This is a genomic window from Lacticaseibacillus porcinae (genome assembly GCF_003946305.1).
In the GTDB taxonomy this organism is placed as follows: domain Bacteria; phylum Bacillota; class Bacilli; order Lactobacillales; family Lactobacillaceae; genus Lacticaseibacillus; species Lacticaseibacillus porcinae.
The window spans coordinates 57,672-115,342 of the sequence record NZ_RHNS01000009.1 but is presented as its reverse complement, the minus strand read 5'-3'; the positions used below and the strand labels follow the sequence as shown (position 1 = coordinate 115,342).

Sequence of the window (57,671 nt, the reverse complement as noted above, 5' to 3'; positions counted from 1 at the left end):
AGCGGGTGGTTTTGAGGCACGCGCGTTTTCCGCGCGTACCAGGCTAAAGCCTGCACAAAAAAAATCGGCCCCAAAAGGCCGATACCGAGGTTTTGCTCGGGTGAAGCAGTATTCCGGAATGGCGACCAGCTTACTGCGATTCTGATTTTTCATGTCATATTGACATCCGTTCGTGACTTAACCAGAAGACATTATAGCGGGTGTTTTCAGAAAATGTCAAGCTTTTATCAGCGAAAGCACCATCACCGGGTTGAATTTGTTGGGACTAGACGCGTACTTCTCCGTGAAAGATCGAAAATTTTTCAGCAAATCATCACTCACAATAAGCGACCATTTACTTCAACATAGTTTGACCATTTTTCGGTGACGCCGATTAAACATCTATTTGTATTTAACTCTCGAAACTTAATTGTACGAGTTTCCAACTGGATGGTCTTCATGCCATTCACTGTACTGGTTATATTCTTCCGTACCCTCACCGTAGTATGCTTTAGCGGCTTTGTCGACTTCTTCGTCCATGTCATAATCGCTGTCGTTAGTTGAGTGATAGTCACTATCATCGTCATCTGTCGTCGTTTGTTCTGAATCATAATCACTACTACTGCCAGAATCAACGCATCCTGCCAGTGTGACTGCAAAAAGTGGTAATAGTGCGAGCGTTAGTAAGACTTTAAACTTCTTCATCATATAAACTCCGTCTCATTGATTTTGGGGCAAAGCAGATATTGAAACGTCACTATTTTTATAAAAATAGTGCCATTAGACAACAGAAAGCCACTTCAATTAAGAAGTGGCTTTCTGATCGAGCAAATCGCTTAAATACAAAATATTCGATTAAGTGAAATTAAAATTCTATTCCCAGTCGAGCGTATCTTCAGCGGCGCTATCCCGCGTCATCACTAGGTTTCTATGCCTCAGCTACTGTTTTGGCGGGGAGTTTGGCGGGGCTTAGTTGATCGTACTTTACCGCCTGATTCCCCACGAACCGCACCTGATTCTGACCCGCCGTCTTGATCGTGATGTTCCCCGCAATCTGTTCGGCGATATCTGCATCCAGTCCGCCCCATAAGTGCGAGTAGTGCTTCAGCGTGATCTCAGGTGACGAATGGCCTAAGCGCTTGGACAACACTAGTACGGAGACGTTGAACTCATTGATGAGATACGACGCATGACTGTGGCGCAGCCCTTTGCCTTCGACTGGGTGCACCTGCGCCAACTTGGCGTAGCGGTGGATAATCCTCGAGATCGTGGACTTGGTCATCGGCAAGCCGTCGTAGGTCATGATGAAGTCATCAATCCCGCCCAAACCGAAACTCGTCTGCACCTCGCGCCAGCGCCGTAGAATTGCCACGGTGTCATCATCAAGCGTCAAGATGCGCTTGCCGCTGTCTGTCTTCGTGTAGTCGTGGCGCTCCCAGTCATGCCGGTTCTTCATCACCAGCATGTGGTCAACGTGTAGCTGCTTCTTGGCGAGATCAACATCTCGCCACCACAGCGCCGTGCCTTCGTTGACGCGCACGCCAGTCAGGAAGTACAGCCACAACATCACGAAGTTCAGGTGACCGTAAATGTCATCAATGCAGATTTGCGCGATGACTTGTTCAAACTCAGCTTTCGTCCAGAACGGCACGCTGCTTTTGGCCTTAGGAATCGCCTTGACCCGCTTCGACACATTGCTGGACAGGTACTGCATCTGCACCGCATGGTCAAGGGACTTGCGGAAGCAGCCGAACACCAAACCAGCATAGCCTTGCGAGTAGCCCGCACCGCCGTCTTTTTCATCCGTGAGCAGCCACGTGCGGAAGTTCTGCACGTCGGTGATATCGATATCGCGCAACAGCTGGTCGCCAAAGCGGGCGATACAGATATCAAAGCTGCGATTACGGACAGCGAAGGTGCTTTCCTCCACGTCGGTTTTGTACGCTGGGATATACGCGTCTTTCATGAACTGGCGGTAGGTCATGCGAAAGTTCGTAAACCCATGCGCCTCATGATATTCACGCTTCACCCGCGTAAGTTCCTTGTTCGCCGCAAACGCAGTGTTGAATGGCATTCCTTGACTGTCCTTCCGCCCTTTCTTGCGGACGCGCTTGCCACTCATCTTATCGGTGCCCAACTCGGTTTCATAGTAGAAGTTACCTTTGGCGTCTATGAATACGCCTGGATATTTGGTTTTACTCATTCTCAACAGCTCCATTCATCGGTGACCCGAGAATGGACTCAACGACAGAACGCGGCACGCGCCCTAAGTTTCGGTTGAGATACAAGGGATAACCCTTTTGTACCATCCTTTGCTTCGCTTGTCTAATAATATTGCGCGCGGTGTGCTGCTTAAAACCTAATGCCATCAGATCTTGATAGCAGACAAAACTCTTATCCAATTACGTCACTTCCTTCTCATTGATTGAAGTGAGATAATCAAACCAGATAGGACCCAAATCTTATCTGTGAAGGGTGACTACTTGCTTTGGTCGGCATAGTCGCTCTTTTTTGATGTCTCACTCGGTTCTGAATCCGTCAAAACGCCGTTGCGGTGATGCTGATAGTGGTGAATCAAGTCCCAGTGGCGTTGCGTCAACTTGCCGCCGTCAATAATCGCCTTCAGCTCAGTAGTGCCATTGTACTGATCAATCAGCTGCAACATCTTCAGCGACGGCGCGACCTGCTTCTTGAGCCAACGGGTAATGTGCGCGTAACTCAATGGTTCAGGATTGGTAGAAAGTCGCAGCTTGTCGCGATAATTGCCGATGAAAGCATCCCAGCGCGGATCTGTCGCCCACTGACTCTTCGCTTTGTGACTCGGCGTCAAAAAACGCAGGTAGCGATTGATGATGCCGAACACAACTTTCTCTGGATCATGCTCTGCCAACAAATTCTTAATTGCCGCAGCGGCGCGTTTGCGACGTAACCGGACTTCAAAGCGTGTCCGTATCGGCTGATCTTCAATCGCAATCTCAGGGTGCTTCTGGTGTTGCTCAAAAGCCTTGTCGTAAATACAGAAGTACACTTCACTTTGCGGCGACCCCAGATACAAGGTTCTGCCCGATACCTTCCACTGCTTGGTGCGATTATCTCGGAAACCATGAAAACGTGAGGTGAATTCATCACGGTCACACTTCTCAATCAAGGTTGGTACGTCAAGCAAGCCATTGCGATCATTGATGGCGAGGTCAACTCGGGTGAAATGACCGTCAAGCGCAATGCACGTCTCTAGGAAGTCGTACCAGGTGCGATTCTGCTGGCGCAAATACGATTCAACATAGCGGCAGCCTTGGCCCTTCAGTTCAATCATTGTGCCACTGTCTTCGCTTGGATCATAACCGTCTGCATTCACATCTTGATACGGCGACAGCAACACATCGATTTCACCACATTTGAAGGTCGCCGCGTACCCGTATCGCGCCCCTTCTTTGAGATTAAAGTGATTCAGGTTAATCTGGAACAGTTCGGTCACCAGTTCTTCATAGTCGTGCGACTTGAAGGTAACGCCCAAGTAATCAATACAGACGTCAACGTTGTTCTGGCCGGTCAACGACCGCAGTGCCAACGTCAATCGCAACCGCGCTTGTTGGTTAATCGGCTTGTTTCCCGTCAGCAGCTGGTTCAAATGCGATCGACTGTAATCAGCCGTCTTCGCTAATTGGCCCTGAGTGATCTTGTGCGTGCGCATCTCATCATGAAACTGGTTTAGCCAGTCGGTATTCGTCATCCCGCCGACTAAGTTCAAATCTTTCAGCATGTTATCTCCTTTCGAAGCGACCTGACAGCAAAGCCTTCTTTCTGCTTACGCAAAGTGGCTTGCCACCGGCGCTTTCGTCCTACTTACGTGTATTTTGTCTCTAATATTTGCCCCCCTATTAGAGACCGGGGGCTTGTGGCGGCCGACTAACGCCGACCGCCGCCGCTCGCGCTAGCGGCTTTCGCGCTGCACGCCGCGCGTGGCGGCGTACGTTGCAAGGCCCTTCCGGAAGGTCTGTGAGAACTTTCGCTCTCAACATATACAGACGGTTTTTGGGACGAAATTTGAAACACGTCAATCTCAACGTTAATTTTTCTTAAGCTTTTGGGGATTCATCTTTTTCTAGCTCATAACACTCGACATAAGATGCCCAGCACGATATAATGGGTATATGAAAAATGTGGAAGAAACAAAAGAAATAGACCTGTTCGAATTTGATGTTGATAACGCCATGCATCTTCTTTCAATTACCGAATGTGCCAATCGCTTACGTGTATCTGCACAGTTCATTCGAAATCAAATTAAATCTAGCGATTTAGCTGCCGAAAAAGTAGGAGGAAGTTGGGTAGTTTCAAATTCTGCGCTAGATGAATGGATTTCCAAAACTGGATTTGTAATTGAACCCGAAGATCATCCACGGCTCAGTAATGCCATCCCTCCAAAAATTGCATTTAGTTTCTTTACCGGCGCGGGCGGTTTAGATATTGGTATGCATAATGCTGGCATAACACCTTTGGTAGTCAGTGATATTGACAAGCACGCACGTAAGTCAATTGCCAAAAATTATCCCGACGCCGCCTTAATCGGAGACGTAACTAAATATTCTGCTAAAAAAATATACGAATTCGCGCGGATTCCACGTACTAAACAAGTTGACTACATGTTTGGTGGCCCGCCATGTCAAGCATTTTCTACTGCTGGACGTCGACGTGGATATGGAGATATTCGCGGGGATGTCTTTATCAAATACCTTGATCTAATAGGAGAAATCCGTCCAAAGTATGCGGTCATTGAGAATGTTCGTGGATTGCTGTCTATTCCTGCGATTTTTGACCCAACTGATACTAAGGGTATTAAGGGTGGCGTTCTGCTGTATGCACTACAAAAATTGCGGTCATTTGGTTACACTGTATCGTTTGACCTATATAACTCTGCTAACTTCGGTGCCGCCGAAACGCGGGAACGTGTAATTATCATTGCAAAACTTGGATCTCATAAAGTGGCATATTTGGAGCCAACTAACTCAAATGACACTAAATATGGATTACCTGCATGGCGATCATTTGGATCAGTGGTGCACGACATTGAGGATAAACAACTTCATTACATTGACTACCCGGCCAAAAGAATGAAGTTCATTAAGCATGTTCCTGCTGGTGGGAACTGGCGTAGTTTACCAGATGATCTCCAGCGCGAAGCTATGGGTAAGTCATATAATTTACCTGGAGGAAAAACAGGATTTTATCGCCGTCTTTCTTTTGACAAACCCGCTCCGACGCTTGTTACTCATCCAACGATGCCGGCTACAGATCTAATTCATCCAAATGAAAATCGCCCACTTAGCGTCGAGGAGTATGCCCGAATTCAAGGCTTCCCAGATGAGTGGACGATTGAAGGAACGTTACTAGATAAGTATAAGCAAATCGGAAACGCAGTACCAGTCCCCCTTGCAGAGGCAATTGGTAAAAGAATTTTGGCTGACGAGCACGGCGAAACGCTACCAGACAATTTTAAGGACTTCGCCTATTCCCGATATAAAAATACTAGAGATTCTGATTGGGAGACTGCAACCATTGCACTTGCCAAAAAGAGCGGTAAGATTGACGAGCTTGAACAAACAATCTCAAAAAACAGCTTAGAACTATTCTAAGCTTCTAATAATATTGGGATTCTTTTGAATAACATTCCGCAAAAAGCCACGATAACCAGCTTCCGAGGTAACCTCACCCGATAACTCCATTAATTCGTTGAGCTTTTCCCACATAAAGACGGGGTATGGTTTGCCGTCCTTACGCCGTGTTTTTAGCCTATTCCATTTTCGAATTTGGGTACCTTGTCGAATTGCCTGACTCGAACTGTTTTCCGTATTGTCTCGATTCTTAATTTGTACAAAGCTAGTGATAATTTGCCCCGGTTTGACAAAATCACAAGCTCGAAGTGTCTCGCCTCTTGCCCATATCCACCCTTGAGGCTCCGCAACGCTCGCAATGTATTCCTCCAATAGATTTCCTTGAACATTTTCCGCGCTCATGAATAACTGATGAGCGTGGATTTTTTCGATTAGCTGATCATCTGTCAAATTCTGCCGCTGCTGAACCATAACACCCAGTGCAGGGTCGGTCGCACTTTTTGGTAAATCAGCTACTCTTTGGCTGGGCGGCGTAACCAATGCTCCAACATACTTTCCAATCCATTTTGAAATATAGTCCTTTGGATCAGAAGATGTTACTTTCACACTAGCATTTGGAAAAAGCCCATTCATGTCGCTCAGAGCAATCTGAAATAACGTACGTACGGTGTCACAGCTTGCTGAGCCAAAAGGGAGTGCCAAACTAAATTGATCTAGTTGAACAACTTCATCGAAGTATTTCATAAATTGCTGCACTGTAACTCCAGCATAGTCTGCTGGTCGTTTTGTATTTGCCATTGTATCTCCTATACCTTACTGAGCACGCGCGACAAAGGTCTCGGCATCCACTATTTCTGCGATTTTCAAAATTTCTGTCTTGTTACTGTCCATACTCTGCGGAGTTATATGGAACATACCACAAACGTGCCTAATCATTTCATACATTGCTGTAAATTGAACACTCGTTAGAAAAAGACCATCCTCATCCTTTCTAATTTCGGCAAACCTTGTATCAGTATTCAATGGCTTCAGCGGCATACCCTTACCACATTTAACAATATCATACTCTGTTTGTGAGACCCAACCAGCACCGACTTCCATTTGTACGCCTCGCTTTTTAGGACTCACATCACTATCAATGTAAATTACAAACAAAGGTTTATTTGTAAAACTTTGCGCAAAAAACTGCCGTAAATATTCATATATTTCCATTCCCCACGGAATATGAGAGGCCTCATTTTCACAATTAGTGTAGAGTATATCAGCGGGATCAAATCCATTATACAATAACAAAGAATAAATACAGTTGGACACCACTTCGTCATCTTGTGTTTGACTTATCAAAACCTTGCGCATTTGCTTTTCAGTCTCGAGTCTTTTAAGGCCAACCAATTCCAGTGCAGTTGAAACAGCCTGCTTAGTTACCTGTTCATTAGGCTTGTCATTTTTCTGTTGACGAACATAAGTATCAATCTGATTAACTGCTTGGTCAACGGATTCACGCAAGTCAAGTTCATGCTGAATCTGTTTCTGCTTTCGTTTTTCACCATCAATTCTTTTACGTTCTTTAACCACTGCTTGCTTGGCAATTACAGCATTTTTTACTGTTGTTTCCAGCCAAGAACTGAATACCTGATAACGTGGATCATCCGTTTTATAGCCCTGACGATTACTTAACGCCATATCCGGATATAATGAGTCTTCAAATTCGTCAACAAAAAATTCGCCTACCAAATACACTTCAGAAAGTCTATTTTTACCAACCTCAGTGAGAGTATTGAACTGACCAAGTTTCCCATGTGAATAAACTGCGACATAATTATCCGGAAAATCGCTCTGGCTTTTCTTTTGTCCACGAGTTGACTTGTACGTACCAATCCAGCCGCTAACATGCATTACCAGCGTTTGAGTTTTACCCTTAGCGTCGTTCATCTCAACTTCAAGAGATACAGGCTCTTTTGTATTTAGAAACTTAGATGTTTCATTTGATGCAATAAACGTTTTCTTCAGCTCAGTAAAGCTATCTCCATATATAGTCAACGTATCTAATTTTGAGGAGATAAACTTCTGACTGTCTCTTAGCGTTTCAATTTTTCCATCAATACTTACATGTATCTGAAAGTCAGAGCCTACTTGGGGAAAAAACTTTGCCAAATTATTTACAACTGTACTTGGTAATTTCGGAAGATGGTACTGAGGATTGAGCATTTCGATTCTAGTACCATGATCAGTAACATGCTCAAAATGAATTCTCTCTTCCGAAATTGGTTGCAATAAATGATTCTTTGGAACATGGCGAGAAAGAACAAAGCCTGACTTCTCGCCATTCTTAATTGAAGAAATGTTTACTTCCTCAGAAACTGACAACGCGGCAAGCTTTCCAACACCTTTTCTTCCCATTCGTGGTCTATTCTTTGATTGCGTATACTCATTGTTATTAGCAGACCTACTCGGCTGTGCAACGGCCAAGAAATGTTCTATTTCATGATCGGAATACGACATCCCCGAGCCATCATCCTCAACATAAATTGCATTGGCATTTAACCCTACCCACACATTAGCGGCGTCAGCATCATACCCGTTTGCAATCAATTCAGCTAAGACATAATAAATATTTGTATACAGGCTTGGCCCGAGCAATTCTAAGACTTCAGGGCTAACTTCAATCTTATACTCTTTTTCCATAAACTACGCACCTCATAATCAAACACTAGAATTATACCAATTCATGCTTTATCTCGCGTAAATGTTGTCTAATACTTTTTCCAATTGCTTCACCCAGTTTAACAGGTACAGCATTCCCAATGAGCAATGCAATTTTACTCATTGAAAAATGATTACCGCTAACGAATTGGTAATTTACAGGAAAGGTTTGAAGCATAGCTCCTTCTCTCAGACTAAGTGCACGATCTTGCTCAGGATGTCCAAATCTACCGTTACCATATCCTATAAACTGCGTTGTGATGGTAGGTGAAGGTTCATCCCAACTCATTCTGCCATACACTGATTGATAACTACTTCCAGATGCACGTCGATAGCATGCCGGTAATAAGGACGGATCCCAATCGTGCCACGTTCCATTTGGATGCGATTGCTGAATTCGCTGAATATTGATGGTGGATAAGTTCCTAGATACATGTAACGAATCGTTTTCATCCTTCTTACCAGCCTGTAATTTTGGTAATCGAGCAATTGTATCTGCGACCGTAGGATAATTTGACTCGTTGTAGAGCGGATCAATCAAATTAATTTTTCCCAATCGTGAAGCAAGCAATAGTAACCGTTTTCTTTTCTGAGGAACACCGTACGCTGGTGCATAGACTATCTTATACGTATACTGATAGCCCTCATCACTTAGTGTAGTCAGAAACTTTTTAAATATATCGGTTTTTTCAAGTTGAGGCACATTCTCCATTGAAACGATATCTGGCTTGACATTTATCACCTGTTTGCCAAAATAATCTAGTAAATCTAGCTTGTCCTGATGTCCTTCATTATTTTTATATCGGTGACTATACGCCGAAAACGGCTGGCAGGGAGCACACCCTATTAGTACCTTAAAGTCAGTATCATTAGGGTATAGTTTGCTTATTTCGTCATCATCAATATCTTTGACATCTTTTTGAATGAATCTTGCATGATTATTAAATTCGTATGGGTATTTGCAACTGGGTAAAATATCATATCCTGCAACGACATTTATTCCGGTTCGTTGTATACCGTTAGTAAGCCCACCCACACCGCAAAATAAATCTACTGCACGTATTTTCATGTGTAACACCTCAACGTAAGTGTATCATAATATAATTACCAAAGGTTCAAAAAATCCCCGCCAGCTCAGCCCTCATTCGGCCCAAACTTGGCGGGGATTCTGGCGGGGAACGTAACGATTTCCCCGCCAATCGTATCCTTTGTATCTTCCGAAAATGCCGTTAAATCAACATTCCGGGTTCAATTTACATGTACCTTTTATTCCCATTCCACAGTTGCCGGCGGCTTAGAGGTGATGTCGTAAACCACGCGGTTGATGTGCCCACATTCGTTGACGATGCGAGCCGAGATCTTTTGCAAGACTTCCCAATCGATGCGGGCAAAGTCTGCAGTCATCCCATCAATAGAAGTGATCGCACGAATGGCAATGGTGTAGTCGTAAGTCCGACCATCACCCATGACCCCGACAGAACGGAAACCTGGCAGTACGGTGAAGTATTGCCAAATGGATTCGTCTAAGCCGGCTTTTTTGATTTCGTCACGTAAAACAGCGTCGGAATCGCGAACGATTTCAAGCTTTTCAGGGGTGACTTCACCAAGGACACGGATCCCAAGGCCTGGGCCTGGGAATGGTTGGCGCCAAACGAGTTCATGCGGGATCCCAAGGCGTTCGCCAAGTTCGCGAGCTTCATCTTTGAACAACTTGTTCAACGGTTCGATCAACTTGAACTTCAAGTCGTCTGGCAAGCCCCCAACGTTATGGTGAGACTTGATGGTTTGGGCAGTATCGGTACCAGATTCAACGACGTCAGTGTACAACGTACCTTGAGCGAGGTAGTCGATGCCGTGCAACTTGCGGGCTTCAGCGTTGAAGACTTCGATGAAGTCGCGGCCGATGATCTTACGTTTCTTTTCAGGATCCGTAACACCTTTCAAATCGCCTAAGAAGCGATCTGCGGCGTCAACTTTGATGATTTTCACACCCAAGCCTTTGCCTAAGGAGTCCATCACTTGATCTGCTTCGTTTTTCCGGAGCAAGCCGTGATCAACGAAGATACAAGTCAGTTGGTCGCCGATCGCTTTGTTGAGCAATGCCGCAACAACGGAAGAATCGACCCCGCCGGATAAACCGAGCAAGACTTGCTTGTCGCCGACTTCTGCACGAATGGCTTTGATCTGGTCATCGATGAAGTCACCCATGTTCCAGTTGGCAACGGCTCCACAGATATCAAAGGCAAAATGATGCAAAATTTCATGGCCATACTTTGTGTGTTGCACTTCAGCGTGGAATTGGATGCCGTAGAACTTACGGTCGTCGTCGTCCATTGCTGAAATTGGGCAGTTTTCACTCGTTGCGGTCACACGGAAGCCTGCAGGTGCTTCTTGAACCAAGTCACCATGGCTCATCCACACAGTTTGTTCGCGTGGCAAGCCTTGGAAGACCTTGGCGTCGTCATCGAGCACTTTGATGTCGGCTTTGCCGTATTCACGGTTGTCAGCTGGTGCGACTTTGCCGCCTAAGCGATAAGCCATCAGTTGCATGCCGTAACACACGCCTAAGATCGGAATGCCGAGGTTGAAGATCTCGTCATCGACCCCTAATGCCCCTTCGTCATAAACGGAATCTGGGCCGCCAGAGAAAATGATCCCTTTTGGCGCGATTTCTTTCACTTCTGCAGCCGTGATCGTATGGGGTTTGAGTTCGGAATAAACGCCGAACTCGCGAATCCGCCGGGTGATCAATTGGTTATATTGACTGCCATAATCAAGTACGATGATCTTGTCGTAATCCTGGTTTGCCAAGCTTTCTCCACGCTCCTCTTTAAATTATATTAATTCTACTGATATTATCGACGAACGTCAATCGTGATGAGAATTTTCCCATTTTAAAATGACCCCCATGCGCGCACGCGGGCCAGTTTCTTCTATAATAAACGGTTGTCTTTGAAAAAAACTGCCTCCCGATCGCACCATCAGAAGGCAGCCTGCCAAAATTCTGTCGCGGTCATCATGAGTTTTCCGCCTGATGGTGACGCACGCATCACGAACTAAAGGAGACAATTAATGCTATGCTTTTGCACAGTCGCATACCAGACAAGGCGCTTGTTCCTTGCCTTAAATTCAGTGTATCACGGCAATTGTGGAAGCGCAAACAATTCGCCTTCAAGACTGCGTTGCCCTATGCGGCAGTCCGGAACTGATCCCCTGCTAATTGCCGGTAGTACGCGGCATTGGTGGCTTGAATGTAAGGCAACAACCACAAGTAACCGATCCCCGCAGTCAAAGTCGCGACGATCGCCCAGCCTAAGAAACTCAGCTGTAACACGAAATACTCCCACTTGTGCCCGTCCATCAGTTGCCGACTGGCGGTGATGGCATCAACAGCCCCAATGGTGGTCCCGGCATCTTGCATATCTTTTAAAATGTAATTGGCTTGTGAATACGCCAGCGACTTGATCAACCCTGGCACCACCAATAACAGCGACCATAACCAAATGAAGATCCCTGACAACAAGGTATTCAGAAATACCGCCATTGCTTGACCACTGGTGAACCCGCTGAAAATATCATTAAAGATGTTCGACCCGTCTTCGCGGTCATCGATCACGGCTAAAAAAGTAAATTCGATGCCGGCAGTCACCATCATTTCTAAAATGCCAAAGGTGATGCCACCGACGATGCTTGCCAAAATGAGTCCTAATAAGTTAAAGCCTACCGCCCAACCCCAGCGGCCTTGTAAACTGAGTTTTGCTTGTTGTTTTAATGCTGCTCGATCCATTTCTCCAATTCCTCCTTGTGAAACTTGAAACAGTATATCACTAAGCACGCGACAACTTGCGTCAGATTTATTTAAATTGTGCTAGCGCTACCATTATGGTATGATAAATCGCCCAACAGAATAGTGACTGCGCCCAGCTCTTTGGTGGCGCCCCTTTTGCGTGTGATTGGAGGACTCTTTTGAAAGATTCGATTCAAATTATCGGCGATCGCCAAAACAATTTACAAAATGTCTCGCTGACCATCCCCAAACACCAGATCACCGTGTTCACTGGCGTGTCTGGCTCTGGGAAATCGTCGATCGTCTTTGACACCATCGCCCAAGAAGCAGGCCGGCAGCTGAATTCGACGTTTTCAAGTTTCGCGCGGTTGTTCTTGCCGCGGTACAAACGTCCCGATGTCGATGCCGTTAACAACATCTCCCCTGCTGTGGTGATCGAACAAAAACCCCTTGGCGGCAACGCCCGCTCAACGTTAGGCACCATTTCAGATATTAATCCGTTGTTGCGGATCTTATTTTCTCGCTTTGGCCAACCTCATCACGGCCATGCGTCCAATGCCTTTTCCTTCAATGATCCTGAAGGCATGTGTCCCACTTGTCAAGGGATCGGCGAAACGTATGTGTTGAACATTGATGCAGCTTTTGATCGCAGTTTATCGATCAAAGGTGGTGCGGTGCTTTTGCCAGGCTATGTCAAAAATGGTTACTACAATCAACAATTGATGAAAACCAAACTGTTTGACAACGACTTGCCGCTTGAGGAATTCTCCGATGAACAATGGCACTTTTTACTCAACGGGGACCCCGACGAACGCGTCCGTACTAAGCAAAAGTTTGAAGGGATCTCGCGGCAATTCTTCCGCACCACCACCCAATCCGATCGCGATACCTCTGCAGGTGCCGCCAAACGTTTAGCGACTTACGCGACGCAGACTTTATGTCCTGATTGCCACGGCCAACGCTATAATCAGCAAGTGCTTGCCAGTCGTATCAACGGCTATAACATGTTTGATTTAACAGATATGCAGTTGTCAGACCTTGCAGACACTTTGAAAACTTTCGATGATCCGGCAATGGCACCTTTGCTTAACGACTTACAACAACGCCTTGGCGATATGATCGCTATCGGCCTCGACTATTTAGCCTTAACTCGCGACACTCGCACACTTTCTGGTGGGGAATCCCAGCGCGTCAAAACCGTGCAATATCTCGGCAACGCACTCACTGATATGTTGTACATTTTAGACGAACCGTCTACTGGGTTACATCCCCGCGATGTCCATCGCTTAAATGACTTACTGAAAAAACTTCGCGACAACGGCAACACCGTGATCGTCGTTGAACATGATCCAGACGTGATCGCCGTCGCTGATCATATCATCGACATGGGACCAGGCGCTGGCTCTCATGGTGGGACAGTGACTTTTGAAGGCACTTACGCCCAGTTGCTTGAATCAGATACCTTGACTGGACGTTCATTGAAGCAACATTTACCGATCAATCCACATCCACGCAAGCCGACCACTTTCATTGAAAGCCACCCAAGCTCGCGCCATAACTTGAAAAACGTTTCCCTGAAAGTCCCCGTCAATTTGTTCACCGTGGTGTCAGGTGTTGCCGGTTCCGGGAAGTCGACTTTGGTCCAACAAGTCTTTGCGCGCGAACATCCCGAAGCTGTGAACATCGACCAGTCGCCGCTACATGCGAATTCTCGCTCAAGTATTGCCACTTACACTGGTATCATGGATCGCCTACGACAACTTTTCGCCAAAAGTTCCGGTCAACCAGCAGGCTTTTTCTCCAGTAATTCCACTGGTGCTTGTCCCCAATGTCATGGCAAAGGGGTCGTCAGCTTAAATCTGTCGTTTATGGATGACGTGGAAGTTGAATGTTCGTTGTGTCACGGCACTAAGTTCAAGCAGGAAGTCTTGCAATACGAATTGCGCGGCCACAACATTGTCGACATGATGCAAATGACGGTCGAAGAAGCCGTGCAATTCTTCAACGACAAGAAAATTGCCAGCATGCTCGCAGCTGTCGAAAACGTGGGCCTTTCCTACTTAGAAATTGGACAGACTTTGGATACGTTGTCTGGTGGTGAAGGTCAACGATTGAAAATCGCTGCAGAATTGCAAAATGCTGGCAACTTGTATATTTTAGATGAACCGACCACTGGGTTGCACACTGCCGATACTCAGAATTTGATCCGGATCATCAACGATTTGGTCAACGCTGGCAACACGGTGATCGTGATCGAACATAACCTTGATGTGATGCGATCTGCTGACTGGTTGATCGACATCGGACCAGATGGCGGCTCTCGCGGTGGTGAAATTGTCTATCAAGGTGTGCCAGCTGGCGTTGTGGACTGTGCCGCATCAATCACTGGGAAGTATATATAAGCGGAAAGCCAAACTCGTCACTGAGTTTGGCTTTTTTGCTGGTGCAATCAAAAAAGCCTATCAGCGTTTGGGCTGGTAGGCGACGGTTTGGGCTGATTAGACCCGTGAACAAATGCTAATTTTTACAATCTCCTTCAGCGCAACACCAGTCGAGCTGAACGCATTTATCACAAATTTAGTTTATCATGTCTTTACAGCTCTACGCAACCGCTTAGAACTTTCTTAACGACACTTGGTCGATGACATGATTTTCGGTTTTATGTAAGATCACATCAGCGCGATTCTTCGTCGGTAAGATATAGTCTTTCAAATTCACCAAGTTGACTTTATCCCAGACATCGCGTGCCATGTCGAAAGCTTCTTTGCGATCGCCGATGGCATATTGATAATAATAGTTCGTCGGGTCAGTGAACGCCGTATCCAACAACATCCCGAACCGTTCCAAATACCACTGTTCGATCAGTTCTGGGTCCGCATCAACGTAAATCGACAAGTCAAAGTAGTCAGACACATAAATCGGTTCATGCGTTGGCAGCTGCAAAACGTTGATCCCTTCCACGATTAAAATATCTGGATGGTCGAGGACTTCTTCTTCGCCTGGGACAATGTCATAGATCTGATGCGAATACTTCGGTGCGCGGACGACGCCGGTATTATTTTTGACATTGTTGAGAAAATGGATCAACAAGTCCATGTTGTATGACTCAGGAAAACCTTTGCGGTCTAAGATCCCACGTTTTTCCAGTTCGGCGTTAGGATACAAGAAGCCGTCAGTGGTGATCATTTGGACGCGTTTGTCAGGATAAGCCCGCGACAACATCAACTGCAACAGCCGCGCAGTGGTGCTTTTGCCAACTGCCACGGAACCGGCGATCCCGATAATAAAAGGATGGTTGTAGTCATGTTCGCCCATAAACGCCGACAAGTTGAACTCGGCAGTTTGATAGTCACGATATTTCACGTGGATCAAATGCCGCAGCGGACTGTAAATGTCTTTGACGTCTTGCATGCTGACTTCATCGTTCAGCGATCGCAATTGATCAAGTTCTGCGTCAGTCACCGACGAGAAGTTGCGGGTATGAAACGTCGCCCACTCACTACGAGGGAAAACGTAATAATTCATTCGAGATTCCATGTTGTCTCCAAGATGCGATGCTAGTTTGCTCGCTTTTTGTTATTCTGCTGTAAGGCTTGCGCTTGATCAAATAATGGGCAGCCAACGTCGCCACAAGACTTGCAGCCATCGCCTTTAGCCTTTTTGAAAAAGCGTCGATAGATCACACCAGCCACTGCAAGTATTATGATCCCTAAAATGATCCAAGTTGCCATCAGCAATTCCTCCTATGTTAGCACTTTCAAACCGCCTTCTGCAAGTGACTTGCGGCAGGCCGCTTCACAAACAATCCAAACAAGATCAAAAGCAGTGCGGCACTGGCCAGTGCCAGCCCCCAAATCGTTGTGGTGCCTGCCACTAAGGCGCCGATTTGATTGACGATCGTGGCGATCAAATAGGCAACACCGCATTGATACCCTACCGCATACCAAGTCCAGCGGGTGTCGCCGAATTCTTTGTACATGGTACCGATTGACGCAAAACAAGGTGCGCAAAGTAAGTTGAACACTAAAAACGCATATCCTGCCATCGGTGCATACGCCAGTTGCAATTGTTGTTGGAAATGCGCCATCGTCCCACCGCCAAACGCGATTTTGAAGGTGCCGACGCAGTTTTCTTTGGCGATCAACCCGGAGAAGATCGCCGCTGTTGCCCGCCAGTCGCCGATGCCAAGTGGTGCAAAAATCGGTGCGATCGCGCCGCAAACATCGCGGAGGATCGATTGATTTTGCGACACCATTTCCAACTGCCAATTGAAGTTCGCTAAGAACCACAACAACACACATGACGCGAAGATCAAGGTCCCGGCTTTATAGACAAAGGCGCGAGAACGACTGTACACTGACCGCGCAATGTTTGAGAACTTCGGCAAGTGATAGGCCGGCAGCTCCATGACAAATGGTGACGGCGGACCGGCGAACAGGCGCGTTTTCTTCAAGAAAATGCCTGAGCCGATCACCGCTAAAATCCCGATGAAGTACGCAGAAGGTGCCACCCATGACTGCCCTGGGAAGAAAGTCCCTGCAATCAACGCGATCACGGTGAGCTTCGCTGAACACGGCATAAAAGTCGTCAACATGATCGACATTCGCCGATCTTGCTTCGACTCGATGGTGCGGGTGGCCATGATCCCAGGTACCCCGCACCCAGTGGCGATCAACATCGGGATAAACGCTTTGCCTGACAAGTTGAACTTATGAAACAAGCGGTCCATCACAAAGGCGATGCGCGCCATGTACCCACAGTCTTCAAGCATCCCCAAACAAAGAAACAACATCATGATCTGCGGTAAAAAGCCGAGGATCGACCCGACGCCACCGATAATGCCATTGACGATCAATGACTGCAGCCAAGATGCCACTTGCCATTGATTCAACCAATGGGTGGCGAGATGCGGCAGCCAACTCCCAAACACCGTATCATTCAACCAATCTGAGCCGATCGTCCCAATGGTTTGAATCGATAAGTAATAGACTGCCCACATCACCACCGCAAAAATCGGTAACGCCAGCCAGCGGTTGGTGACGACGCGATCGATTTTATCCGACCATGATTCAGAGAAATCATTGTCATCGATCACACTCATGGCGATCACTCGGGCAATGAAGTCGTAGCGGGCGTTGACCATTATGGCATCAGATGTATCGCCGAAAAGTTTTTCCGCAGTGGCAATGGTTTGCTTGATGTCGTCTTGTTGCTTGTCGGTGAGGTCGATGCTTTTGACGACTTGTTCATCTTGTTCAAATAACTTGATCGCATACCAGCGGCGTTTTTCCTGCGGGTAGGCAATGAGTTGATCTTGAATCAGACTTAACGCCGATTCCACGCGGGGATCATATTCAGGATAGGCGTAGGCTTTCGCATTTGGGGTCAGGAGATGATCGACAAGTTCCGGTACATTCGTTCCGTTCATCGCGCTGATCCCCACCACTGGCACCCCGAGGGCATAACTCAATTTGTCGAGGTTGATTTGGCGGTGATGTTGTTTCTTCAACACATCCATCATATTCAACGCAACGAGCAACGGGCGACCAGTTTCCATCACTTGCAGCGTCAAATACAAATTGCGCTCTAAGTTCGTGGCATCCACCACGTTAAGGACTTGGGATAATTCGCCATCAAGTAAAAAGTTCCGGGTGACGATTTCTTCCGAGGTATAAGGCGACAGCGAATAAGTCCCAGGGAGATCTTGGATCACCACGGTTTTATCTTGACGGAGTTTCCCGGCTTTACGTTCAACCGTGACACCAGGCCAGTTGCCAATGGCTTGCTTGGCACCAGTCAACGCATTAAATAGCGTCGTTTTCCCAGAGTTGGGATTGCCGACTAAGGCGATAGCTTCAGACATGTTGCCCCACCTCCACCACTTGAATGGATTGTGCGTCTGCTTTTCTGATCGACAACTTGTAGCCGCGCACCAGCAACTCTAACGGATCGCCAAGTGGTGCCACATTGTAGACTTTCACCAAGGTGCCGCGGGTCAACCCCATATCCATTAGGCGATGACGGAGTGCTGGTTGACCATCGAGCTTGGCGACGATGCCTTGTTGATGGCGTTTGAAACTGGCGAGTGGTTGGGCGTTGGTCAAATCGATATCGTGATAAGGTTGCACAGCAATTAAACTGGCAATTTCGGTGGACATCGCCAAACGTTGCCCTTGAAAATAAATCAGCATCCCAGAGTCGCCTTTTGCGGTTTGGATCACGGTCAAGCGCTTGCCTGCCAGTAATCCTAGTTCTGCGAGATGTTTGTTTAAGCGGTCGCGACCAGTGATCGACATAATGATGTAATCCCCTTGGGTGGTGACTTGAGTCAAATTTTGCATGGTCGGGCCTCCTGTGTGTCTCATGATATTCTCATCTTACTCGATTTTGCACCACTTGTATCGAAATAGCGGCCGAGTTCACGGTTAATCACAAGAATAACACTGATGAGCACAAGTTTTTTCTTAGATTAGAACAATTATCGTTGTTGTATCGTGAAGAAACCGGGATGTCAAGATAAAACTTTATTCTTTCAGAGAATCATGATATCCTACCGATATGGAAGAATTCTTTGAAATTGCGGATCCTGCGCGCTTAGACTCTGCCACTCTCGCTACCAGTGGATTCGATTCAGGATTTGACTGGACCAAACCATTAGACGATTGTATCGTCATAGGCAAATCCCTCGATGGCCGATTAGCCGGCCTGATCGCCTTTAAACGCAACAATGACAATCTTTGTAATGACGTCGTTTTGTTGGAAGTTGCACGTTTTGCTCGTCATCATCGGATCGCAAGCAAATTGCTTGCAATTGTGATGCTGGACTCACTCGACAATCCCGAGTTTGAAGGTTTCGTTCAACTCAAGTCAAAATATAACGGTGTTCAGCACTTTTACTACAACCTTGGAGGAATACCGACTGGGGAATATCTGATTTTTTACCCAGAAGCCAGTCGCGATGCTACCCAGCGCTATTTACCATTAGGAGGAACCATCACATGGATCAACAACAAGTCTCAGCAGAATTGATGCGCTTAGGTGAGATCTTGCAAGATAATGATATTCAATCCCCGGCATATCGTGAAGCGTCAGAAGCTTATGATAAGTTGTTTCTTGGTCACGTGACATTACGCGACTTACGGTTGATCAAAGATTATTTACCACAGCCAATTCCAGATGACATCATTGCTTTATTGATTTCAACTGTCATGAATGGCCACCCAATTACTGATGTAGTCCATGTTCCAGCGCCAATTCAATGTGCTTTACTGGTACGCTGGGGTCGCAAACAAAAAGGTTTCACCCAAGCCGAACTCGCTGAACAATTGGACATGACCCAAAGTCAAATCGCCAAAATTGAAAGTGCCGCTAACGGCGTGACCGCAGAAGTTATGGGCAAACTTGCTAAAGCGTTAGATATCACCTTCACCATCACTCCTAACGACCCAGTGATGAGCAAAACTTCACCAAAAAAGGCCAGTTAACAAAACAAGCTTCGAACTTGACGACAACAGTCGAAAGTTCGAAGCTTGTTCATTTTATTAGCGCTGAGGGTTATTCGTTGCGCTTGCGACGCAAACCCGCAATGCCTAGCAAACTCAACAGCGAAACGCCTAAGATTGCTAAGATGGATTCATGTTGATCACCAGTTTGTGGTAACTGTGCGCGCGCGCTTGCTTCCGCGTCAGTTGCTGGCAAGGTGGTGCGTTGCGGCGTTGCACTAGCGGTCACAGCAGTGGTCGCAGTCGTCGTGTTGCTTGGTTCACCAACTGACGTATCTGGCAACGTGCCATGAGGCGTCGTCGTTGACGTGTTGCCACTCGGATTGGTTGTCGTGCCGCCATTATCGGTAGCAGCATCTTTGGCATATACCACCGTGTAGCTAGTATCTGCATCCCCGTATTTCACGGTTTGTGCGGATGTTGCTTCTGCAGGGTTCGTCACAATGTGATAACCGGCGATCGTTGGCGCCGCTTGATAACCCAAGGTCGCAGATTCGGGGCCGTATGACTTAACGCCAGTAACCGGATCCGTGATCTCAGTGAAGTTGGCGTGAGTTGTGTAGTCTGGTGCGAGCGTATTACCATTTTGATCGACATAGTGCACCGTCTTGGACACTGTGTCCATGCCAAATGCTGGCGTGTTCTTGTTGTAAACTACCGTGATATCACCGTCTGCATCACCGTATTTCACAGTTTGTGCCGTGGTTGCAACAGCAGGGCTTGTGACCACATGATAACCGTTGACCGTCGGGTTAGCTTGATAACCTAACGTTGCCATTTCCGGACCGTAAGACTTCTGGCCAGTCACAGGATCTGTAACTTCAGTGAAGTTAGCGTGAGTCGTGTAATCTGGTGCGATTGCGTTGCCATCTTGATCAACATAATGCACCGTCTTAGTCACAGTGTCCATGCCAAACGCTGGCGTGTTCTTGTTGTAAACAACTGTGTAACTCTCATCAGCATAGCCGAATTCAACGGTTTGATCAGATGTAGCTTCTGCAGGACTTTCAACGACATGATAGCCGTTGATTGTCGGGTTCGCTTGATGGCCTAAGATCGCAGATACAGGATTGTAAGTCTTGACCCCTGTGGCGGCATCAGTACTTTGGGTAAACGCTGCATTATCAGTGTAATCAGGCGCGATAGCCTTGCCATCTTGATCGACGTAGTGAACCGTCTTGGAAACTGTATCTGACTCAACAGTTGGGGCATCCTTGGCGTAAACCACTTTGTACGTTGTATCAGCATCGCCGAATTTCACCGTTTGATCCGCGGTTGCTTCGTCAGGACTAGTGATCACGTGGTAGCCTTTGATCGTCGGATTTGCTTGATGGCCTAAGGTTGCGGTTGCGGGATCATAAGTCTTCTCGCCTGTGACAGCATCAGTGCTTTGCGTAAGGGTTGCCGTAGCAGTGAAGTCTGTTGCAATGGTCTTCCCATCTTCATCGACATAATGAACAGTCTTCGTGATAGTATCTTGATTGACTTGAGGCGCATCTTTAGCGTATACGACTTTGTACGTTGCATCAGCGTCACCGAATTTCACAGTTTGATCAGTGGTTGCTTCTGCAGGACTAACGACTACATGATAACCTTTGATCGTCGGATTAGCTTGATGGCCTAGGGTTGCGGTGGCTGGATCATAAGTCTTAACGCCTGTGGCAGCATCAGTACTTTGTGTGAGGGTTGCTGTATCGGTGTAGTCGGTTGCAAGTGGGTTGCCAGCTTCATCGACATAGTGAACAGTCTTAGAGACTGTGTCAGACTCAACTGTCGGTGCATCCTTAGCATAGACCACTTTGTACGTTGTATCAGCATCACCGAATTTCACGGTTTGATCAGTCGTCGCTTCTGCGGGGCTGGTGACAACATGGTAACCCTTGATAGTCGGGTTATCTTGATGACCTAAGCTTGCAGATTCAGGATCGTAAGTCACCTCTCCAGTCGCGGCATCAGTGTTTTGATCGATCGTCACACTATCTGTGTAATCTGGCGCGAGCGTGTTGCCGGCTTCGTCAACATACTGTACCGTCTTGGTGACCGTGTCAGACTCAACTGTCGGCGCATCTTTCGCGTAGATCACATTGTAAGTGTAGGTTGCAGTGGGATCGTTGTATGCGACGGTTTGATCAGCAGTTGCTTCGACTGGGCTTTCGATCAAGTGATAACCTTTGATGATCGGATCGTCTTGATGACCCAAGGTTGCAGTCGCTTGATCAAAAGAGAATTCCTTAGTGAACGGATTCTGATATTGCGTGAAAGTAGTTGAATCGGTGTAATCTGGTGCGAGTGTATTACCCTGCCGATCCATGTAATGAACCGTTTTGGTAATGGTGTAGGTGCCAACAACATCAAGTTTGCGGTAAACCACCTTGTAAGTAGCATTAACGTCACCATCACCATAATAGATAGTCTGCGGAGTGTCGGCGTATGGCTTATATGAGTAGACGTAATACCCAGGAATATCCGGCAAAGCTTGGGCTCCGAGGACTGCGGACCCTGGTGTATAGGTTACCGCACCTGTCACCGGATCAGTGGTTACATTGAATGTGACACTAGTGACAAAAGGATCATGCAGTGGAGTATCCACATTATCGACATAGATAACAGTCTTAGTGACAGTCTTAGTTGAGGGAATCAGCGGTTGTTTCTCATAAGTAATGGTATAAGTCTGGTTGGTCCCGTCACTCTTGAGCTCCAGCGGCTCGTCAGTTAAGGATTGCGCTTTGTTGTTCGCGTCAGTCACAGTGGCGTCGTACCCTTTGAGCGTTGGCACGATGAAGTCTGAATCAGCTTTACCAATAGTAAAGGCTTCATCGGTAGCAGTGATATCTTTGCTTTGGGATGCACTCAAACTGGCGGTGTCAGTACCTGCGGGATAAACATAATTAACAGTCACTGTAGCAACGATATTTAACGTCCCTGGTGTCACAGCATCACGACTAAGGAAAACGTTAGGGTTGGCAGCTGCTAACTTTGCTAATCCAGCATCGTTTAACGTGATGGTGTAGCTACCTGCAGTTTGGGCGGTAACGCCATCTAAATCCATCTCATCGGCTGGTACCAAGTATTCATTTTCAGTATCTGACTTAACCCACTCTGATGGTGCAGTCAAACCAGCGGCTAAGGTGACTTTATATTGGGTAGGATTTGAACTGATGCCGTCATAGCCTTTTGTATTAGTGTCAACTGTGACACTACCGTTCGCCAATACAGTGCGGTAAAGAACATCGACTGGAGCGGCTTCAACAATCATGGTATCGCGATTAATTTCTTCGCCGACACCAGGATTCAACGTCGCTTTATCGGCAAGTTGATCGGTAGCCAAATAATAAGTTACACCATTTTCATCTGTGATTGTATTAGGTAGCACTTCACTTGGCGAATAAGTCGATCCTGGAGCGCCAATGACTGTTGGGTTAGCAGTCGTCTGGATGGTGTTGCCGGTGCTATCGACTAAATTGAACTTTTGCTCAACGTTGGCTTGAACCACTTCGACATTATACGGGCCACCCAAGGCACCATCCTGCAACCCATTAGCATTTGATACGCCTAGGAATGACGCCACAGAGGTCACATTACCATATCCATATAATCCCAAACTGTAATTATTGTCGGTAACTGCAGGATCATCAGTAATATAAACGACATTCGTATCACTATCGCCAGGGCCACCATCCATCGACACCGTGGTGCCAGCGACACTCGCATTCACTACAATCGGAATTTCAAAAACACCACGAGTATTGGGACCTTGAACTTCTTCTACGTCTTCTCCATTTTCATCTTTGACAATGCTAATGAGGAGGTCTGCGGTCGCTTGTGAAAAATCGAGACCTTTGTTGGTGCCATCGGTATGCAAGACGATTTTAAACGTTTGACGACCTTGGTAATCGGCCAATTGCGTCACCGTGACATTCTTAAAGCCTTGGACTTTCGCTGGTTCAAGCGCTTCGTTAATAATATCTTGAATTGTTTGCGCCGGATCAGTCGAAAGCGTGCTACTGCCTGCCGCTTCAGCCACTTCAAAACCACTTGGCAAAATCACATATTCCGTTAGGCCATCATAAATCGGATCGGAATGATCACCGCCATTGCTATATAAGCTGACTTGATATTGGTAAGGTTCCCCAACCACCATCGTGCCTGAAATATCGGAAGGATCGTTATTCCAATCAAAGTACATCCCTTTCACCTGGGCAATCAACCAACTTGGCGTATATTTGTTGGCGCTAGTTGCCTGTTGAGTGATGATGACTTGACCGTTGCTGTAAAGATCATCGGTCAATTTAACATCAGGATTAAGGGCTTGCAATTCAGCTTTAACAGCATCGGACAACGAAATTTCATAACTGCCGATAGTTCCCAATTTCACCTGATCTAAGTCAAAATTGTCGGTGTTAATAGGCAAAGCATACTCCATCTCGTTCGGGCCTTGATAACTCCATTGCCAATCACTTGGTACGTTTAACCCATTTGACACGGCAACAGTGAGAGTATCCGGCAAAGCAGTTTTATCCTGGCTAATGGTTGTTGAACCAACGGAAATCGTGCCGGTATTTTCGATCGTATAAGTTGCTGGCGCAATGGAGCTTGCAGTGATCGCTAGCGTTGGATTAGCCGCTTGTAAAGCTGCTAATGCTTGCGCAGACAAGTTAACCGCATAAGTCCCGATATTTTGACTGGCATCATCTGCGACACTAATGTCCCCTGCTGTAGTAGTCAATGCATAAGTGCCATCAGCGTTTTGAGCCCATGTACTTGGTGCGGTGATGCCATCTGGCAAAGTTACGTTGTAAGTAGTGGGATCAGTGGTCGCATTGCCATCATGCTTTTTAGATTGATCAGCAATGGTAATGCTACCTGCAGCGACTGACTTTTGGGTGATGGTCAACGTCCCTGCAGTGACATTGGAGGCACTAACCGACGCCTTAGGGTTTGCTGCTTTCAACGCAGCGATGCCTTGAGCAGATAAAGTGATCGCGCTAGTGCCGATGGTACCGTCAGCGCTCATCGTCACGTCGCCATTAGCGGTGTTGACTTGATAAGTGTTGGCGGTGCCGGTGTAATACCAATCTGAAGGCGCAGTCGCCCCATCACCGAGGGTTACTGTGACTGTGGCTGGGTTATCTGTTTTACCATCATAAGCTTTCGTCGCATTACCGACTGTCGCAGAAATCGCTTCTTGTGCATCCACTTGGGTCTTCACTTGAGGCGTCGCAGTGGTTTTTGCGGTAGCCGCAGGCGCTGAGGTGGTTTCAGCGGTAGCAGTAGTTGCTGGTGTCGTCAAAGCTGTTGCAGCAGCGGCAGCTTTGACCGTCACAGTACCGGCAACGGCATTGCTTGCAGTGATCGTTTGAGTGGGGTTAGCGGCTTGCAACTTCGCTAAACCAGAGGCACTTAAAGAGACGGTATAAGTTCCTGCTTGAGTGGTATCCACTTTGGTAAAATCAAAATCACTCATCGTCCAGTCAGGTGCGACTTCGCCTTGCGCCATGGTCACTGAAGGCATGGCGTAATCACCACCAACAGTTAACGCTTGATCACCAATCGTCGCGACAGTTGATGGCGTTAAAGTCACGGTGCTAGATTTGGTGGTATCGATGCCGTTTGTTGAGGTGTTCACATCGGCATCAGTAGTCGCCGCATGGGTGACTTGCACTTGTTGTGTTGCCAGTACGCCAGAAAATAACAACGTCAACCCAGCAATTGCCCAAGTGTGACCTTTTTTATACAATTTGAAGCGGGTTTTCTCTTCATAAGTATCCTTTAGCATTTTTGCTCGCGCTTTAGTTGGCATAAGCTCACTCCCCATTCTTATAATTGATTAACTTTAACCTAACACTTACCTCAATTGGATTTGACGCAGGATTATTAAAAAAGTTATTTATAAAATGGTGAACAGGAAAGATTCTCATTTGCGTCATTTGATACTTGTGAGAAAATAAGCAATTGTTATTTAAGCTCACACAAACCGTGCTTAATATAACAGTTACCAACACGTTAAGCACGATGACGACAAAACAAAAAAGCTTCGAGCATTGGGCTCGAAGCTTTTGAATTAATATGGCACCACATCTAACGACACATCAGGCATCGATTTCAAGCGGCGTTTATTTTCTGCACGGCGGGTTTGATACCCTTCGGCAAGTTTTTTGCCTTCATCAACGTCGGCTTCTAAACTTGGAAGCGGCTCAGCGTTCATCGACACAAAAGTGGTAAAGGCATATGCTGCCAAATACCGCCGGCCTGTGTCTAAATCTTCACCGATCATTTTGGTGAAGACTTCCAGTGACTTCTTCCCGACCCCGGTGATCACTGACGCATACATTAACGCATGGCCGATTTCAACAGGATTGACATAAACCATGGAATCAACGGAACCGGTGACTAGCGGCCGCTTGGAAAAGCGGTGCGCGGAAATCGAGGCATTTTCATCAAGCCAAGACAAGGTTTGACCGCCGAACAATGAGTCATGTTCATTCATCTGACCTTGAAAAACGCGATGCGTGGTAATGGCAACAGTTTCAGACATTTTCATCCGACTACGCTTTCTGGTACAAGTCAGCTGGCACTTGATCAAGAAGTGGCGACAAGTCTGGACTTGCTAGAATCGTCAAGCGGTGCATTGCGCGGCTGGCGATGGTGTACAACAATTCGCGTTCATCTTCTTCATGGAAGAAATGCTTGTTTGCTTGCCACAAGATGACCGCATCAAATTCCAACCCTTTGGCTAAGTATGATGGCACCACGATGACCCCTGCAGCTAAACGTTGGTTTTCACTGCGGATCAAGGTCGACGCTAAGCCTGCTTGTTGCATCAGTTGATGAATATGTTCCGCTTCTTCTAAGGTTTTGGCGATGACAGCGGTGGTTTGCTTGGCTGCGTCATTGACTTTGAGTTGCGCGGCAACGGCATCGACTAGCTCTGCTTCAGTATCGCGCAAGGCGATCGTTGGCAGCGGGCCTTGACGGTTGAAGGCGTTGATGGCTTGCCCAGACTTCAAAATCGCTTTGGTGAAGTCAGTGACTTGTTTGGTCGAGCGATACGACTGCGTCAACTGGATCACACGCGTTTTGTCTGGATCAAACAACTTCGACACATCTTGGATCAAGGTGTGAGACGCGGACTTGGTGAAAATCGCTTGATTTAAGTCCCCTAGCAGGGTGAAGCGAGCTTTCGGGAAGCTGGCGCGCAAGTAGGCGAGTTGATATGGCGTGTAGTCTTGAATTTCATCGATGAAGACATAGCGCATGTTACGTTCGCCGTGGCGACCGGTGATCAAGTCGTACAAGAATAAGTAAGGCGTGGCATCGACCATGTTCAGTTGACGATTCTTGAAGCCAACTAAGAAGTCTTCAACGTCTGCTTGCCACTGTTCTTCTGTCAAACCAAATTCTTGTAAGTTGATGAAGTTGCCAGCATTTTTCAAGAAGTGCAAGTATTGACCGCGGACATTCAAGAAATGGTTGCGAACGATGGCTTGTTGAATCGACTTGAAGGCATCCATGACGATTTTGCGAGCAAAGAAGCGGTATTCGTCATCGGAATTCTTGAATTCGTCTGGACCGTTAGCTTGCAATTCGCGAATGCGTTCGGCAGATAAGTCTTCGACGGCTTCTTGGACCCACTTGGCTTTCATCGTGCTTTCCACTTTATGGTTGAGCATGTTGATGAGCTTTTCTTTGGTGGCGTTCAAGCGGTTGCCGAGGTGATAATTTTCGTTGTATGAGTAGAAAATTTCTTTGATGCGGGCTTTGGAGAAGAACACGTCATCATGGAATTTGATGTCGCGGAAGCGCATGCCAGCAGACTCTAAGCTGGTGGCATAACGCTTGGTGGCATCAAAGAACGCGAGGCTGTTTTTCAACGCAGAGACTTTCTTCTGAGTTGGGGTTTGCACCACTTCAAACTGGGAGAACAAGTTCTGCACGTCGATGTTTGGCACTCGGCGAGAGACATATTGATAAAAGGTGAACTGCACCATGTTTTGTTCGCCAAGTTCTGGTAAAACATTGCCGATGTAATCAGAAAACAGTTGGTTAGGACTGAACATGATCACTTGGCTGGCGTTTAACTTCCCGCGGTAGCGATACAGCAAATACGCCACGCGCTGCAAGACGGCACTCGTTTTCCCTGAGCCGGCAGCACCTTGGACGAATAATAATTCGGCAGAAGTGTCGCGAATGATTTGGTTTTGTTCCCGTTGAATGGTGGTGACGATGGACTTCATTTGGGTGTCAGACTTTTCGCCTAACACTTCCAACAACATTTGATCACCGATGGTTTCGGTGGTATCAAACATCGTCTGGATCTTGCCGTCTGCGATCACAAATTGCCGCTTCAACGACACGTCAACAGTTTGTGGGCCGTCTGGCGTTTGATAAGTGACCTTACCTAAGCCGCCATCATAATAAATCGAGCTGATCGGCGCACGCCAGTCGTAAATCAGAAACTTCCCTTTGGCGTTGGTGAATGAGCCTAAGCCGATATAGATGGTTTCTGGATCTGCTTGGCCTTCTTGAAAGTCGATCCGCGCAAAATATGGATTCACTTGTAGACGCTTGACGGTTTTGAGTTGGGTGTCAGATTGTTGCCAAGCATTTTGTCGTTCATCAAGCATTTGTTGTTGTTGCTGAATGGAAGCCGCGGTTTCGCTGGCTTCGGCATCCCCACTGAAGTTCAGTGAGAAGTCACTGAAAAAATGCTTGTTGAGTTGTTGCTCTTCGGCTTTGGTGCGGCCGATTTCTTCACTCAGGCGATCCTCGGCTTTACCGAGTTCTCCCATGATGGCATTAAGATGAGCTTGTTCAAATTGTTGGTTTTGATCTGCCACGCGCATTCCCTCGCTTTGCTGAATAATCGTTATAATATAGTAGCACTTTTCTCCTTCAGGTACAAATGCCACGACCCAGCTGTCACGACGGTTAGGTGCAAAAAAGTTGAGGGTTCCAAGGAATAGGCGACACTACGGAGAATTGGACAAGTTGGCGTGCGGCCGGCTGCAGAAATCGGCAAAGTACGCCGATGTTCTTATGATCACGTCAATTGTCCAGTTCTCCTCCGCGTCGCCTATTCCTTTCCACCCTTAACTTTTTCGATACACGACGCGCTGACGAATCGATCGATCCACGTGTCGCTTATGGCCGATATCGCACAGGTGGTTTGGACGTGATGCGGAAGCTGGTAGGCGTGGTGAGATTCTCGTTAGCGGTTTACCGCTTACGAGAATCCGCAGGTCGAAATCCACTTGGCGACGAGCTTGCGAGGCGTCCAAGTTAGTTCGACCGAGGACCCTCACGACGCAGAGCTGACCAGCTGGAGGGTCACGTCCAAACCATCTTTATATGAAAATCGAAATGCGTAATAATTGAGATAGGCGTATACTAGACAAAAAACTTGGGAGGTCACAATGGATTCTCTATCATTATTGATCGTCTTATTCGCTGCCCTTGCGATCCCGCTGGTGATGGCGAAATTTAATATCACCTCGACGCCAACTGCGGTTGCAGAAATCGTCACTGGCATTGTGCTGGGACAAAGTGTGTTAGGCATCGTCCGCACTGGTAGTGTGTTGAATGAACTTGCTAGCCTTGGGGTCATTGTGTTGATGTTTTTGTCAGGGATGGAAATCGACTTTTCTTTATTTAAACCGCAAAAACAAGCCACACAAATCGGTCCGGCGGCTTTAGCAATGATCTCTTATGCCAGTGTCGTAGCACTAGCGGCAGTGTTTGCCACGATTTTGCAAGTTACTGGCTTTTTGCCACATGCTGTGTTTGTGACTATCGTTTATTCGACAGTCGCCCTCGGTGTGGTGATCGCGGCGCTGAAAGAAAAAGAGTTGCTGTCTAAACCGTTTGGGCAAACGATTTTATTGATCGCCGCCCTTGGCGAAGTGATCCCGTTGATCAGCTTGACCGTATATGCCTCCCTTAACGGTAAGTCGTCGAAGTCCGTTTGGTGGCTGCTCGCGATTTTTGTGGCAGCGATCTTCTTGTTGATGCGATTCCGTAAACCTTATCAATTCTTTGCCCGCATCGACAAAGCCACGACGCAACTGGACATTCGCCTCGCCTTTTTCTTGATCATTACCTTGGTGACCATCGCAGAATCTGTCGGCGCGGAAAACATTCTTGGTGCGTTCTTAGCTGGGATCGTGATGAAGTTGTTGCGGCCACGAGAAGAAACCCAAGATAAGCTGACCAGCTTAGGTTACGGCTTCTTCATTCCGATTTTCTTCATTATGACTGGCGTGAAGATCAACTTGCGGAGCTTACTTTCCGACCCTAAAGCCTTGGCGTTGATCCCGATTTTATTGATCGGCTTCTTCTTTGCTAAAGCGCTACTGGCCGTGGTTTTGCGGCTACGGTTCAAGCCGCGCAATGCGGTGGCTGGGACATTCTTAGTGTCCACCACGATTACCTTGGTGGTGCCGGCATTGACCATTGGGCGAAACTTAGGGATTTTAACTGCGACCCAGTCTGGGGCTTTCACGTTAGCGGCGATCATTACCTGTATTTTCTCGCCGATTTTGTTCAACCGCTTCTATCAAGAAGAACCAGAAGACTTCAAGAAAACAGTCGTCCACTTCATTGGGACGAACTTGTTGACGGTGCCGATCGCCCAACAGTTGTCCAAAGGCTTGTACGACATCACGATGTTTACCGATGATCCGGCGAAGTACTCGACTTATAACTCTGAAGTCAACGTCAAGCTGATGCCAAGCTTTTCGCAAGCAGCTCTGCATGAAGCTGGGGCGTTTGACGCCGATATGGTGATGCTGGCGTACTTCGATCATGATAAAAACTTTGAACTGGCACAATGGGCTTTGGCGGAGAAAGTTCCTCGCATCATCGCGCGGTTCGAATCGAAAAATGTGGCCTCGACGCGCTACGACGAATTGCGGGAACAAGGGGTGGAAGTTTACAACACGATCGATGCTTCGATTTCCTTATTACGCTCTTTGATCGAAACGCCATCAACGTTGAAGATCTTAGACGATACCCAAGCTGGGATCTTTGAAATCACGGTTAACAACCGCAAGTTCACTGGCATGGAAGTTAAATCGTTGCCGTTTGTCAATGAGATCACGATTTCTCAAATCTACCGCGACAAAGTGTTCATCGCCCCACATGGCGATACCCAGATCCACTTAGGCGATCATATTATCTTCTCTGGGGATAAAACTGCAGTTGCCGGCATCCGCCAACAACTGGAAAAGAAAAACTAACTTGCGACACCGTCAACTGAGCTTGGCGGTGTTTTTTTCGGCGTGAAATGTGCGTTAGCGTGTCGTTGTGATGCTGCTTCGCAATGTAAGCGGTATACTTTCACTGGAGGCGACAACATGACATTTCCAAAAGATTTCTTATTCGGCGGCGCCACTGCCGACTTTCAATGTGAAGGTGGTTTCGACGAAGGCGGCCGCGGCTTACTAACGCATGATTTTGTGACTGCTGGCGCTTATGGCAAACCGCGGCAGATCACCTTAACGTTAAAAGATGGCACTCGCGGCAGCGCTGGCGTCCGCGATGAACTGCCAGAAGGTGCCGTGCCGACTTTATTTGACGATACTTACTACCCCAGTCACCAAGCGACAGATTTTTATCATCATTGGCGCGAAGACATTGATTTACTTGCAGAACTGGGGTCGACGACCTATCGCTTTTCAATGTGTTGGTCGCGGATCTTCCCGACTGGCATGGCACAAGAACCTAATCCTGAAGGCCTCGCATTTTATGATCAGGTGATCGACTATCTCGCCACTAAACACATTCAGCCGATCATTACAATTTGCCATGATGAATTGCCGAATGCATTGGCCATTGAATATGGTGGTTGGGCAGATCGCCGCACCATCGCGGCTTATCAACATTATGCATTGACCTTGATCCGTCATTATCATGACCGCGTGAAATACTGGTTGACCTTCAACGAGATCAACATTTTAGGCGGGTATGCGGCGCTTGGCACCCACAAGCAAGATCCCCAAACGCGTTATCAATGTGTCCACAACATGTTCGTCGCGTCGGCTTCAGTGATCCGCCAAGCACGGTTGATCGATCGTAATTTGCAATTCGGCACCATGTACATGATGAGCGAAATGTATCCCGCTAGCTCCGATCCACAAAATGTTTGGGCGGCTTACACCACACGGCGTGAAGCCTGTTTCTTCTTTGCTGATGTGATGAGTCGTGGTGCTTATCCACATTACACCCGCGAATTGTTCAAGCGCCTGGGCGTGACGCTTGAAATGGCATCAGATGATCTCGAAACCTTGAAAGCTGGGACCATCGATTTTCTCGCATTTAGTTATTATCGCTCAGGGACTGTCACTGCAGAAAATGGCCTGCTCAACGAAAATCCCCATTTGCAAACGACGCCATGGCATTGGCCGATCGACCCGCTAGGCTTGCGCTATTGCTTAAACGAACTCTTCGACCGTTATCAAAAGCCGTTGATCGTGATCGAAAATGGCCTCGGAATGATCGACAAACTCGAAAATGGTCAGGTCCATGATCAATATCGCATTGACTACATGGCTGATCACTTACGCGCGATTCGCGATGCCATCACCTTAGACGATGTCCCATGCTTTGGATATACGATGTGGGCACCGATCGATTTAGTTTCTTTGTCCACCGGCGAAATGAAGAAACGCTACGGCGTGGTGTATGTCGATATGGACGACCAAGGCCATGGCAGCTTGCAGCGGATCAAAAAAGATTCGTTTGCCTGGCTTGAAGAAAATTATCGCAGTCGCGGCGCCAACCTGTAAGTGAGAAAAGTCGACCAACTCGAGTGACGAGTTGATCGACTTTTTGTTTAGTCTGTCGCAGACAAGGTAACTTGATCGCCGTTAACGGTGGCAAACATATATTGGCGTTGATCTAAAGCATAATATGTGGAGAAGTTGTCGTAGGTGTTGGCGACGACTTCATAAGTCCCATTGTTCAACGGATCTGCCGAAGTGGCAGTGATATTGGTGTGGCGATCATCATAAGTTTTGAAAATTGCCGTCGCCCAGTCAGGAATCGCGGTGGTATCAGTTCCTGCAGTGGATTTGGTGTAGATCACTGGTTTGTGATTGGTGGTCAACACGGCAAAATGTTTTGCGTCTAAGAACAAATACACCGTGCTAAACCCATCGGCTGCGTCAGTGGTCGTGGCTTTTGGCATCAGGTAATGATTTTGCGTGGTGATCGCAGACATCGTCGCAAACTGACCGCTGCTTAACTGTGAATCCGATAAGTCGCGTAAGTTTTGGATTTGGACGCGAGACACGCCGCCACGAGGTGAAATTTGATACAACCAATTGCCTGACACTCGCATTTGCGCGGTCGCATCGGTTTTAGACACCCAGCGACCTTGCAACGCCTTGATGTTGGTGAGTTTCGGACGTTGTTGTTTGGCTGGCGTCAATACCGTCGCATTGACTGTTGAATTGGGACTCCAGACTAACGGCACCAAATAAAGTTTTTGATCCATCACGATCGCGCCGGTACCAGATTTTGCGATCGTGACTTTATCTTGGTAAATCACCAACTGATCAAAGCTAGTCAGTTGATGTGGCGCTTTAGCCGCTTTGAGCAGTTGATTGACTTGGGCTAAAGTCGTGAGCTTTTGGCCGGCCTTTTCATTCTTGATCCCTTGCAACATCCCTGACTTTGCTTGCGCGTACGTGGTCAGTTTGTCGGCGGCGTCCATCCCTGCTTTGTTGGTCGTGGTGATGGTGTCGTCTGATTGCTTTGCATATTTCGGTTTGGAAAATGCTGAGTCAGAAGTTTTCATCGTCGCAACAGCTTGCGTTTGCCAAATATGTTCATCTGTGGTCAACCGATGTTTGGAGGCTTCGGCGACAGTAGTGATGCGATCTTCAGCGTTGGGACCAGTGGTGGCACGGCAAGCGGCGAGGCTGAAACTTAATAATATCCCGATGGTGACAAGAACAATTTTTTTCATGTAAACTCCCTTTTCTCTCATAAACATTCTACCCGAAATTACCCCAAGTGTTACAATATGATTATCTTAAGAAAGTGGTGATACACAATGAAGCAAGGAACCACGATCCTCACCTTGGACAACGGCTACCACTTGTGGACCAACACCCAAGGCACTGGCGATATTCATTTGCTGTGCTTACACGGCGGCCCTGGTGGCACCCATGAATATTGGGAAAACTTCGGTAAAGAACTCGCAGACCTCGGCGTACAAGTTCACATGTACGATCAACTCGGCAGTTTTTATTCCGATCAACCTGATTATTCCGACCCAGAAAATCAAAAATATTTGACCACTGATTACTTCTTGGATGAAGTCGAAGAAGTTCGTCAAAAACTCGGCATCGACCATTTCTATTTGATCGGTCAAAGCTGGGGCGGCGCGCTGGTTCAACTGTACGCATTGAAGTACGGCGAACACCTCAAAGGCGCGATCATTTCTTCAATGGTCGACAACATCAACGAATACCTCGAACATGTTGAACTGTGCCGCGAAGAAGCACTCCCGCCTTCAGCGGTTCGTTACATGAAGGAAATCGAGAAAAAAGGCGACTGGTCTGATCCTCAATACCAAAAGTATGTTGACGTGTTAAACGCCGGCTATGTCGATCGCAAACAACCACCGGCTATTTCTCATTTGATTTCCACCATGGCGACTGATGTTTATGGCGCTTTCCAAGGCGACAACGAATTTGTTGTCACTGGTAAGCTCAAAGACTGGGACATTCGCGACCAGATCCATAACATCACCGTCCCTACCTTGTTGACCTTTGGTGAACATGAAACCATGCCAATGAAGTCTGCCCAACGCATGGCTGAAGACATTCCGCATGCGCGTTTGGTCACGACTCCTGATGGCGGTCACCATCATATGATCGACAACGCCCCAGTTTACTTCAAACATCTCAAAGAATTTATTTCCGATGTTGAAACCGGGAACTTCAACGATTAATACCAGTGTGATTCAAAGCGCACTTAGGCTATCTGTATTGCCGTTGCTTTGAAGAACACGACTAGGACTTCAATTTGAAGTCCTATTTTTTTGCCTTAACCAAATTTTTACCAGTCATTACCGGTTGCGATGCGTAGGCAAAGCCTGGCGTTAAAGGTATAATAAAGGTAGAAATGGAGGCGGTTTCAATGAAAAAGTTCTGGGGTGTCACCTTAACATTACTCACTGCCTTGACCTTGGTGAGTTGCGGCAACAAACCTGCAACTAACGATTCGTCTAGCAGCAAATCCACGTCTTCGCTGAAACAAAAATCATCATCAAAAGCTAAATCATCAACATCTAGTTCGACTAAATCATCGAGTTCAAGTAGTGCGTCCAGCACCAGCAGTTCGTCTACGAAGCCGGCAACTACCCAAGACCGCTTGACCAGCCTCACCCAACAAATCAAAGCGGTGATTCCTTCCGCATTGGTTCCGACTAGTTATCCACTAGCCACTGGTCAATTTCTCAATGCCAGCTACACCGGCGACGCGACGCATTACACGATGTATTTTGCCGCGCGGAACACGGCCTTACCATTTAATACACCGGAAGTCCACGCCAATGCCGCCGACATTAGTATCTCCGCTCAAACGTATCAAAATGCTGCTGACGCTGAAGCCCAGATCAACTACCAAGCACCAGAAACTGGCTTACCGACAGTCGCGCTAGGCGATAATTTAACTGGTACACAACAAGGTGCCGCTGGTTCCACTTACACCACTTGGCAAGAAGGCCGGTGGTCGCTGACGGTACAAGCCATCAACCAAAATCAAGAAAATGGGTTGACCTTGAGTCGTCAAGCCGTCGCCTTGCTTTCACAAGAATTTCTGCCAGTTCCTGCCACTCACGGTGCGATCAACTTACGCGTTGCCACTGATGGGTTGCGACTCAACAGTGTCACTTGGCGGCAAGGCAACACGCTTTACAATGCCACTGGCATCGACGCCATGACGTTGTTGCGGGTTGTCACCTCACTGAAATAATTAAACGACAACAGCCTTATCGCGAACAAAATTGCGATGAGGTTGTTTTTGTATTAAGGCACAACAAATCCACGAAACAAGATTCTGCTTCGTGGATCTGCGGCTTTTATGCCATTCAATTACGTTTATGCAGTATCAAGCATTTCAAGGACGTTGCTGCGGGCCTTGGCTTATTAGACCTCAACCACGTTCGTTGCTAATCGGCTTTGCACTGCCTTTCGCAAACAGACGTCGCCTTGCGTCTCACGTCACCGTGAGGGCACTACTCCCGGCTGTAACTGGTTTGAGTCCACGACTGGGACCCTTCAGTACCGGCACTTTGGAACTGGAGATCTAGCAGCGCTCGACAGTTAAGCCCAGATGCTACGGGATGGTCTCCGAGAGTTTAGCGGGCACTTCCACCCGTCGCGAAGTGATACGAGTGACCTGCGCTCAGCCACCCACTCCTCATAGAATTCGAACTCATGGTAACGCATACATAAACTAATGTCAAGTATTTTTTGTCAGCGATTTCAAAAAATGATCGCCGATGACTAAATACATCGACGATCACTAATTTAACGGCGTTTGCGACTGGCGATCCGCTTATGTAACACCATCCGCAAGTCATAGATCCCAACTAGCAAGAACACGATCCCTGCCAAGACGGCACCGATCGTATGTCCCATTTCCCACAAGCGATAAGCCACATAGCCACCGCCACCAAGAGATACGATCGCAGAGCCGACCCAATAGCTTAAGGAGCTGCTTGAATTTGATTGTTTAGCAGAGGTTTCCATCATTTGGCGAAATTTTTCTTTCATGGGGTTTCTCCTTTTTGTTCGGGGTGCGATTTGGCGAAGGTAAGATTGCGATAAAAGTGAGCCACCACAGTTGGTTGCGCCCCACTGGCGACCCACAGTTGTTGACCGTGCACTTGATAGCTGGTGCCACTGCCGGTTTGTTGATACCAACCGCGGAGATTCAACCAACTGCCGCGAATCGTGGCGGCAGCCCATTGCGCGCGCTTAGTTTCTGGTTGTTGGCCGGCGTCTAGGATCTGATTATCATCTTTGTTGCGTTCAGACGCCCAATAAGTCAAGGTTTTGACGCCGTCGTATGTCACGGCGTTATTTGAAAAATGCAACGTATGCGCACTACCTTGAGCGTCAACTTGATACCACATGTGTTGAAACTCGCGGGAGAACACGACGCGGTGCACTGCAGGTTTAATTTTTGGTGGTGTTGGCGTCGATTGCGGTTTGTCACTGCAGCCTGCTAAAACAACTAGCAAACTTAGTGCGAGCATTTTTTTGATCATCGCGTCCTCCATATTCAGTTTAACACGTTAGCGCTTGCGTGTGCTAAACTAGAAGCAAAGTCAGGAGGTACCACAATGAAAACTGTTACCGTGTATCTGGTGCGCCATGGGCAAACTTGGTTCAATCGCTTCAACAAAATGCAAGGCTGGTCCGACTCGCCGCTGACCGACAAAGGGATCGCTGATGCCAAGCGGGCCGGCGACTTATTGAGCCATATCACCTTCACGCATGCCTATTCCAGTGACACCATGCGGGCTTCCAATACCGCTCGTGAAATTCTGGCCAAAAATTTGAACTCAAACGTTGAACTCACGATCACGCCATTTTTCCGGGAACAATTCTACGGCTATTATGAAGGCGAAGACTCTCCCAAAACTTGGTATGCCGTTGGCGCCCCTCATGATGCGCCATCATTTAAAGAGATCATTTCAAAATATGGCGTCGATGCTTCCAAAGATTTCTGTCATGAAGCTGATCCTTTCGGCGCTGCCGAAGATGCCTTGACTTACTGGAATCGCCTGCAAAAAGGCTTCAAATTGTTGCGGGCTGACAATCAACACGGCGATAACGTCTTGTTAGTCAGCCATGGCACCACGATCCGCAGCATTGTCGACAAATTCGGGAAAAACGACGGCTTCACCGTCACTGACTCCCCACGCAACGGCTCGATTTCAAAAATCGCGCTGACCAACGAAGGCGTGAAAGTCTTAAGTTATAACCAACTGGAACTGTAATTTCGTTATTTTAAGTTTGCACAACCAGCAAAACATGTTAAACTAAAAAAGAAGCGCACGACCTCTGCCAAGGTCATGCGCACAGAGCCGCAATAAGTGTGGTGATCAGTGAATCGCAAGCTAAGCCGCTATCACTTCGCAAAAGTATAGAAGCGGCTTTTTGCTTGCTTATTTTTTCCGAATTGCTTCGAACGCCGCAATCAATCCGCCAACTGCTATTAACAGTTTCGTCGTCACTGAAACGAGGAGGGTTAGGCCTCGAACCAGCGAGACAAGCAAACCAATCACGGCTGTGGCCGTCAAAATTGCGGCAACCACAAGCTAAGCTGTACTCCTTTCTTCCGAAATCTGACGCCGAGGTTTATCCACCAAGGGCTCCACCTTCTTTCAAAAGTTGTACCACCGATCATATTACTTTTCTGTAGCCTTCATCATAGCATATGCGACTGACTTGTCATAGAAAAATCAGGTAAGATTTGTTATTTAATTATTCATCAGTCATCTTTGATCAGTTGAAAAACATCGTTATCACGATGAACAAAACAGCGTCAACCACACAATACTCGAATGCGGTTGGCGCTGATTTTAGTTACTCATCACTGGTCGGCCAAAGTCACTCAAAGTGGTCGCAAACACTTCAAGTCGTTGCGCATAACTTGGGTGATCATTTTGTTCCGCGATCACTTGCTTGAGCTCAGTTAAATTATCGGTGATAATGCCATCGACATCAGCAAATACCATTTGCGTCATTGCATCGCGATCATTGACAGTCCACGCCCACACTTGTTGATGTTGGCGATGGACGGCGTCGACGAAGGCGTCATCAAGCGTGGTTTCTTCGACAGTATAGCCGCTGAGTTTCGTTTGCGGCGGCACTAAACTAAACGGCATAATGAAGTTTGCCGGCAACTTCGGCAGCTGTTGATGCAAGGTCACCATTAACGGATAACTCAGGGAATGTACGCGATCACCGTGTTTGATCAACTGCTGGCCGTATTGATCGATGAAGCGTTGCAACATGTCTTTGCTGTCAGCTTTCGTCGGCTTCAATTCAACCATCAGCTTTTGATGTAAGGCATTGGCGGTAGCTAAGTAATCTGAGAAACTCGCCAGCTTGGCGTGATGACCATTTTCCCGCACGATGATTTCTTGTAGTTGCGCTAAAGTTAATTCACGCGGCGTTTTGTTAACACCTGCCAGTGCTTTGAGATTCTCATCATGGAGCACGATAAATTGTCCGTCTTTGGTTTCATGGAGATCCATTTCCACATAATCTGGCTTTAACTTTGCGGTTTTCTCAAGTGCCGGGATCGTGTTTTGGACGCCGTTGCCAGCATCGACGCCGCGATGAGAAATCGTCATTGGCGCTTCAGTCAGCGCGCCTTTCATGTAAAAGCCGGCAAATGCACCCATGATCAATACGCCAAAGCCGCCAGCGATCAACACGACTGCCCGCCGCAACCAATGATGTGACCCATCAGTTTGAAAATGGACCCGTCCAGCTTCAACGTCATCAGGCGCGATCAAAAACAATAAATAGATCACTGAACTCATGCCGCTTAACAAGATCTGCCCTGCGATCAACAAGGTCAACGTGACGATGGCGACACCAAACGCGATACCGGTGTTATCAGCGACATTTTGAATGCCGATCAATAAAGCTGACCACCCAAAACCGATCAACACGAAAATGATTGCTAACACCCCGAGGCGCAACGCATAAGCCCAAAACTTCCCGCGAGTTTCATGCCAAGACTCACGCGCAGAAACGATCAATGAGCGATCCCGCAAAATCGTGATCGGCAACACCCGCAACCACCTGACCCCGAGATACGCCATCGCCACATAAAATAGAAACACCAACACCGCATATAAAGGTTTGGTGACCAACCAATCCAACACAAATGTCGGCACTTCAACTTTTGCCAACAGCTGCGTATGAATGATGACGCCTGCAAATGGCATCACTAACAACAAATACACGATGAAAAAGCCGAATCCTGAAGGTTTAAGGTGACGGACATCGCGCAAGCCTTCGATGATCACTGCGCGAACACCTAGGCCAGTCCGTCGCCGAATGTTGTCTAATCCCCCAAGCAATATCGCAAATTGCACATAAACCAGCAACAACACCACTAGCAATAAAACAATTAATTCAAATGCCGCCAGTTGATGTTGCGTGAAAATACTCAACAAGTTATCGACACCCAGGTATGGAATATCTGATGCACTTAAGATCCCTGCTGTCGTCCATCGCATCAACGGTACAACGACGCCGGAAGTAATCGCCGTCACCATCCCCATTAACATGAGGTAACTGCCCCATCTGGCACCGAATTCTTTAAATAACCCACTGATATCCCGCATAAATTTCATGATCATCCTCCACTTACGGCATTATACGCGCATGGCGACAACATGCATCATTCGCCAGACGGAAAAATTAAAAAATGCGTCACCTCCATGTCAGAGGTGACGCATCGGTTTTACTTGGCAAGGTCTTTTTTAATGACGATGCCTTCATATAACCAAACGGTCAACGCATAGTACACGCCATACAACACGATGAAAATTGCAAATGGGATCCAAATGTTGTGATATGGGTCATGCAACATCGTGGTGAACAGCTGTAGCCCGAATAACACGTGAATGACCCCTAAGATCCCAGGGAAAGCGAACAAGGCACCAATTTCTTGTCGTACTGAACGCCGCAACAAACCTGGACGGACGCCGATTTTTTGTAACATCAAGTAGCGGCTGGCATCAAAGCTTGCGCCACTTAAGATCTTAAACATCAACGTCGAAGCCAACATCGCTAAGAACGCGATCCCTAAGAAGAAGCCCATGAACGCTAAACCTGAGAACATTTCATTGATCAAGCCGTAAGTCGCCATTTTCTGACCAGACAATTGGGTGTTGGTCACATGCAGTTGCTTATTTTGCGCTTTAAACATCGCATCAAAAGCATCATAGTTGGCGCCGAAGTCTTTGACTTGGTAGGTCACAATGTTGCGCGTGGTACCAGCTAACGCGACATATTCTGCATGAGGCACGATCTTGATTTGACGTTGCGCATCAGCTGGGGTGCGGAATTGTTCCAGTTGACTGGCAATTTCATTCATATTCTTGGTCAAGTCAGCGTTCGTCGTTAAACTCAAGTGCTTAGAAGTTTTCCCATCATAAGCGACGAATTTCAACGGCCGCGCAGTGATTTGCGCTTGGTCAAATACTACTGCTTTGGCGGTGACTTTTTGAGTGTAACGAGTGGTGCTGGTGACCCCAGTCAACTTCGCAGCGGCTTGTTGCGTTGCGGCATTGGCGTCGATGGTCGTGGCATCATATGCAGATTGGGTATTGGCAAGCTCTGGAATCGCATTTTGGAAGCCGAGTCCGACAGTGATCGCCCCTAATGCTAAAGCGAACAAAATGGCAACCACCGCTAAGATCTTGGTGTAATCGCGGATCCGAAATGACAACTGACTCAAAGTGAAGGTGTGTAACCCTTTAGACGCGTAGGCATGATTCTTCTTGAGTAACCCGATCAACCACACTAACAACGCATTGAATAAGAAGTATGTCCCTAAAACAATCGTGATGAGAGCAATGCCGATGGCGGCCATTTGCAATTTTGCCAGTTGGGTCATCGACCAGTAGCCGATCGCCAACAGCACAATGGCAAGCAAACCTTGAACGATCAACTTCCAAGGTTTTTGTTGCAGGCGGTTTGGCAACGTCGAGGCGTGCAACAGCTCCAGCATTGGCGTTTTCAACAGGCGCCCGGCGTTAACGAACGCTGCCAGCACAAACATTAATAAGAAGAAACCAAATGTTGCGATCAAGGCTGGTGGCCATACCACAGCAAAATGTGCCGCTGGTGCATGCAACATCGAGATCAACATGTTCCCAGCAATGCCAGTCAACCCCATGCCGATGACGACGCCGACGACAGAAGCTAAGAAGCCGACAGACACCGTTTCAATGAAGATCAATTGCGCGATTTTGCGGCTTTTGGCGCCGAGCATCATAAACATCGCATAATCGCGTTGCCGCATACTCATCAAAAAGGTGTTGGCGTAAACGATATACACCATGGTGATGATCACCAACAACACTTCGCCGAACCCGAAGATAAACGGCGTCATCCCGATCGGTGAATTACTGGTTAAAAACTTGGTGTTGGTGGCCAACGCCATAAACATGTAAAACACGGCACTGGCGATCACCAAACCAGAAAATAAGACAGCGTAATCGCGAAAGCGTGAGCGAATGCCGCCTAAAGCTAATTTGCGTAACATTGCAGCGCCCTCCTATTGTTGAAACGTCCCTAACGTGCTGAGAATTTCTTGATAAAAAGCGGCTTGGCTTTTATCCCCATGCACCAATTCTTGTCCGATCTGGCCGTCTTTAATGAACAAAATGCGTTGCGCATAACTAGCAGAGAATGGATCATGCGTCACCAACAAAATGGAAACCCCTTGTTCTTGATTCAAGCTGGTCATCGTATCCAGCAATTCTTTAGCGGATTGGGAATCCAAGGCCCCAGTCGGTTCATCCCCGAATAAGATCGCCGGGTTTTGGACCAACGCCCGAGCAGCAGCGACTCGTTGTTTTTGACCCCCAGACAATTCCGTTGGATAGTGATCAAGTACCGCGTCGATCCCTAACGTTTTGGCGATATGGTTGACCGCTTCAACTTGTTTGTTGTGGCTAATATTTTGCAAGGCCATTGGCAAAGCAATATTTTCGCGGGCGGTTAAGTTCTCCAATAAGTTGAAATCTTGGAAAATGAACCCAACTTGCTTAGCCCGGAAGTCTGAAAGCTTGTCACCTTTTAACGCGGTGACATCTTTGCCATTGATTTTCACGCTACCGCTAGTAGGACGATCAAGCGTGGATAAAATATTTAACAATGTCGTTTTCCCAGAACCTGATGCGCCCATAATGCCGACGAATTCGCCTGGTTGGACATTAAAGGTCACGCCTTTTAAGGCTTGGAATTGTTTTTGATTTTTCTTCCCATAGGTTTTGGTGATGCCGTTAACGGCGACCACTGGTTGGTTTTGCATGAATATTGCCTCCCCTTTTTCAATAACTCTATGTTACCGTATTTTACTTTGATTTGAACGAACACGTCCCTAACGTTTTTGTCACGTCTAAAGTTTCTCTAAAGAAATTTTCAGCAAATTGTTTCCTATTGAATGAAAATTAGGTAGAATGTAGCGAACCCTTTTTCATGTGCCTAGGTTTTGGTAGAAAAGCGGTGGGTGCCATCGCGTTGGCGTCACTGCGGTGGCGTGAACAAGTTGCCGGTGCGGCCGGCTACAGAAATCGGCAAAGTGCGCCGATGTTCTTTCGCCTAGAATTTGAACCAAAGAAAAACCCTTTGTTTCAAATTCTGGCGGTGAAATCTGCGTCAGCCACCAAAAACCGGTGTCTAACTTGATTTCACTACCACGGGCAATTGTTCACGCCACCTTCGTTTTTCCAACGCGATTCCACCCACCACTTGTCGCGGACTCTCTCAGTGCATGATTCGATTCATTACCTATTATATGGGATCAATGTTCCAGATATTATTCACGAAACGTTAACCGACGCTTATCAGCAAGTCAAGATTCAAGCAGTAAGCCGCCAGTTAACGACACGCAGGCGATTTGACAGTGGGACGGAGGCTGGCCGTCGTCGCATAGTGAGAACGCAGTTGGCGGTTTACCGCCTACTGCGTTCCGCAGGTCGAGATCCACTTTGATCACGAGCGCAAGCGAATGATCAAAGTTAGCTCGGCCGAGGACCCTCACTATGCGACGACGAGCCAGCCGGAGTCCCACTGTCAAATCGCCTCCCCGCAAACATTCACCTTAGGAGGCTCACATGTTCTTGAATAAAGCGCCAGGGTGCTAAGCGATGGTTGTCGCTTAGCATTTTGGAGGAAACTATGCAAACTGAAAAACAAAAGCAATATATTCCGTGGGTCATTGTCGGCTTAATGGACTTTGTCACCGTCATCGGCTTTGATGATATTATTTATAACTTCCAAAACCAAGGACTCGTCGCCGTGACGTCTTGGGTTTTGATGACGATCTTCTATGTCATTCCTTATAACTTGATTGTCGCTCACATGGGTTCCACCTTCGCTGAACATGGCGGTGGGATCACCAGTTGGATGCGGCAAACGAACGGCGACACTGTCGGCTACTTCGCCGCATGGTTCTACTGGATCACAGGTCTACCATATGTTGTCGATGTGGCCAACTCTGTCGTGATTTCCTTTGGTTGGATCTCCAACGGTAACGGCAACATTCAAGCCCATATGGGGAACGCCTGGTTTGGGATCTTCACTGCAGTGGTGTTCGTCGTCTTCATTTGGCTCCAACATTTCTTCAAAAACAAATCCCTTGAAGTGATGTCCACCATCGGCGGTGGCGCGATGTTTATCATGACAGTATTGTTTGTCATTATGACCATCGTCGGCTTGTTGCACGGCAACCCGATCGCCACCCATCCTTTCCACTTCTCAAGCTTTATGCCTAAGAACTTCTTCTCATTGTCCTTCTTATCGACCTTTGGTTTGTTCGTGTTTGCAATGAACGGGTCAGAACTCGCTGCCCCTTATACCGCAGACATGAAACATCCAGCCAAAGACTTCCCGAAGGCATTGAAGATGATCGCCATCATGACGATGTTTTTGACATTGTTTGGGACTTTCTCTTTAGGGGTATACTTCAACGCCCATCATTTACCAAATGACTTGAAAATGAACGGTTCTTACTATGCGTTCCAAGCCATCGGTCGTCAATTCGGCATGGGCAACGGCTTGATGTATGTCTTCGCCGTCGTGCAAGGTATTTACATGTTGGCGCAACTCGCAGTGATCCTTGATGCGTCAACGCGGGTGTTCTTATCTGATGTGGCCAAGCGCTTCATGCCACGGCAACTCACCAAGAAAACTGAAGACGGCTTGCCGATCAACGGTTATTGGTTGACCACCATTTTATGTGCGATCATCATGGCTTTAGGCGGCATGTTGCCGAAGATCAACGATATTTTCAACTGGTTGTTGAACTTAAACGGGATCGTCTCCCCATTCTCCACGATGTTCTTGTTCTGGTCTTACATCATGGTCCGCAAGAATCCTGAACGTTTCCCAACCCCTGATTACAAATACATCAAAAACGACAAGCTGGGCTTGATCGTCGGGTTGTGGATGTTGATCGTGACCTTCTTGCTGGCCTGCCTGGGCTTCTTCCCAACTGATGCCACCGACAACACCTTCGTCTTGATGTTGACATTAAACATTGTGGTGCCGATCGGTATGGTGTTGTTAGGCTTTATGATGCCTTGGATCGCCAAACGTCAAGCCGCTGGCCAAAATGCTTTTGGTCGCGTGGCTTGGTGGATCATGACGGTGGTTGTGGCAGTTGCCTTGATCTACTTGGCAAGTGATGGGATCAACACCTCCTTGCTTGTCGGCAAGAGCTTAGCGTTGCGCTATGCTGTCACTGGGATCGTTGATGTGATCTTGTTTGGTTTGATCATGAACATGACGAAAAACGGTCGTCGTGGGACGATTGCTTAACTTCATTTCAAAGACTCGATGTGCAAGTTTGTGCATCGAGTCTTTTTTTGCGTGCGCACAATTGTTTTTAAACAATTATTGTTGTTAGTTTCTTTGAACCCTGCTATGCTTGTCTCATTGAATTGTAACTTTTTCGTAGGAGACAACATGGCAGACATTATCACTGGCACCCATTTAACCATCGGCTACAACCAACGCGTGATTTTGCGTGATCAAGAATTGCATATTCCTGCTGGGCAGATCACCGGGTTGATCGGCCCTAACGGCAGCGGCAAATCCACTTTGCTCAAAGCGATCGCTCAGATCAATTCTTTGACTGCTGGTGAGTTACAACTTCAAGGGCAGCCATTGTCTGATTTTTCGTCAAAACAGCTTGCCACCAAACTCGCATATTTGGCCCAAAGTCCTGAAGTCCCAGGCGATCTCACCGTGGCGACGTTAGTGAAGCTTGGTCGCTATGCCTATCATCAAGGGATGTTTGGCGCCGATCCTGATGAAAAAGTCCAAGTCCAAGCGGCAATGTTGCAAGCAAAAGTCGCCGACCTTGCTGATCGCCCATTGAACAGTTTATCTGGTGGGCAACGCCAACGGGCGATGATCGCGATGACGTTAGCCCAAAATGCAGAGATTTTGTTGCTAGATGAACCAACCACTTACCTTGACCTCACCCATCAACTTTCTGTGTTAAATCTGATGCAATGCCTCAACCGCGACATGGGAAAAACCATTGTCGTGGTGTTACACGATTTAAATCAAGCGGCGCGCTATTGTGAGCACTTGATCTGCGTCCATGACGGCAAACTTGTCGCCACTGGCACTCCAAAACAAGTGTTGACTGATGACCTCCTTGCTTCTGTGTTTGGGGTGAAAGCTGAACTGGTAACGCCGACTGGTTGTGATTATCCCCAATTATTGAATACGGAAACTTTGGAGGACGCCTGATGAAACACAACAGTTTATGGCGTCTGAATGTTGGATTGCTGGTATTATTGATCTGCTTAGCTGTGGTATCCACTGCCGCAGGCGTCAAATGGTACAGTCCACTCACTTGGGTATCCGCTGATCACTTGACGCAACAAATTCTGCTGACGATTCGGCTACCGCGGACAATAGCCGCGATTTTTGTCGGCGCAATGCTCGCGTTATCAGGGCAATTGATGCAAAACCTTTCGCATAATCCCATCGCCGATCCTTCCATTCTCGGTGTTAACGCTGGGGCGATGTTGGCCTTAATGATCGGCGGATTAGTTGGGTTGAATCTCAATATTGTCAATTCGTTGTGGTTGAGTTTGCTCGGCGCTGGCGTCGCTTTCGTCATCGTGTTAGGGCTGGCGATGCGGCGGCGCGGCTTAGATGTGCTGCGGTTTATTTTAGGTGGGACTGTGGTGTCCAGTTTGATCACTTGTATCGCTTATGCCGTCGGGATCTTAACCAATCAAACGGCGCAATATCGCAATTTGCTGGTTGGTGGCTTTGCCAATGTCACCATGGGGCAAGTCCACGCCTTATTCGTGGTGTTGATGATCTTGTTGATCACAGTGGCGTGCTTTCACAACGAACTGTCGCTGTTGATCTTAGATGACAGCACAGCGCGAGGCTTAGGGGTAAGACCCGCGCGCACGCGTTTGATTGCCAGTGGCTTAGTGGTGCTTGCTGCTTCAATGGCAGTTGCAGTCGGCGGCAACATCGGCTTTGTCGGCTTAGGCGTCCCCCAGATCATCAATTATTGGCATCCTGATCGCTTCGACCGCAATGTTGCACCGACGATGTTGCTTGGTGCGAGCTTTATGTTAGGCGTCGATCTTTTAGCTAAAACCCTTGATCATCCGAATGAGTTACCGTTGTCTGCGTTAAGTGCGATTTGTGGCGGGATCTTCTTAATGATGATGCTTAATCGTAAACATGAGGTGGTCGCATGAAAAAAACGATTGCTTACCTCATCGTAAGTTTCCTGGCCATTGTTTCAACATTAGCTTGTTTCATGTTTGGTGACATTCACCTATCGCTGAATCAAGTGGTTGCCAGTTTATTTGGTTTTGGGGATCAGGTCTCAACCTTAGTGATCTGGCAAATGCGCTTGCCATATGTGGTTGCCGCTTTGATTTGTGGCACAGCCCTTGCAGTCAGTGGGTTGTTGTTGCAACAACTGACGCAAAACCCTTTAGTCGATTCCTCGATCCTCGGGGTGAATGCTGGGGCTAGCCTTGGTGCCGTGATTTTGATCGCCGCCAGTGCCCGTTTTAAACAGTTATCGGTGCAAACTTGGCTGCCGATCGCTGCGATCATCGGTGCCAGTTGTGCGTTTTTTTTAGTCCGCCAAGCGAGTGCACAACATGACCGCTTGCGTTTGTTGTTGCGCGGGGTCGCGTTGACGGCATTGCTGAATGGTGTGATCTTGATGTTGCAACTGAACATGAATGCCTTTGACTTTGAACGGGTGTTAACTTGGTTGACTGGGAGTTTCTGGAACGTTGACGGTCAATTTCTTGCTGGCTACGGGCTAGCTGCGGTGGTTTTGGTGGTGGTGGTTTGGCTATTGCGGCATGAATTCAATATGTTGAATTTAGGTGACGACATGGCCCAAGCTGCTGGCGTTAACATCAAACGCACCAAAAGCTTGTTGATGGCCTTGGCGATCGGCTTAGCGGCAATTGCAGTCGCAGTTGGTGGCGCCATTGCTTTAGTCGGGTTGATGAGTCCTAACATTGCCAAACGTTTAGTCGGCAGCCAATTCACCACCCGCATGAACATGTCGATCGTCGTGGGGATCACTTTGATGCTCGCCAGCAACGCCGTGGCGAATAATTTATTTCTGCCAGCGACATTGCCTGTCGGTTTAGTCGTCGCGGTGATCACCATGCCTTACTTTTTAATGTTGCTATTTCAAAAAACGGAGGTTTGACCTTGATGAAAAAACGCACCTTATTGATCGGCTTGCTTAGCATGTTCTTACTGGCTGGCTGTGCCAAAACGCAAACCACTAGCACCACGGCGACTCGCACTGTCACCACCACCGCCGGCAAAACGAAGATCCCAGCGCACCCTAAACGCGTGGTATCGACGGTTTACACCGATCAATTGATCAGCTTAGGCGTTCATGTGGTGGGCTCCACCCAAATGGATCTCGCTAATCCGTGGTTATCCAAAGCTCAAACCAAAGGCATCAAAAACCTTGGCAACACCATGAATCAAGAAGCGATTTTGAAATTGAAACCTGACTTGATCGTCACTTCCAATGAAGCTGATGTGAAAAAGCTCAAAGCCATCGCCCCAGTGTTGTACATTCCTTATGGGTCGACTGGCGATGTTTACCAGTCACTCACCCAATTCGGTCGCTTGATGAATCGCCAAAAGCAAGCCAAACAAGTCAGTGACGATTTGAAGCAAACAGCAAAAAATGCAACCGCTAAGTTGAACGCCAATGGGATCGACCCAGCGACGACGACGGTTTCCTTCTTCGATATTCAAGCCAACAAATTGTATGTCGACGGTTCAACTTGGGGCCGCGGTGGGTCCGCGATCGTCACTGCAATGGGTTTTCAATTGACCAAAGCGGCACAAAAAGTTGAAGCCGGCACTGGCTACAAGCAAATTGCCACTGAAGCAACGCCGTCATATGCTGGCGACTGGTTGTTTTTCTCGAACACTTCAGGCTCTAAACAATCGATCAGCGACTTGACTGCCAACGCGGTATGGCAGTCTTTGCCAGCAGTGAAAGCCAAACATGTGATCGAACTACCTTTTAACAAAATGTACTACTACGATCCAATTGCCGTCAAAGGCCAAATCAAGTTAGTCACTGACACCATGCTCTCACAAAAATAATTGTTAGTGGGCAAGCGCGGGTGAACATGTTACACTGAAGTTAATTGATAACGAAGGGAGCGAGCCATCATGCGTTTGAAAAAGTTCGCTACAATTTAACATCACTCACACGCAGGCTCGCATCACCCCAAACGGTAGCCTTCGCTACCGTTTTTGTGTGTTTGCGAACATTAAGGAGTTACAGTGCAAGAAAACATTTTACAACCGGAAAAAGTCTTAGTCACCGGGATCTCACGTGGTCGTGAAGATTTTGACTACACCATGACTGAACTCGTGGAACTGGCCAAAGCCAACAACTATGAAGTCGTCGGCGAGTTGCGGCAAAACCTCGACCGCTCCACTGCCGCCTTTTACTTTGGGAGTGGGAAAGTCGACGAAATTCGTGAATTAGCGGATGCTTATGACGCAACGACAGTATTGGTCAACGATGAACTTTCACCTTCCCAATTGCGGAACTTAGAGCGGGAAACCAAACATCACATCGTCGATCGCACCCAGTTGATCTTAGAGATCTTCGCCAACCGGGCCCAATCTAAAACCGCTAAAATGCAAGTGGAAATCGCGCAATTGCAATACGCCTTGCCACGATTGCATCCTAGTGCCAACAAACTTGACCAGCAAGGCGGCGGTGGCGTTGCCAACCGTGGTGCTGGTGAAACCAAGTTGGAAATGGACAAGCGAGTACTCAACAAACGCATTGCCCGTTTGCGTCGGGAACTCAAAGACGCCGATATCGGTGAAGAAGTTCGTCGCGCTAAACGTACCGACAAAGAACTGCCAACAGTTGCCTTGGTGGGTTACACCAACGCTGGGAAGTCCACTACCATGAACGGCTTGCTCGAAAAGTTCGCCGAACATCCAGAAACGAAACAAGTTTTTGAAAAAGACATGTTGTTTGCCACCTTGGATACTTCAGTCCGCCAAATCACCTTGCCGAACAATCGCAAATTCTTGCTTTCTGATACTGTCGGCTTTGTGTCCAAGTTGCCCCATACTTTAGTTGACGCCTTTAAAGCAACGTTAGCAGAAGCTGCCAGTGCTGACTTATTGATCCAAGTCGTCGACTACGCTGATCCGCATTATCCAGATATGATGAAAGTCACTGAAAAGACCTTAGATTCCATCGGCATTCACGACATTCCAATGGTCGTCGCTTACAACAAAGCCGACCTCAAAGATGGTGCGGTATTCCCAGAAGTCAACGGCGACGACTTGATCTACTCTGCTCGCGATTCTGCAAGTTTAGACAAGCTCACCGAATTGATCCAACACCACTTGTTTGCCGAAGATGTGACCAACCAATACTTGATCCCCTTTGACAAAGGGCAAGTAGTCGATTTCATTAATCGCGAAACTAGCGTTGAAAAAACCGACTACACAGAAAGCGGCACCTTGATCACGACTACCGTTAACCCGATCCAAGCAGGTCAACTGCGTGACTACTTAGTCGAAGCATAATAAAAAATCAGTCCCATTTCAAAATTGAAATAGGACTGATTTTTTATTAATCATTCGCTTTAAGCCAGTGATCAAGCACTGAAATGAACTCGTCGTGTTGATCAAGCAAGGCTAAATGACGGGAGTTCGCAAACAAATGCCACTTAGCCCCTGGAATATGATCATAAACAGACTTTGCGATCAGCGGTGTGCACAAATCATCAGTGCCGCTAGTGACTAAGGTCGGGACATCGATTTTATGGAGATCATCCGTCACATCAAAATCTGAAATCGTCCCATTTTCTGTGAATTCGTTCGGACCTTCAGCAATCAAGCTTGCGCGTTTACCATTCGTCGGCCGCCGCAGTGGTTCTGGTGAATCTTCAGTGGGATCATCCCAGCAGTAGCGCTCCATATAGCGATCGTTAGCGGCCAAATACTTAGGACCAGAGAAGTTCCCAGTACGTTCGGCTTCAGCAATGGCATCACGGTCGACTGCTTCCAAGTATGAGATCAAGCGATGTTGTTCTTGGGTCCACAACTTGATCGAAGCTGGCGACCCATCGATCATCACTGATTTCACCCCGTCATGGGCGTATTGCGTGAGGTAGAACATTTCAAGCATCCCACCCCATGACTGACCGAGCATATGGACTTGATCAAGATGGAGATACTTCCGCAGTGCGATCAATTCTTCGGCCCAAGTTTCTTTGACGTACCACTTCTCGTCTTCAGGCAAACTGGACTTCCCGCAACCCACTTGATCATACATGATCAACTGCCGGCCAGATTGTTCTGCATAATCATCGATCAATTCAAAATAATTATGCGATGACCCTGGTCCCCCATGGATCAACAACAATGGCGCTAAATCAGGATTTGCTTCGCCGACGATGCGATAGTACGTTTTGAATTCATGAAACGGCATGTAGCCTTCTTCAATTTTCATTTTCTCAGGTCCTTTTAATATAATGCTTTTATTGTAGCGCTGGCAGACCTAAGCTTCAATTGCTTGCGCCAAAGTTTCAAATCGTGAGCCTTTGGCGGTGAAGCTGACATGGCGAGCTTCATCGATAGTTTCGTCTTTGACGATGTGGATCATTAAATACTCATCAGGCATTGCAAGACCTAAGAATTCAGGCCATTCGACCACAGACACCCCGTCCCCTTCAAAATATTCTTCGAGCCCTAAGTCTTCGACGCCGCCGTCTTCCAAGCGATAAATATCCATATGATACAGCGGCAAGCGCCCTTGTTGATACTCACGGATGATGGTAAAAGTTGGGCTTTTGACTGGTTTGTTGATCCCCAGCCCTGCGGCTAAGCCTTTGGTGAAGCTGGTTTTACCAGCACCTAAGTCGCCGTCAAGCAACAACACGTCGCCAGCTTTTAGTTGTGGGGCCACTTTTTCTTTGGCCCATGCCTGTAGCACTTGTTCATTTGCAATATCCATGATGTGCTCCTTTAATTTAACTATCGTTGTCCGGAATCGATAGTGTTTCAGCAAACTATACCCCTATGCCTCCGGCACGAAAATCTGTGGGCTCCGACGATTTGGCGTCACTGCGGTGAATGGGACAAGTTGCCGGTGCGGCCGTCTGCAGAAATCGGCAAAGCCCGCCGATGTTCTTGCGACTAGATTTTGAGCCAAAGAAAATCACTTTGTCTCAAAATCTGCCGGTGAAATCTGCGCGAACCGCCACAAACCGGCGTTTCACTTGATTTCACTGCCACAGGCAATTGTCCCATTCACCTCCGTTTTGCCAAATCATCTCTACCCACAGATTTTCTACGTTGATGTCGCTGACTTACAAATCAAACACGTCGATGTTACGACGTCATTCACAAGACCAAACATGATATCAATGTAGAATACTGCGTTTCGCGACCATCAGGTGCCAGTGGGCTAGCGTAGTGGAAGTGATTTGAAATTGGGACGGAAGCTGGCCGCCGTGACATAGTGAGATTTCCGTTAGCGGTTTACCGCTTACGGAAAGCCGCAGGTGGAGATCCACTTGGCGGTGAGCGCAGCGAAACGTCCAAGTTAGCTCCGCCGAGGACCCTCACTATGTCGCGGCGAGCCAGCTGGAGTCCCAATTTCAAATCACTGAAACGGAGCTAGCACACGAGCACCTGATGGCGGCATGACACACTCACGATGCCGGACAGCGATAGTTTGAATACCTCGATTATAACAAAAAAGTCACCAGCAAACGCTGATGACTTTCGGTGAGCAAGTTTTAGTTCAATGCTTGGGCGGCGGTGATGATGGCTAACTTGTAAACATCTTCTTCGTTGCAGCCACGAGAAAGGTCTGCAACAGGTGCGTTCAAACCTTGCAAGATCGGGCCGATGGCTTCGAAGTTCCCAAAGCGTTGGGCGATCTTGTAGCCGATGTTCCCGGCTTGCAAGTCTGGGAAAATGAAGACATTGGCATAGCCGGCAACTTCTGAATCAGGGGCCTTAAGCTTAGCAACCGTTGGCACAAAAGCCGCATCAAATTGTAATTCACCATCTAAGGCTAATTCAGGGTTCAACTTGTGGGCAATGGCAGTGGCTTCAACCACTTTGTCGACTTGTGGCGCTTTAGCAGAGCCTTTAGTCGAGAAGCTGAGCATTGCGACTTTTGGATCGATGTCAAAAATCTTCGCAGTGCGGGCAGATTCAACCGCGATTTCCGCTAATTCTTGGGCGTTTGGATCAATGTTGATGGCGTTGTCGGCAAACAAGTAACGTTCGTCGCGACCACGTTGCATAATGAAGGCACCAGAAATGCGAGTGGCATCTGGACGGGTCTTCACGATTTGCAGTGCAGGACGTACGGTGTCAGCAGTGGAGTGCACCGCACCAGATACCATGCCATCCGCTTTGCCCATGTAAACTAACATGGTACCGAAGTAGTTAGGATCGCGAACGATGGTTTCTGCTTGTTCAGCAGTGGCTTTGCCATGACGGCGTTCAACGAAAGCGGCGGCCATTTCATCATGAAAGGCGTCAGTTTCTGGGTCGCGCACCGTGACTTTGGAAATGTCGAAGCCTTTTTCAGTGGCAACTTTGCCGATGGCTTCTGGGTTCCCCAATAAAATCGGGTGGATCAAGCCACTGGCGGCTAACCGCACTGCCGCGCCAACGATGCGGGGGTCAGTGCCTTCTGGGAACACGATACGTAAATCCTTGCCGGTGATCTTGTTGCTTAAGCTTTCAAATAAATCCAAGATTATGCCCTCCATAGAAAACGTTTTTCTGTGTTAATCATAGCGCATTCATGTTGCTTTGACTAGTGTTAGGTGTACTAGGAAGTTGCCAATTGATCGGTTGTTCCCCCATTTGCGCAAGCGCTTCATTGGTTTTAGAAAATGGTCGACTGCCAAAAAAGCCGCGGTATGCAGATAACGGACTTGGATGTGGGGATTCGATGATCGCATTTTTACTGCGATCGATCACTTTAGCTTTCGCACGAGCGGAAGCCCCCCATAAGATAAATACCACCCCGCCGCGATCAGATAACGCCGCGATCGCCGCATCCGTCAAGTTCTCCCAACCGTGATTTTGATGGGAGTTGGCGCGACCATCTTGCACCGTGAGCACTGCGTTGAGCAACAACACCCCTTGGGTCGCCCAGTCTTTTAAGTATCCATGATTGACTGGGGCAATGCCAAGGTCTGATTGCAATTCTTTATAGATATTTTGTAAAGACGGGGGTAGCTGGATGCCAGGGGCGACCGCAAAGGAGCAGCCGATCGCTTGATTGGGGCCATGGTAAGGATCTTGACCTAAGATCACCACTTTGGTTTCAGCAAAAGGCGTCCATTCAAAGGCTTGAAAAATATGGTGCATTTCCGGATAAATGGTTTTGGTTGCATATTCTTGTTTTAAAAATTGATGTAATTGCGCGTACTGCGGGCTTTCAAACACTGGTTCCAACACGGTTTGCCAGTCATTATGGATAATCGTTTTCATTGGTGTCACCTCGGCTTCTATTGTACCGAGAATTCATGGTAAAATGAAGTCAAACAGCCAAGGAGGATTCACTATGATTCGTTTGATCGCATCAGATATGGATGGTACCTTGCTCAACGACAAACTCCAAGTATCCGAAGGCAATGCCGCGGCGATCCGTCGCGCCCAAGCCGCTGGCATCGAGTTTATGGTCGCGACAGGTCGCGGGTTGTCTGAAGCTCAGCCTCTCGTTGAAGCGCACGACTTGCACACGGCGTTCATCACCGTCAACGGTGCTCGGGTTTTTGACACTCGCGGCGACTTAACCGTGGAAGCTGGCATCGATGCTGAGCTTGTGCAGACGATTTTAACGACCTTACATGACGCTGGGCTATATTTTGAGCTCGTCACCAACTCAGGGGTGTATTCTGATTCTAGAGTGCGGCGGATCCAACAAGTCGCCGACGTGCTGGTGCGGTTAAATCCTGACACCAGCTACAAAATCGCTGTGGCTTTAGCGGCGGCGCGACTAGAGCTGATGAATATCAATTATGTCGATGACTACAACGCCTTGGTCCAACAACCAGGTGTGGATGTCTTGAAAGTGATCGCCTTTTCTGAAGCTGGACAAGAGGCCTTGGCCCCTTCTAAAGAAAAGTTATTGGCGACCGGCGGCTTGGTGATCACCTCCAGTGCCGTCAACAATATTGAAATCAATTCCACGCAAGCCCAAAAAGGCCTCGCCTTAAAAGCTTACGCTGAGAAAAAAGGCTTCACGTTAGACGAATGTATGGCCATCGGCGATAATTTAAATGATGAATCGATGATCACCATGGCCAAATACGGTGTGGCGATGGGCAATGCCTTGCCGCACATCAAAGACGTCGCTTGGTGGACCACTGCGAAAAATACCGATGACGGCGTGGCGCAAGCCATTGACCGCGCCATTTTATTAAACGAAACGAACGTTTAAAAAGGAGGACGCTCATGCAATATTATATTGATGCGCAATCATTAAAAGATAGCGGCATGAGCGTTGTCAAAGATAGCAACTCCAAACCAGTATACATTCTCACCGGCCGCCACGGCATCGCTAACGACGGCTTCACCTTGCACACCATCGCTGGGGCCGAACTCGGTGAGATCCGTCAAAAAACTGTCGGCATTTTTCCACGGTATGATTTGTATATCGATCGCCAAAAAGTCGGCTCGGTGAAAAAAATGGCCGGCGTTTGGCGGGAGTTTATTTTCGTTGCTGGCCTTAATTGGATGATCATCGGGAATTTACTGGCAAATCAGTATCACATTTATCACGGGGTGAAGTCGATCACCACCATCGCTGAAGCAGGTACGGCTTCCAATACGGTGTTTAAACTCGACATTCCTCGCGAGGAAGATGTCCCTGCCGGTTTATTGCTTGCCGCGATCCTTGATCACTGGCGGCAAGTCCACAATGCCAACCCTCTCGCGCGGCACGATGATGTGAATATTAGCTTTGGGATGTAACGATACAAATGGCGCAGGACGAAATTGTCCTGCGCCATTTGTTTTTTACAATTAAGTTCTAGTGATTTGAAATCGAGACTCCAGCTGGCTCGCCGATGCATATAGAGAGTCCTCGGCCGAACTAGCCGAGATGGGTCGCTACGCTCCCCACTCGCCGGATTTCGACCTGCGGAATGCTGTAAGCGACAAGTCGCTAACAGCATTCTCAATATGCATCGGCAGCCAGCCTCCGTCCCAATTTCAAATCACTGAAACGAAGCTTAACTATTGTCTCCTGATGATGACGACTCACGTTTTGCTGACGTGGAATTCAACAACGGGGTGATGATCTGCCTGCTATTAAGCATACCCGCTCCAGATATTTTAAAACAGGCGAGATTGCAACCAACCGCCACAGTGCTTTACTCATCAGCGGTTTGACTCACGATCAATTCGCCACGATGGTAGCCTTCGTAAACTAAATGATCGCTATCTGTTGCATAAAACACTACCTGTGGGGCCTCTTCTCCTAATATCCGCTGGACAATTACTGTTTTGTGATCAGACATGCGGGTCAATGACCAAGTAGTTTGATACTCGTCAGATAATTCTGCAGTTCGTCCGCGACTAGAAAATGTTGCTTTATTCCAGTCTGGCCCAGGATCATGTGCCACTGCGACAACCGCGGCTTGGATTGCCCCATCTCTAGAATCCAACTGTTTCATGTAATCAATGGCACTCGCCTTTGTCCAAGCTTCTGTTTGCCCAGTAAACGCACCAACGTCACCATTTTCAGCCACAATTTGAGCAAACCCATCTTTTAACGCGGTGTTTGCTGTTTCATAAAACCATAACACCCCACCATTGGTTGTTTGTGAGTTCAACACGACTGGGCTGTTGTCTTTCGTATCCAGCGCAAACAAATAAAGCATCGGCCACTGTTGATCGGTCTTGCCGCCAACTGCCGCGGCGACGACTTGAAACCGAGCTGAGCTTCCCTGTGAGTCAGCTTGATACCAAGACAACTGTTCGTTTTGGTCATAAACCACATCGTTTCGCCAAGTGCCTTCGATTGCCTCTGGATACTTGATGCCCAAATAATCAACGACTTGGCCATCATAGGTCCCTTCAAAACTTTGTCCCATCGACTTTTGCCACGACGCCATCAACTTGCTCAACTCATCATCTTGTTTAACTGTCCAATATGAACCTTCAGAATCATTACCATAAGGATGCGCATTTGCATCGAGCGATGAACCCGTGGATTTAGCGTCACTGGATTTTTTGATTGAACTTGTGGTCGAAACGACTTGAGAACTAGATTCTTTTGGCCCCGAAACTTGGGAACACCCGCCTAACCAAAAGACTAAGGCACCCATCACGAATAACTTTTTCATGACCCATCTCCCCCATTCATTAGCTTAAAGATAACCTACCGATGGCGAGTACGCCGACCATAATTTATCAAAAACATGTTGAAGAATTGGAACCTTCAGCCAAATCGCAATTCCATTCAACAAGCCAACTGACTCAGGATATTTGCGATCAATTCATCATGAATGTGACTGTGATGCAGCATCGCTTCTTTACCGGACAATAAAACAAACCGCCACTTCAATTTCTAACGACAGAAATTGAAGTGGCGGTTAAGTCAATAGTTTAGATTTCTTTGATCATATGATTATACCGGTGTGACCCGATCATTAATTCACCGTTTTTGTGGTAGCCGACCCGGGTATATAACTTCTCAGCGCGAGGATTGGCTTGATCGACGTTGAGTGACAGCAACGATTCGCCACATTTATGAAGCAGT

At 47.5% G+C, this 57,671-nt stretch carries 45 protein-coding genes (1 of these 45 only partly in view); 17 read left to right on the top strand and 28 right to left on the bottom strand.

All coding sequences use genetic code 11. The annotated features are described in order from the left end of the window. Positions 1–405: 405 nt before the first annotated feature. From EKM92_RS08595 to EKM92_RS08580, 4 genes are all read right to left on the bottom strand, one after another. Positions 406–684 carry a hypothetical protein gene (locus EKM92_RS08595; protein ID WP_125709858.1) on the bottom strand — a complete coding sequence of 93 codons (279 nt, stop codon included), beginning with the start codon at positions 682–684 and terminating at the stop codon, positions 406–408. A 223-nt stretch (positions 685–907) separates the two neighbouring features. After that, the gene (locus tag EKM92_RS08590) at positions 908–2,182 is read right to left on the bottom strand and encodes a tyrosine-type recombinase/integrase (RefSeq protein ID WP_125709856.1); all 1,275 of its coding nucleotides are present in this window, start codon (positions 2,180–2,182) and stop codon (positions 908–910) included. Further along, entirely contained in the window at positions 2,175–2,381 is a 207-nt protein-coding gene (locus EKM92_RS08585; protein ID WP_033572650.1) for a DUF3173 domain-containing protein, read from the bottom strand. The genes EKM92_RS08590 and EKM92_RS08585 overlap by 8 nt, the downstream gene beginning before the upstream one ends. 77 nt (positions 2,382–2,458) lie before the next feature. After that, the gene (locus EKM92_RS08580; RefSeq protein WP_033572651.1) at positions 2,459–3,739 is read right to left on the bottom strand and encodes a replication initiation factor domain-containing protein; all 1,281 of its coding nucleotides are present in this window, start codon (positions 3,737–3,739) and stop codon (positions 2,459–2,461) included. Positions 3,740–4,130: 391 nt separating this feature from the next. On the opposite strand from EKM92_RS08580, the gene EKM92_RS08575 reads away from it, so the two are divergent. After that, entirely contained in the window at positions 4,131–5,609 is a 1,479-nt protein-coding gene (locus EKM92_RS08575) for a DNA cytosine methyltransferase (protein ID WP_125709854.1), read from the top strand. On the opposite strand, the gene EKM92_RS08570 is transcribed toward EKM92_RS08575, so the two are convergent. The 5 genes from EKM92_RS08570 to EKM92_RS08550 all read right to left on the bottom strand — a co-directional run bounded on the left by EKM92_RS08570 (position 5,601) and on the right by EKM92_RS08550 (position 12,078). After that, positions 5,601–6,386: a SinI family restriction endonuclease gene (locus tag EKM92_RS08570; protein WP_125709852.1), complete on the bottom strand. Its 786-nt coding sequence runs from the start codon at positions 6,384–6,386 to the stop codon at positions 5,601–5,603. The two genes, EKM92_RS08575 and EKM92_RS08570, sit on opposite strands and share 9 nt — an antisense overlap. A gap of 15 nt (positions 6,387–6,401) precedes the next feature. Then, complete coding sequence (locus EKM92_RS08565; RefSeq protein ID WP_125709850.1) at positions 6,402–8,273, bottom strand: ATP-binding protein; 1,872 nt, start codon at positions 8,271–8,273, stop codon at positions 6,402–6,404. A gap of 31 nt (positions 8,274–8,304) precedes the next feature. After that, a complete protein-coding gene (locus EKM92_RS08560) occupies positions 8,305–9,360 on the bottom strand; it encodes a DNA cytosine methyltransferase (protein ID WP_125709847.1) in 1,056 nt (351 codons plus the stop codon). Positions 9,361–9,557: 197 nt separating this feature from the next. Then, complete coding sequence (gene guaA, locus EKM92_RS08555; protein WP_125709845.1) at positions 9,558–11,102, bottom strand: glutamine-hydrolyzing GMP synthase; 1,545 nt, start codon at positions 11,100–11,102, stop codon at positions 9,558–9,560. A 376-nt stretch (positions 11,103–11,478) separates the two neighbouring features. Next, the gene (locus EKM92_RS08550; protein WP_125709843.1) at positions 11,479–12,078 is read right to left on the bottom strand and encodes a DUF975 family protein; all 600 of its coding nucleotides are present in this window, start codon (positions 12,076–12,078) and stop codon (positions 11,479–11,481) included. 179 nt (positions 12,079–12,257) lie between these two features. Here EKM92_RS08550 and EKM92_RS08545 point away from each other — a divergent pair, with 179 nt between their 5' ends. Next, on the top strand, positions 12,258–14,480 hold the full coding sequence (locus EKM92_RS08545) for an ATP-binding cassette domain-containing protein (protein WP_125709841.1): 2,223 nt from the start codon (positions 12,258–12,260) through the stop codon (positions 14,478–14,480). A 211-nt stretch (positions 14,481–14,691) separates the two neighbouring features. Here the strand turns inward: EKM92_RS08545 and coaA are convergent, their stop codons facing one another. Genes coaA through EKM92_RS08525 form a run of 4 tightly spaced genes read right to left on the bottom strand, consistent with a single transcriptional unit; the run spans position 14,692 to position 18,419 of the window. After that, positions 14,692–15,615: a type I pantothenate kinase gene (gene coaA / locus EKM92_RS08540; RefSeq protein ID WP_125709839.1), complete on the bottom strand. Its 924-nt coding sequence runs from the start codon at positions 15,613–15,615 to the stop codon at positions 14,692–14,694. A 20-nt stretch (positions 15,616–15,635) separates the two neighbouring features. After that, on the bottom strand, positions 15,636–15,809 hold the full coding sequence (locus tag EKM92_RS08535; protein ID WP_125709837.1) for a FeoB-associated Cys-rich membrane protein: 174 nt from the start codon (positions 15,807–15,809) through the stop codon (positions 15,636–15,638). A gap of 26 nt (positions 15,810–15,835) precedes the next feature. Then, positions 15,836–17,941 carry a ferrous iron transport protein B gene (gene feoB, locus EKM92_RS08530; protein ID WP_125709835.1) on the bottom strand — a complete coding sequence of 702 codons (2,106 nt, stop codon included), beginning with the start codon at positions 17,939–17,941 and terminating at the stop codon, positions 15,836–15,838. Beyond that, complete coding sequence (locus tag EKM92_RS08525) at positions 17,934–18,419, bottom strand: FeoA family protein (protein ID WP_125709833.1); 486 nt, start codon at positions 18,417–18,419, stop codon at positions 17,934–17,936. The genes feoB and EKM92_RS08525 overlap by 8 nt, the downstream gene beginning before the upstream one ends. Before the next feature lie 217 nt (positions 18,420–18,636). Between EKM92_RS08525 and EKM92_RS08520 the strand changes: the two genes are divergently transcribed. Together EKM92_RS08520 and EKM92_RS08515 are read left to right on the top strand one after the other, a co-directional pair. After that, positions 18,637–19,107 carry an N-acetyltransferase gene (locus EKM92_RS08520; RefSeq protein WP_125709831.1) on the top strand — a complete coding sequence of 157 codons (471 nt, stop codon included), beginning with the start codon at positions 18,637–18,639 and terminating at the stop codon, positions 19,105–19,107. Next, positions 19,077–19,562, top strand: coding sequence for a helix-turn-helix domain-containing protein (locus EKM92_RS08515; RefSeq protein ID WP_125709829.1), 486 nt, complete (start codon positions 19,077–19,079; stop codon positions 19,560–19,562). The genes EKM92_RS08520 and EKM92_RS08515 overlap by 31 nt, the downstream gene beginning before the upstream one ends. A 70-nt stretch (positions 19,563–19,632) precedes the next feature. Here the strand turns inward: EKM92_RS08515 and EKM92_RS08510 are convergent, their stop codons facing one another. The 3 genes from EKM92_RS08510 to helD form a co-directional block, all read right to left on the bottom strand. After that, a complete protein-coding gene (locus EKM92_RS08510) occupies positions 19,633–25,380 on the bottom strand; it encodes a mucin-binding protein (RefSeq protein ID WP_164509947.1) in 5,748 nt (1,915 codons plus the stop codon). 261 nt (positions 25,381–25,641) lie between these two features. Next, positions 25,642–26,121, bottom strand: coding sequence for an acyl-CoA thioesterase (locus EKM92_RS08505; protein ID WP_125709825.1), 480 nt, complete (start codon positions 26,119–26,121; stop codon positions 25,642–25,644). 4 nt (positions 26,122–26,125) lie between these two features. Next, positions 26,126–28,423, bottom strand: coding sequence for an RNA polymerase recycling motor HelD (gene helD, locus EKM92_RS08500; protein WP_125709823.1), 2,298 nt, complete (start codon positions 28,421–28,423; stop codon positions 26,126–26,128). Positions 28,424–28,993: 570 nt separating this feature from the next. Between helD and EKM92_RS08495 the strand changes: the two genes are divergently transcribed. Then, positions 28,994–30,814 (top strand): monovalent cation:proton antiporter family protein, encoded by a 1,821-nt coding sequence (locus EKM92_RS08495; RefSeq protein ID WP_125709820.1) that lies wholly within the window; start codon positions 28,994–28,996, stop codon positions 30,812–30,814. Between the two features lie 117 nt (positions 30,815–30,931). Beyond that, the gene (locus EKM92_RS08490; RefSeq protein WP_125709818.1) at positions 30,932–32,362 is read left to right on the top strand and encodes a glycoside hydrolase family 1 protein; all 1,431 of its coding nucleotides are present in this window, start codon (positions 30,932–30,934) and stop codon (positions 32,360–32,362) included. A gap of 47 nt (positions 32,363–32,409) precedes the next feature. On the opposite strand, the gene EKM92_RS08485 is transcribed toward EKM92_RS08490, so the two are convergent. After that, positions 32,410–33,546, bottom strand: a complete 1,137-nt coding sequence (locus EKM92_RS08485) for a hypothetical protein (RefSeq protein WP_125709816.1) — start codon at positions 33,544–33,546, stop codon at positions 32,410–32,412. An 87-nt stretch (positions 33,547–33,633) separates the two neighbouring features. On the opposite strand from EKM92_RS08485, the gene EKM92_RS08480 reads away from it, so the two are divergent. After that, positions 33,634–34,536, top strand: a complete 903-nt coding sequence (locus EKM92_RS08480; protein WP_125709814.1) for a proline-specific peptidase family protein — start codon at positions 33,634–33,636, stop codon at positions 34,534–34,536. A 188-nt stretch (positions 34,537–34,724) separates the two neighbouring features. Next, positions 34,725–35,561 (top strand): hypothetical protein, encoded by an 837-nt coding sequence (locus EKM92_RS08475; RefSeq protein ID WP_125709812.1) that lies wholly within the window; start codon positions 34,725–34,727, stop codon positions 35,559–35,561. A 557-nt stretch (positions 35,562–36,118) separates the two neighbouring features. Here EKM92_RS08475 and EKM92_RS08470 read toward each other — a convergent pair. Both EKM92_RS08470 and EKM92_RS08465 read right to left on the bottom strand, forming a co-directional pair. Beyond that, a complete protein-coding gene (locus tag EKM92_RS08470) occupies positions 36,119–36,364 on the bottom strand; it encodes a hypothetical protein (RefSeq protein ID WP_125709810.1) in 246 nt (81 codons plus the stop codon). After that, positions 36,361–36,861, bottom strand: a complete 501-nt coding sequence (locus EKM92_RS08465; protein WP_125709808.1) for a hypothetical protein — start codon at positions 36,859–36,861, stop codon at positions 36,361–36,363. Before EKM92_RS08465 ends, EKM92_RS08470 begins: the two co-directional genes overlap by 4 nt. 75 nt (positions 36,862–36,936) lie before the next feature. On the opposite strand from EKM92_RS08465, the gene EKM92_RS08460 reads away from it, so the two are divergent. Then, positions 36,937–37,596 (top strand): histidine phosphatase family protein, encoded by a 660-nt coding sequence (locus tag EKM92_RS08460; RefSeq protein ID WP_125709806.1) that lies wholly within the window; start codon positions 36,937–36,939, stop codon positions 37,594–37,596. Between the two features lie 585 nt (positions 37,597–38,181). On the opposite strand, the gene EKM92_RS08455 is transcribed toward EKM92_RS08460, so the two are convergent. From EKM92_RS08455 to EKM92_RS08445, 3 genes are all read right to left on the bottom strand, one after another. Beyond that, positions 38,182–39,972 carry a glycerophosphoryl diester phosphodiesterase membrane domain-containing protein gene (locus EKM92_RS08455; RefSeq protein WP_164509945.1) on the bottom strand — a complete coding sequence of 597 codons (1,791 nt, stop codon included), beginning with the start codon at positions 39,970–39,972 and terminating at the stop codon, positions 38,182–38,184. A 110-nt stretch (positions 39,973–40,082) separates the two neighbouring features. Beyond that, on the bottom strand, positions 40,083–41,891 hold the full coding sequence (locus EKM92_RS08450) for an FtsX-like permease family protein (RefSeq protein ID WP_125709802.1): 1,809 nt from the start codon (positions 41,889–41,891) through the stop codon (positions 40,083–40,085). A gap of 12 nt (positions 41,892–41,903) precedes the next feature. After that, positions 41,904–42,662 carry an ABC transporter ATP-binding protein gene (locus tag EKM92_RS08445; protein WP_125709800.1) on the bottom strand — a complete coding sequence of 253 codons (759 nt, stop codon included), beginning with the start codon at positions 42,660–42,662 and terminating at the stop codon, positions 41,904–41,906. 869 nt (positions 42,663–43,531) lie between these two features. Here EKM92_RS08445 and EKM92_RS08440 point away from each other — a divergent pair. The 6 genes from EKM92_RS08440 to hflX all read left to right on the top strand — a co-directional run bounded on the left by EKM92_RS08440 (position 43,532) and on the right by hflX (position 50,455). Next, entirely contained in the window at positions 43,532–45,172 is a 1,641-nt protein-coding gene (locus EKM92_RS08440) for an APC family permease (protein WP_125709799.1), read from the top strand. Positions 45,173–45,319: 147 nt separating this feature from the next. Then, positions 45,320–46,114 carry an ABC transporter ATP-binding protein gene (locus EKM92_RS08435; protein WP_225420759.1) on the top strand — a complete coding sequence of 265 codons (795 nt, stop codon included), beginning with the start codon at positions 45,320–45,322 and terminating at the stop codon, positions 46,112–46,114. Continuing rightward, on the top strand, positions 46,114–47,091 hold the full coding sequence (locus tag EKM92_RS08430) for a FecCD family ABC transporter permease (protein ID WP_125709797.1): 978 nt from the start codon (positions 46,114–46,116) through the stop codon (positions 47,089–47,091). Before EKM92_RS08435 ends, EKM92_RS08430 begins: the two co-directional genes overlap by 1 nt. After that, a complete protein-coding gene (locus EKM92_RS08425; RefSeq protein ID WP_125709795.1) occupies positions 47,088–48,074 on the top strand; it encodes a FecCD family ABC transporter permease in 987 nt (328 codons plus the stop codon). Before EKM92_RS08430 ends, EKM92_RS08425 begins: the two co-directional genes overlap by 4 nt. Before the next feature lie 5 nt (positions 48,075–48,079). Continuing rightward, entirely contained in the window at positions 48,080–48,997 is a 918-nt protein-coding gene (locus EKM92_RS08420) for an ABC transporter substrate-binding protein (RefSeq protein WP_125709793.1), read from the top strand. 183 nt (positions 48,998–49,180) lie between these two features. Then, entirely contained in the window at positions 49,181–50,455 is a 1,275-nt protein-coding gene (gene hflX / locus EKM92_RS08415) for a GTPase HflX (RefSeq protein ID WP_125709791.1), read from the top strand. A gap of 46 nt (positions 50,456–50,501) precedes the next feature. Here the strand turns inward: hflX and pepI are convergent, their stop codons facing one another. From pepI to EKM92_RS08395, 4 genes are all read right to left on the bottom strand, one after another. Further along, the gene (pepI, locus tag EKM92_RS08410; protein ID WP_125709788.1) at positions 50,502–51,383 is read right to left on the bottom strand and encodes a proline iminopeptidase; all 882 of its coding nucleotides are present in this window, start codon (positions 51,381–51,383) and stop codon (positions 50,502–50,504) included. 48 nt (positions 51,384–51,431) lie between these two features. Continuing rightward, positions 51,432–51,887, bottom strand: coding sequence for a tRNA (adenosine(37)-N6)-threonylcarbamoyltransferase complex ATPase subunit type 1 TsaE (gene tsaE, locus EKM92_RS08405; protein ID WP_125709786.1), 456 nt, complete (start codon positions 51,885–51,887; stop codon positions 51,432–51,434). 787 nt (positions 51,888–52,674) lie between these two features. After that, positions 52,675–53,649: a phosphate acetyltransferase gene (gene pta, locus EKM92_RS08400; protein WP_125709785.1), complete on the bottom strand. Its 975-nt coding sequence runs from the start codon at positions 53,647–53,649 to the stop codon at positions 52,675–52,677. 37 nt (positions 53,650–53,686) lie between these two features. After that, positions 53,687–54,394 (bottom strand): uracil-DNA glycosylase, encoded by a 708-nt coding sequence (locus EKM92_RS08395; RefSeq protein WP_125709783.1) that lies wholly within the window; start codon positions 54,392–54,394, stop codon positions 53,687–53,689. A gap of 73 nt (positions 54,395–54,467) precedes the next feature. On the opposite strand from EKM92_RS08395, the gene EKM92_RS08390 reads away from it, so the two are divergent. Both EKM92_RS08390 and EKM92_RS08385 read left to right on the top strand, forming a co-directional pair. Then, positions 54,468–55,346, top strand: a complete 879-nt coding sequence (locus tag EKM92_RS08390) for a Cof-type HAD-IIB family hydrolase (protein WP_125709781.1) — start codon at positions 54,468–54,470, stop codon at positions 55,344–55,346. A gap of 14 nt (positions 55,347–55,360) precedes the next feature. Further along, positions 55,361–55,879, top strand: coding sequence for an LURP-one-related/scramblase family protein (locus tag EKM92_RS08385; protein ID WP_125709779.1), 519 nt, complete (start codon positions 55,361–55,363; stop codon positions 55,877–55,879). A gap of 401 nt (positions 55,880–56,280) precedes the next feature. On the opposite strand, the gene EKM92_RS08380 is transcribed toward EKM92_RS08385, so the two are convergent. Then, a complete protein-coding gene (locus tag EKM92_RS08380) occupies positions 56,281–57,255 on the bottom strand; it encodes a DUF4767 domain-containing protein (RefSeq protein WP_125709777.1) in 975 nt (324 codons plus the stop codon). Between the two features lie 262 nt (positions 57,256–57,517). Then, positions 57,518–57,671 carry the final stretch of a GNAT family N-acetyltransferase gene (locus tag EKM92_RS08375; protein WP_225420758.1) on the bottom strand. It continues 419 nt past the right edge of the window, so 154 of the gene's 573 nt are visible here — the last part of the coding sequence; its start codon lies beyond the right edge, outside the window — the gene reads right to left on this strand; it ends in the stop codon at positions 57,518–57,520.

Excerpts from the sequence above, each read along its gene's own strand:
- EKM92_RS08595 (WP_125709858.1), bottom strand. The coding sequence starts at position 684 with ATGAAGAAGTTTAAAGTCTTACTAACGCTCGCACTATTACCACTTTTT.
- EKM92_RS08590 (WP_125709856.1), bottom strand. The coding sequence starts at position 2,182 with ATGAGTAAAACCAAATATCCAGGCGTATTCATAGACGCCAAAGGTAAC.
- EKM92_RS08580 (WP_033572651.1), bottom strand. The coding sequence starts at position 3,739 with ATGCTGAAAGATTTGAACTTAGTCGGCGGGATGACGAATACCGACTGG.
- EKM92_RS08575 (WP_125709854.1), top strand. The coding sequence starts at position 4,131 with ATGAAAAATGTGGAAGAAACAAAAGAAATAGACCTGTTCGAATTTGAT.
- EKM92_RS08570 (WP_125709852.1), bottom strand. The coding sequence starts at position 6,386 with ATGGCAAATACAAAACGACCAGCAGACTATGCTGGAGTTACAGTGCAG.
- EKM92_RS08565 (WP_125709850.1), bottom strand. The coding sequence starts at position 8,273 with ATGGAAAAAGAGTATAAGATTGAAGTTAGCCCTGAAGTCTTAGAATTG.
- EKM92_RS08560 (WP_125709847.1), bottom strand. The coding sequence starts at position 9,360 with ATGAAAATACGTGCAGTAGATTTATTTTGCGGTGTGGGTGGGCTTACT.
- EKM92_RS08550 (WP_125709843.1), bottom strand. The coding sequence starts at position 12,078 with ATGGATCGAGCAGCATTAAAACAACAAGCAAAACTCAGTTTACAAGGC.
- coaA (WP_125709839.1), bottom strand. The coding sequence starts at position 15,615 with ATGGAATCTCGAATGAATTATTACGTTTTCCCTCGTAGTGAGTGGGCG.
- EKM92_RS08535 (WP_125709837.1), bottom strand. The coding sequence starts at position 15,809 with ATGGCAACTTGGATCATTTTAGGGATCATAATACTTGCAGTGGCTGGT.
- feoB (WP_125709835.1), bottom strand. The coding sequence starts at position 17,941 with ATGTCTGAAGCTATCGCCTTAGTCGGCAATCCCAACTCTGGGAAAACG.
- EKM92_RS08525 (WP_125709833.1), bottom strand. The coding sequence starts at position 18,419 with ATGCAAAATTTGACTCAAGTCACCACCCAAGGGGATTACATCATTATG.
- EKM92_RS08520 (WP_125709831.1), top strand. The coding sequence starts at position 18,637 with ATGGAAGAATTCTTTGAAATTGCGGATCCTGCGCGCTTAGACTCTGCC.
- EKM92_RS08515 (WP_125709829.1), top strand. The coding sequence starts at position 19,077 with ATGGATCAACAACAAGTCTCAGCAGAATTGATGCGCTTAGGTGAGATC.
- EKM92_RS08510 (WP_164509947.1), bottom strand. The coding sequence starts at position 25,380 with ATGCCAACTAAAGCGCGAGCAAAAATGCTAAAGGATACTTATGAAGAG.
- EKM92_RS08505 (WP_125709825.1), bottom strand. The coding sequence starts at position 26,121 with ATGAAAATGTCTGAAACTGTTGCCATTACCACGCATCGCGTTTTTCAA.
- helD (WP_125709823.1), bottom strand. The coding sequence starts at position 28,423 with ATGCGCGTGGCAGATCAAAACCAACAATTTGAACAAGCTCATCTTAAT.
- EKM92_RS08495 (WP_125709820.1), top strand. The coding sequence starts at position 28,994 with ATGGATTCTCTATCATTATTGATCGTCTTATTCGCTGCCCTTGCGATC.
- EKM92_RS08490 (WP_125709818.1), top strand. The coding sequence starts at position 30,932 with ATGACATTTCCAAAAGATTTCTTATTCGGCGGCGCCACTGCCGACTTT.
- EKM92_RS08485 (WP_125709816.1), bottom strand. The coding sequence starts at position 33,546 with ATGAAAAAAATTGTTCTTGTCACCATCGGGATATTATTAAGTTTCAGC.
- EKM92_RS08480 (WP_125709814.1), top strand. The coding sequence starts at position 33,634 with ATGAAGCAAGGAACCACGATCCTCACCTTGGACAACGGCTACCACTTG.
- EKM92_RS08475 (WP_125709812.1), top strand. The coding sequence starts at position 34,725 with ATGAAAAAGTTCTGGGGTGTCACCTTAACATTACTCACTGCCTTGACC.
- EKM92_RS08470 (WP_125709810.1), bottom strand. The coding sequence starts at position 36,364 with ATGAAAGAAAAATTTCGCCAAATGATGGAAACCTCTGCTAAACAATCA.
- EKM92_RS08465 (WP_125709808.1), bottom strand. The coding sequence starts at position 36,861 with ATGATCAAAAAAATGCTCGCACTAAGTTTGCTAGTTGTTTTAGCAGGC.
- EKM92_RS08460 (WP_125709806.1), top strand. The coding sequence starts at position 36,937 with ATGAAAACTGTTACCGTGTATCTGGTGCGCCATGGGCAAACTTGGTTC.
- EKM92_RS08455 (WP_164509945.1), bottom strand. The coding sequence starts at position 39,972 with ATGAAATTTATGCGGGATATCAGTGGGTTATTTAAAGAATTCGGTGCC.
- EKM92_RS08450 (WP_125709802.1), bottom strand. The coding sequence starts at position 41,891 with ATGTTACGCAAATTAGCTTTAGGCGGCATTCGCTCACGCTTTCGCGAT.
- EKM92_RS08445 (WP_125709800.1), bottom strand. The coding sequence starts at position 42,662 with ATGCAAAACCAACCAGTGGTCGCCGTTAACGGCATCACCAAAACCTAT.
- EKM92_RS08440 (WP_125709799.1), top strand. The coding sequence starts at position 43,532 with ATGCAAACTGAAAAACAAAAGCAATATATTCCGTGGGTCATTGTCGGC.
- EKM92_RS08435 (WP_225420759.1), top strand. The coding sequence starts at position 45,320 with ATGGCAGACATTATCACTGGCACCCATTTAACCATCGGCTACAACCAA.
- EKM92_RS08430 (WP_125709797.1), top strand. The coding sequence starts at position 46,114 with ATGAAACACAACAGTTTATGGCGTCTGAATGTTGGATTGCTGGTATTA.
- EKM92_RS08425 (WP_125709795.1), top strand. The coding sequence starts at position 47,088 with ATGAAAAAAACGATTGCTTACCTCATCGTAAGTTTCCTGGCCATTGTT.
- EKM92_RS08420 (WP_125709793.1), top strand. The coding sequence starts at position 48,080 with ATGAAAAAACGCACCTTATTGATCGGCTTGCTTAGCATGTTCTTACTG.
- pepI (WP_125709788.1), bottom strand. The coding sequence starts at position 51,383 with ATGAAAATTGAAGAAGGCTACATGCCGTTTCATGAATTCAAAACGTAC.
- tsaE (WP_125709786.1), bottom strand. The coding sequence starts at position 51,887 with ATGGATATTGCAAATGAACAAGTGCTACAGGCATGGGCCAAAGAAAAA.
- EKM92_RS08395 (WP_125709783.1), bottom strand. The coding sequence starts at position 54,394 with ATGAAAACGATTATCCATAATGACTGGCAAACCGTGTTGGAACCAGTG.
- EKM92_RS08390 (WP_125709781.1), top strand. The coding sequence starts at position 54,468 with ATGATTCGTTTGATCGCATCAGATATGGATGGTACCTTGCTCAACGAC.
- EKM92_RS08385 (WP_125709779.1), top strand. The coding sequence starts at position 55,361 with ATGCAATATTATATTGATGCGCAATCATTAAAAGATAGCGGCATGAGC.
- EKM92_RS08380 (WP_125709777.1), bottom strand. The coding sequence starts at position 57,255 with ATGAAAAAGTTATTCGTGATGGGTGCCTTAGTCTTTTGGTTAGGCGGG.